This is a genomic window from Enteractinococcus helveticum (genome assembly GCF_020742345.1).
Lineage (GTDB): Bacteria > Actinomycetota > Actinomycetes > Actinomycetales > Micrococcaceae > Yaniella > Yaniella helvetica_A.
On the sequence record NZ_DYXC01000153.1, the window covers coordinates 1 to 57,671 of the forward strand.

Here is a 57,671-nt window from a genome sequence, read left to right on the forward strand (position 1 = left end):
GGGTCTAGGGTTACGGTGGTTATAGCGTGGGGGAAACGCCCGGTCCCATTCCGAACCCGGAAGCTAAGACCCACAGCGCCGATGGTACTGCACCCGGGAGGGTGTGGGAGAGTAGGACACCGCCGGACAACCATTCACCAGTCCCCCTGACACCCCGTTTCAGGGGGACTGGCCTTTAACCAACACCCGGCACCAAGTGCAATAGGTGGCTCTGGTCTGATTTCCTCATTGTTTTCGATCACATCATGATGCGGATATCCTCGGATCATTCCGTGCCTTAGAATATGTGCATGGTCGAAATCCAAAATGCACACTGGACTCAAATGCGGCACGAAACCGCCTACAACATCGCACGGTTACGTAACCGCGTCTACGTCATGGAACAGGGCGTTATCAGCGTCGAAGAACTAGACGGTAGGGATCTTGAACCCACTACGCAAATTTGGTGGATTCAGATCGAGGGTGTCCCGGTTTCCACCTTGCGTGTGCTGCGCGAGGACCCCCTAACGCTGTCTATAGGCCGTGTCGCTACTGATAAAGCCTTCCGGGGTCACGGCCTAGCTAGCGCACTCATCAGAGCCGTAATGGCGTACTATCCAGATCAACGTCTCACTATGCATGCTCAGAGCCATCTGCAAGACTGGTACAGAACCTTCGGTCTGGAAACTGTCGGAGAACCATTCTATGAAGCAGGCATGGAACATGTGACTATGATTCGTGAACCTGTGCTGCAATCAGACAGTGAATTGCGTGATGATATTCATCCAGATAACTGGCCAAGCGTTAATGAGGACGCACCCTCAGAAGTAGACCACGGTACCCCAGAGCCCGGTACTCCCCAGTATTTTGAGGATCTCCAGAGACGTTACCGGATGCGCCGCAGCAGAAAATCCTAAGAAAAATTTGGTGCGTTATTTCTGATTTGGTGACTGTGATTACGCACTGAGGTAGTGAAAGCGTTTAGTCTATCCCGAAAGTCAAGCCTCTATCCCCTGATGTAAGAGGGGTTACTCTGGCTGAGATTCGTCGACCTCTGTGAAACCTCAGCGGCGTACTAAACGCATTCAATAGTAACAGCGGATCCGAAAAATCTCGAATCCGCTGTCGCTATTGTGAGATGCTATAGCCACTGTTGAGCCAACTGCTCTGCGGTAGCAGGAACATTAAAATAGGGCGTGCCGGGCTCAGCATGGCGACCTGCTGCTAGCGATTCGGCTATCACTGGTTCAAAACCCAGACTCCTGATCAACGCGGCGACAGACTTTGCCGCTGAACCATCATCCGCAGCTACTATGGCAGCGCGTGCTTCTTCAGTTACCGGTGCATCCATCGCCCAGTGCGAGATATGGTTCAGTGCCTTGACCACCTGAGCGTCAGGAAATCGTTGTGCGATCGCTTCTGAGGAACTCAACCCGGAAGCTAATCCCTCCTCGAGCCATATGGGTAGCGGCTCATCTTCCCACCGGTTTGTTGCATCTACCACAATACGCTGGGCGAGCCAGGCTGGCTCGACGTCGTCCAAATCCTCCTGGGGGACAGCGAGGATCACGAGATCGACCCCCGTGGCAATATCTTCAGCTAGCACCCCGCGAGCTTGGGGTGCGTATTGCAACAGGTGATAACGCATCTGTGAAGGGGTACGTGTTGACGCGATTTGTACGTCAATACCTGCCCGTGCGGCTGCACGAGCGAATGCGGTTCCAGCGCGGCCCGCACCAAGAATACCGATGCGACTAGACGATGACATTGCGTTGGGCACCAAGTCCTTCAATACGTGTTTCAACAACGTCGCCGGCTTTGAGCCAGGGACGACGCCCGTTTTCGTCGCGCATGGCCAAGGCCACTCCACCGGGTGTGCCAGTCAGGATGATGTCGCCCGGTAGCAAGGTAATGATTTGTGAAAGATATTCGACCAGTTCATCGACTTTAAAGACAAGGTCATCAACCGAATCATCTTGACGGATCTCACCGTTGACCAGGGTAGTGAGGCGCGCATTTTCCTTAAACTCATCTGGCGTGACCAACCATGGGCCAACCGGTGTGGTCGCCTCAAAGATCTTGCCCTGAGTCCATTCATCTGTGCGCCCCTGCATGCCACGCAACGAGAAATCGTTACTGACCGCATAGCCTGCGATGTAGTTCCTAGCGTTGCTGGCAGGGATGTTTTTACCGGGCGCGCTGATGATGACAGCTAGCTCACCTTCGTAATCCAGTCGGTGATCTAATGCTGGTAGCTCGATGTCGCTATAGGGGCCAGTGAGAGTCTGACCATACTTAGCAAAAACGGTTGGATACTCAGGTAGCTTCAGACCTGTTTCGAGGATGTGATTGCGGTAATTCAAGCCGATACAAAACACCTTCGAAGGATACGAGATGAGGGTGTCGTAGGTGAATTCGGAAACATCAAGCACTTTACTCGGATCGTGCTGTGCATCTTCGATCGCGCGGTGAACGCGTTCTTGTCGGTCATTTAACGGCAGCGTGAGATACGTGCCGACATCGACTATGCCTTCCAGCATGACCGCCTGCGTGGCGTATTCCACGCCTGAGTCGTCTGTGTCGGTTTCGGTAATGGCAGCTGCGAAGGTGGCACCGGGTTCATCAAGACGTTGATCGGGCATTCGAAAGGTAGCTAATTTCATAGTTCCAAGTTCATCACACTCTGGAGCTCCACGGTACGCTTTGACTACGCCAACCAGCAGAAAAAACTACGCGCTAAGTCAAAACTCCTGCAAATAGTGCAACTGCTGTTGAGAATCATAGACAATGGAAGTATGTTTGAGCCCTTGGACCTCCAGACCCCGCAACTGGCCGTTGGCTTGGGATTCGTCTTTGCCATCGCCGGTGCTGCGATCTTGGCGCACGCCACCTGGCGTCGGCGCCGTTTGCAAGCATGGGCAGCAGGGGAGTCTCGACGCTTTGAAGGGACCGACTCACGCGGTGAGCGCCCAGATGCGCCACGTGATGTCCGCATAGAAACCATAGCTGGACTTGTTGCGCTGTTTCTCGGCACCGCAGGTATTATTTACGGCATGGTGGGTCAAGAGCATCAGAATGCCGTGTTGGAGTCCAACACGATCGCAAAATACCCCCAGGTCCAGGAAGTCGAACCACAGGAGTGGCATGGCAACCTCTTGGAAGCCGAAGTGACCACGGTGGATGGGCAACGCCTTCCGTTGCGCATCTTATTTGATTCCGAAACTGGAGAGCCGACGGTTCAAGGAGACCATCCCGAGCTAGGAAACCAAGAGTAACCAGTTCAGGCAACTCTCAGTTATGAAACGTATACTCTGAGCCGTTCAAAATTTAACTATTCTCTACGCTAGGTAAGGATAATGGCCAAAAACAAGTCCGCCAGGAGTTCTCGCGACACGGTACGCCAGGCCCACGCTAACCAGTTGGCAGCTGAAAAACGTCGGTCTCGTACCATTACGTGGACCATCGTCGGTGTGATTGCTGCGATCGTTGCGATCATCGTCGTGGTGACTCTGATGAACTCATCTCGTTCGATCCCAGACGCCGGTCCTGCTCCATCCGCGGCGACCGCCTCTGGCGGGCTTTTGTTTGAAGATGGTGTACCTGTGGAAGGCGATAGCCCCGCGGAAGTCGATGCCACTACCGTTGAAGAGCCTGATCCTGATACTGCCGGCCAGATGCCGAGCGAAGTACCCGGTGCTGATCAAGCAGATATCATTATTTACGCTGATGCTAACTGCGTCTACTGTGCTCAATTCGACATGGAGAATGCCGAGGCGCTCGATAAGCTGGTCGAGGATGGGCATTCACTTGAATACCGGACCGTGAACTACTTGGATAACCCTGGTACCGAAAACTTCTCTTCACGTGCTGCAAATGCGATGGCCTGTGTGGCTGAAGAATCTCCAGAGCACGCAATGGACTACATCCACGAGGTCTTCATGAGCTACAACACGCACCAGGGTGCAGGACTGTCCAATGATGAGCTCATCAGCCTTGCGTCTGAGGTTGGCGTCGATATCAATGGCTGCGTTTCGGACAACACCTTCCGTCCATTCGTGAACTTCACAACCGCCAAAGCTATTGAAGCAGGAATTGCCGGCACCCCATCGATATGGGTCAACGGTGTGCAGTATGAAAATACTGCCAACGGCGAACCGTTCCAAGAATGGGCTGAAGCTCAACTCGAGGACTAAGTTTTTCTTTCCCTAATCTTTGAGCTAGACTAGCCAAGGTCGCAATGATCACGGTTATTCTAGCTACGCCTCCTTAGCTCAGCTGGCCAGAGCACCTGTCTTGTAAACAGGGGGTCATCGGTTCGAATCCGATAGGGGGCTCCATCACCCCGGAACTTCACTTTGAAGTTCCGGGGTTTCGTCTGCAAACCCTCGGCCGAAGCTTCACTTGGCTTCCTCAACTGCTGAGATGAGTTTTTGCCGTCGCGCGCCGAAGAGTCGAAGAGTATCACCTTGTCGAACGGCGTTACATCTGTGAATTCGGCGTTTGGTGACTTCAAATTACAATGCCGGACCAGGAATGTCACCGAGATGTTGAGATCTGCAGTGGATAGGTAGCCAAGGTCTACCGGCGAATAGGACTTGTCGGGTAACCTGGATCGTACGCAGTGATGCTCATCTCCTTTGCTCACACTTACCGTCCTCAGGGACAGTCTGAAGAGGATCTAGCACCATGACAGATTTAACAACAATTCTTGATGAAATTAGTGGCTTTGTTTGGGGGCCATTTTTCTTAATCCCGCTGTTGTTGGGAGCAGGACTTTACCTAACAATCCGGTTGGGCGGAATACAATTTACAAAACTCATCCCAGCGTTGAACCTGGGCATTATCAAACGGAAAGACCCGGGCTCTGAAGGCGATATTTCGCAGTTCCAAGCGCTCACGACAGCCCTGGCCGCCACGATCGGGACTGGGAATATTGTTGGGGTTGCGACAGCGCTAGCTATCGGTGGTCCCGGAGCCCTGTTCTGGATGTGGATGACTGGTCTGGTAGGTATGGCTTCCAAATACTCAGAAGCCTTCCTCGGTGTGCGGTTCCGCGGTACGGATACCGCGGGGGAAAAGTCTGGTGGACCGCAGTACTACCTGGAACGCGGAATCAAGGGTCCACTAGGAAAAATCTTAGGTCTCTCATTCGCGATCTTCGCGGTGATCGCGTGCTTCGGTATCGGCAACATGACCCAAGCCAATGCGATCGCCTCAAATGTTGAATCCAGCTGGAGTGTACCGATCTGGGTTACTGGTTTAGTCCTTACCGTGCTGACCCTGATCGTATTGGTCGGTGGTATTAAATCCATCGGACGCGTCACCTCAGGTCTTGTTCCGTTTATGGTTGTGTTCTATGTGCTCGGAGGGCTGTACATTTTGCTTGTGAATATCACAGCATTGCCCGGTGCCTTCGCTGACATCTTCACCTCGGCATTCGCTGGCTCAGAACAAGCTGTTGGCGGCTTCGCCGGAGCGGCGATCATCATCGTTATCCAATACGGTGTAGCTCGCGGTATGTTCTCCAACGAATCGGGGCTTGGTTCAGCTGCTATTGCTGCGGCAGCCGCACAAACCACTCACCCGGTACGCCAAGGCTTGGTATCCATGACTCAAACGTTCATCGATACCATCATCGTCGTCACGATTACCGGCCTCGTGATCGTGACCACTGGAACGTGGTCACAACAGGATCCCGAGACGGGCGAACAGATTTCCGCCTCACTGATGACGGGTGAGGCATTTAGTCACGGCCTACCCGGCGAGTGGGGTCACTGGGTGGTCACACTTGGTCTGGTACTTTTTGCATTCTCCACGATCCTGGCATGGTCGTATTATGGGGAACGAAATATCGAACGTCTCTTTGGACGCGGCTTGGTAATGCCGTTTCGCATCCTGTTCTCGCTGATCGTCTTCGTCGGCGCTACTGCAGAACTCGAAGTCGTATGGTTATTCTCCGATATCTTTAACGGCCTGATGGCATTACCGAACCTCATCGGCCTGCTCGTGCTTTCTGGCCTGATTGCTCGAGAAACGAAGTTTTACCTCCAGCATGATCCCAAGCTAGAAGCCGATAAGAACCAGATCGAGGCGTTCATGGCCGACAGGCCAGGTTGGGCCGAATGGAAATCTGGCGACGTCATTGGTTCCTCACGGAACTATGGTGCCGAATCGAAAGATACTACTGACTCTGGACAGATGACCTAGGCAATCTGATTTTCTGTAACGCAAACGTATCCGGCGGCGAAGTTTTTCCAACTTCGCCGCCGGATTCGTCGTACAGTTCTAGTTGCAGTTACTGCGAAGTCTTAATCAGGTGCCGTGTGTCACATACTGAAGTTGGGTAGTCTGGACGAATACACTGGCAGAACTCTGAGGGAGGAACACTAAGGCGATGGCAGAACACACTCCAGAAACTGTAGCTCCCATACAGTCAGTGGACCGCGCCATACAAATATTGCAGTTCCTCACAGAGGTACCTGAATTGAGTACTTCAGAAATTGCTCGAAGGCTGGGGGTACACCGATCAACAGCCTCACGACTATTAGCAACGCTCGAATATCGTGACGTCGTCGAACAAGTATCAGAGCGCGGTGCATATCGGTTGGGCCTGGGTATCTTACGGATGGCCTATCCTGTCTCCACTCGATTTGATCTGGCACGTGACGGTCAAGCAATTTGTGATGCACTTGCCGACACGACACAAGAGACCACCAATATCGCTATTTTAGATCAGGACCATGCGGTAACGATCACGCAGAGCACCGGTCAACAGATGGTTGGTGTAGCAGGACAGTATGTCGGGCAACGTGTTCCTTTGCATGCGACTTCGACCGGTAAGCTTCTGCTCGCCTATGCCCCTGATGAGGTGTGGCAACAGCTGGTGTCCCAGCCACTTGAGCGTTATACCGAAGCAACCCAGCAGGATGTGACTCAACTAGCCGAAGAGCTGCGCAGCATTCGAAAACGAGGTTGGTCCAGTGCTGTTGGCGAATGGGAAGAAGGTATTAACGCGCTGGCCGTCCCGGTATGGGACGCCACCGGTCAACTGGTAGCCGTCGTGTCTGTCACGGCTCCGGCATTTCGCATGCCCGAGGAGCAGTTTGACGAGTTTTTGAACCATCTCGAAACGGCAGCAAAAGATTTTGAGGTGCGTTTAGGATTCTCACGAGTAGTGCCAACCGCGTGAGGATCGCTGTAAGAAAATAGACCTTAAAAGCCCACACAGCCTTCTTTACGAGTGACGATTGTCACAGTAGAATGTTGTATAGTGCTGCATAGTGCGAATGATGTAGCACATTATGCAACAGGGGTGATGGTTTACCATCACGCCCTCCTTTCCCAGGGGAGGACTACTATGACTGCAAATTTCCCTTCCATCAATCAATCTGACCGCAAGGTTCCAATTAATCTACGACAGTCGGGTCCCACCCCGGTTGAAATGTTGATTGACACCCGGGTGAGAAAATCCCCCTACTGGCACCTGTCTATGGAGGCAGGTTGTTGGCGTGCATCAATCTATAACCGCATGTATCACCCTCGCGGCTATGTCCGTCCCGATGATGGCGGAATGATGGTGGAATATGATGCGCTGGTTAACCACGTAACCCTCTGGAATGTTGCCGTTGAGCGTCAGATCCAGGTCAAGGGCTCCGATGCTGAAGCTTTCGTCAATTTTGTTATCACCCGAGACGCCACCAAGATTCCTGTGATGCGAGCACGGTATGTGATTCTGTGCAATGAACGCGGCGGGATTCTCAATGATCCGGTGCTGTTGCGTGTGGCAGAAGACGAATTCTGGTTCTCCATTTCCGATTCCGACCTTGAGCTGTGGTTGCAAGGCGTCAACGTTGGTCGACGATTCGACGTGGACATCCAAGAAATTGACGTATCCCCTGTGCAAATCCAAGGGCCCAAATCGGTGGATCTGATGGTCGATCTGTTCGGTGATCAAGTCGCAAAGTTACCGCCCTACGGATTGATGACAGGTGATGTTTCCGGCCATGAGGTGATCATCTCACAAACCGGTTTCTCAGGGGAGAAAGGCTATGAGATCTACCTCTACGATGCTTCTCAGCACGCTGAAGTGCTCTGGAACGCCGTCCTCGAGGCCGGTGAAAAACACCAGCTATCGGTGGTGGCTCCTGCGCACCACCGACGTATTGCAGCCGGTATTCTGTCGTGGGGGCAGGATATGGATCAAGAGGTCATTCCGTTCCAGGTGAACTTGTCATATCAAGTACCGCGCGAGAAGCAGGCCGACTATATCGGCAAGTCTGCCCTTGAAGCAGCTCGGGCTCAACTCGAAGCCGGTCGTTACCCATTTACGCATCAGTTGGTCGGCCTGATCATGGGTGGCGCACCGATTGATGATTATGCGCCAGATTTCTGGTTGATTTCCTCAAGGGCAGATAGCGCTCCGGTCGGCTACGTGACCTCACCGTGGTACTCACCCGAAATCGGGCAGAATATTGCGATGGCATATGTCCCGGTCGAACAATCAGCGCTCGGCACCGAACTGTGGGTTCACCTTCCCGAACAATACGCAGACGTACCTGGCAGCCCCGTGGCAGCACAGGTTGTTGAGATGCCGTTTAGGGAATCGGTCAATCCGAATCAGCGTGAGATTCTGCGCGGTAAGGGCATGGACGCTGCCATCTAATAAGTCCTAGACATACTGTGGGACTCCATTTGGTAATGGAGTCCCACGGCTTCGTTGAAGTGGTTGATTAGCCGTTATATCGCTGTGGCGTGAAATCTAGGACATTATGGCGGGAGCGAGCAGACGGAAGACTGGCACGGTTGTTCCCTTCGACAATCTGATCTATAAACTCGGAGATCCATGGCGGCAGAGGTTGCCAGCCCGTGAAGTATTTTTCTCGGTTGGAGACTTTTTCTGCGTGACTATAAGTACTTCGCAAGGCTTGGGCGATTTCTTTTTCGCAAGCTTTGGGAAAGAGCCTGGCTCGCATCTCACCGTTGGTAACGGTCCGTTCAATGATCGGCAAGATCCGCCAGTGTTTAAACGCCGCCGACGCCGCATACGCGCCACCACCGCCGTATTCACGTGCTGACGCATTGACAAGCCAGGCGTAGAGGAAATCAAACTGGCACAATGAATTCAATAACACATCGGTCTTGCGTGTCTTATTATTATGCAATCCGAAGTCGTGCAGCACATCGGGACGCACCAAGGGATAGGTCCAGGCCCAGGACAACCCTTCTGAGATCATGGCACCATTGTCATCGGCGTCCTGGTCAGTGGCATCGGCGATACGTGAGGTAAAGGGGTACTGATCGTGAGCGGAAGCTTCGATCTGCCCGTACCGAATCCAAGAGCTATAGCGCGGATGCGCAGGCGTGCGCTGAAATGGTCGCAGAACCAACTCGGGTATCAGCTGCCAACAGCCTAACCGCACCGCAGCTGCTCCAAATAAATAAGCGGCCACAATCGTGGCCGCTACAGCACTGGGGAATTTGGCAATGGAAGTGAACGCATCGTACAGGGTGTCGATGGTCTTGATGGCTAAATCATAGTCATCGGCAAGCATTGCTTCACACCCGACCCCAACGAGTCGTACCAACGGCTTGACCTGATCTTCGGCCGACACGATCTCTTCTCTGGTATTTTGCAGAAAAATTTTCAGCTCTGCCCGATTGCCCTGGCGAATATTAGCCCGAATCGCACCGGAGACCGTATCGTCTGCCAAAAACGGTTCCAGTGGCACATTGATCTTGCCCCCGGGTCCGATAGCTTCGACGAGTTTCGACATCAAGGAGTTGACGTCGCTGGTGGCTTCTTCTTTGATCTGATGGTCGTGTTTGGCAAGTACCGATGGCCAATCGCGATAACGCACCGGCGCGTTGCCGGCGCCGTCACGAATAAAAATTTCACCGGGCCGAAAGAGGGTTTTCGTTTTCATTCTGCCCTTGCCATTGGGCGAATTGTACTGGCCAACTCGCATCATAGGCACCGGTAATCCGGAGCGGGTAGAAAAGATAGCTATAACGACGACGTCGCTGCCGTTGACCCGATGAATCTGTGAGACGACTTCAATATCGGCCTCAATATATTTACCGATTTTGTCGCGCAGTGTCGCACCGTCGTACATCTGCGGGTTTTTGATTCGCCACGGCGTATCTGGCAGGGTACCTTCGTCAGTGATGCCGATCAACATGTATCCACCCGGCGGGCGATTGGCCATGGCGACGGCATCTTTGACGAAACTCAGTTCGTGTTTACGATCGCGCAGGTCGAGCTCAACTTTAAACTCTAGCTGCGTCTGCTCGCCAAGTCGTAGAAGTTCCTGAAGTTTTTCCTCGTCCGTTCTGCCGTCCCATACCACTGCCATAGGTGATCCCAATCGTGAGAAATAGCCGGAGCCGCCGAGCGATCCATAGGCAGGACCGCATAAACTCGGTGGAGCCTTCTGACACTACGGTAGCGCAGGTTTAGGCCAAAACGACAGAGTAAGGGACGATATCTTAGGCTTTTAGCATCGCGGAAATCTCACGGTTGGTTGTCATTCAACTCGAATTTTCTTATCGGAAAAAATTCTCTTGTGCTGCCTGAACGCGCACTGCTTGCCAACAAGTCCTGGGCACCAGCGACGTCGTCACGGTCGCTTTTGTCCGTCAGAATACGCTGCGACTGATCCTGGCAGTGATACGGTGATCAACGAATGTAAGGAATGACTATGGCACCCCATCATACCTCGGAAGACAACTTTGAACACTGGACAAGCCCAGCTGGTCAGCACATAAACCAGTCCCAATACTGGCAGGGGCAGGCTGGCCTATACTACGATCCGAATAACCCGGCGGCTTGGCACCAGGCCAGCCACATGCCAAGCGGGCGTTCACCTCGTAGACCCGTTTATCAACAGTGGTGGTTTATTACGGTTCTGGTGGTGTTGGTTCTGGGTGGGGTTGCCATTGCGTTAACTGTGACTTTCGGTCAGGCTTCCAATGACGACGTCGCGCAGCACCCCGGGGTGGATGAACCTGTAGCACCCCTGGCTCCAGAAGAATCCCTCAACCCAGACGATTTGCGGGTTGAACGCTCTGACGACGGCCAATTCGTGTTACCAGACGGTGGCACCGAAGAACAGGCAGTTGCGACGGTTCAAGAACGCATCGACGCCGGATACTCGTATTATGGGCCCACGGATTTCATTGATCTATTGCGCTATGAAGGCTATCAAAACGAAGCCATCGAATATGCGCTAAATACCGTGGACATCGACTGGAATGAACAAGCGCTGGGGGCCGCTCAGGGTATGAGTGACAGTGAATATAGCGGTTACTCGGCCCAAGAGATTCAAGAGTCGCTCAGCAGGTCGGGCTTTATTCATGATGAGGTTCAGTATGCACTGGACAACATCGATATTGATTACAATGCCCAGGCGCTGCAAGCCTTGGAATCATATACCGAAAATTTCGCTGACTACTCTGAAGTCGAGCTGCGTCAGTATCTGGAATATGCTGGGTTCCAGGACTCGGAAATTGATCACGCCTTGGACAATATTGACTAGTCACATCCCAGGAATCTCCTAGCCGTTTCACGGTTTGGAGCACTACCAAAAGTATGGGATTCTAATACTGTCAATGCGTGTTGGGATCCTTGGTTCCGTTGATCAAACGGGCCACGATCCAAGAGCCCCGGGAGGAACTGACCCCGGGACTTTTCCTTGGAGGGAGGGCGGCTGTGGCCAACGAGCAGCATGATGTATCTAGGGCTGAAGAGCAACTGGAACCTCAGACTGGTCAAGAGTCGGTGGATGAACCCAACAACCCGCAGGAGCCACCCGCCGAGGTGAGTAGCATGCCGGTGATCCGTCCGGCGGTGACCCTGCCAAACCCAGATGTGGAAGCACGCCAGATGGCTCCGCAGGTTACTGAACCTGAGACGGCGCCGACAGAGCCGGTTCCGACCTCGGTGCTTGCGGCCAGCGATGATACCGAGACGGTTGCGCCGTTACGGGAGCCACCCAAACCGGAGCAAGAAGCAGCCTACGTTCAGGAGAAAACTGCCCCGCATACCCGAAAGTTCCCGGCGCTGACAACGTGGCGCCAAGCGTTCCAGGGGCTTACGGATCGTACCAAAGCCAAAAGTGCTGACCCCGATGCGGATCGGGCAAGTTTTACTGAAGAATATGCGCCCTATACTGAAGCGCTGCCCACTCAGGCTCTCCGCTTAGTTGACCGGCTGCAGGATTCGCCCTATCAACTCACCGGGGACCGCTATAAGGCTGTTGCAGAGGCTAAGGAAGCCCATAACACGATGCTACTTGCCCTCAAGCTGGGGGAGACGATGTTTCGTTTTGGCGCCGGTGCGTTGGAAGTTGAAACTTCGATCATTGTGGTGACTCAGGCCTATGGGGTATTCGACGCTGAAGTTGATATCACCAACCAGTCCATTTCGCTGAACTTTGCACCGGTTGGTGAGCCACCTGCGACCTACCAGCGGGTGGTCCGCACCTGGGGGTCCGACTATGCAGGCCTGGCAGATCTACACCAGCTGGTGACCGAAATTGCTGCCGGAGCGGTTGAGCGCGATGATGCACATGCTCGACTTGCCGCCATTCGACAGCGTAAGAAAACCTTCCCCACCTGGGTGTCGTTTCTTGCCAATGGTGTGTGGGCCTCCTCCTTCGTTATTTTCATCGGGGGCTCGTGGTTCTCGGCACTATTGACCTTGGGCGTCACCGCGCTGATCATGGCAACGGTGTATCTGATGGGGCGATTGCGTGCCTCAGATGTTTTTGCAACCATGGCCGGTGGGCTCGTGGCCACACTCATCGCCTTTGGGCTGTATTGGTCCGAAGTGTTTCGTGATCCAGCACTAATGATCGCCGCTGCGCTGATAACCCTGGTGCCGTCGTTACGCATCGTGTCGGCAGTCCAAGACGGTATTAACGGCTTCCCGGTGACCTCAGCCGGACGTATGGTGTCCTCGGCATTAGTGTACGTGGGGCTGGTAGCCGGCATTACGGTAGGCATCGTGGCCTTCAGTATGCTGGGCGCCCCCGAAATCGATATCACCGCCATGCCCTCGCGCCAATATCCGTATTGGCTCATCACCGTGATCGTGGCCATTGCCGCGATGGCAATGTCCATGGCAGAACAAACTCGGATGCGACTCATTTTGCCCACCGGACTCGTTTCGGCAGTGGGCTACCTGGTATATGTCGGCGCCGTAGAACTTGGGTTAGGCCCTAGCATCGCACCGGCGGTTGCCGCCGTCGTCGTGGGATTCTGCGCTCGCATTGTGGCCCTGAGTCTGGGGGCGCCCCAGCTGGTGGTCGCGGTTCCGGCCAGCATTTTCTTACTCCCCGGGCTCATGATTTTCCGGGCGGTGTATGAAATCGGGACCAACGTGGAAATGATGTCCGGCGGGGTGATGGCGTTATTACAGGCCTCGGTCATTATTATGGCCATGGCGTCGGGGCTGGTGTTAGGTGATTCCCTGGCGCGACCGTTGACTTCCGGTCTAAAATCCAACGAACGACGTCGTTCGGGGCACCGCTAACGTCGACAAACCGGTTAGAATTGCTCGGATTGTGCGGACTGCCGGTGTGAATTGGCGGCCCAATCAATGGGTTCGATGCCGTGGGCGACCAAGAAGTGGTTGGTTTTGGAAAACGGTTTGGAACCGAAGAATCCCCGGCGGGCGGAGAGTGGCGAAGGGTGGGCCGCGGTGAGGACCAGTGTGTCGTCGGCGGTGAAACGCGGGGCCAGAGTTCTGGCCTGGCCGCCCCATAGGATCACCACGAGAGGAGTGCCACGGCAGGCTAGTCCATCAATAACCGCATCGGTGATGGTCTCCCAACCAAGGTTTCTATGCGAGCCAGCGGCATGTGCCGTGACTGTTAGGACGCGGTTGAGTAGAAACACGCCTTGTGCTTCCCAACCCGATAGATCACCTGTGTCGGCCGGAGCGATGCCAAGATCGTCTTGGAGCTCTTTATAAATGTTGACCAGAGACCGCGCCAGTGGGCGAACATGAGGATCAAGCGCGAAACTCAGCCCGACCGCATGGCCCGGGGTGGGGTAGGGATCCTGACCGACAATCAGTACTTTGATTTGGTCAACGGGCATACTAAATACCCGCAAGACGTTGTCGGCAGCGGGCTCGATATGTTCGCCGGCGTCGCGGCGCGAGGCAATGTGCTCCATGAGCGTGTGCAATGTGTTGGATACCGGTTCCAGGATGGAATACCACGATGCGTGGATTTCAGGCCAGGCAGAAAAGGTCATGCGGTTAGCCTAACGAATCTGACGGCATGCGGTAGTTTAGACTGGTGGCGATGAATGGATCTGAGAGGGGTAGCATGGCTGGGTTGAGCGATATCGACCAGCAGATGCTGGAGTTTGAAAAACGCTCCTGGCATTACGCTGGTGCCAAAGATCGGGATATTTCCGATACATTTGGGATGACGCCGACCAGGTACTATCAGAAACTGGCGCGGCTGATCCTTACTGAACAGGCATATGCCCATGACCCAATGTTGGTCGAGCGCCTGTTGCAATCCCGTTCCACAATGCACCGTGCAGAAGGTATGGCATCTTGAGTCAGGACCTAAAACCTACATCGCAATACCCGCGTGACCGCTTCGACGACGTCGAGTCATATACCACCCAACAGGGCGCGCACCGCAAAGAATTTTCCACACCCAGGGGTGCTGGCCAGCTCAACGCGATTATCCTGGCCGGCGGGGCAGCATTAGCTATCGGGGTCGGCGCGTACCTGTGGCTGGCGCCCAGCGACCCGTTGAACATGGCAGCACCGGAGCCCACCGAAACGGTTAGTGCGCCGGTCGACGAAGAAACGGTTGAACCGGAGGAGCCGACGGAGGAACCTGAAGAGCTCGTTGAGCCAGAACCGGTTGAAGAACCGGAGCCGGAAGAATCCGAAGCATCACCGACGCCTGAACCCACCGAAGAAGAAACGAACGAGCCCGAAGACGAGGTTGATTACTCACTACCGATCTCGGTGTATAACGCTTCGAGTATCCAAGGTTACGCGGCATCGATTGCTCAAGAATTGGGCGGGGCCGGTTTTAACGTTCCGGTGGCAGATAACTGGACGGGCAATGTGCCGTCACAAACAACCGTGTATTTCTCGTCTGACGAAGCCACCGCGGTAGCCGTAGCGGATGAGATTGGTGCCGTTGCCGTGTATGAACCCACGGTTGAAGGCGTGTTAGTTGTCTTAACAGCGAACTAATAATTGACGTATTACTTGCACTCAGGGGTTCCGAGTGCTAAAAATAGATTTAGCACTCTCCGGGTGTGACTGCCAAAGTCTGTCCGGAGAATTACCTCACCATCAGCTGAAACTCTGTGCACCGCCACCCGGTTAGGTGTCAGGGTTTGCCGTCGCGGGCACTGTGGTGCAGGTGCGGAACACCTAATCGTCCCGAAAGGACCGTGCAATACATGGCTAAGACCATTGCATTTGACGAAGAAGCTCGCCGCGGCCTCGAAACGGGTTTGAATACCCTGGCTGAGGCGGTCAAAGTTACCTTGGGCCCACGCGGGCGCAATGTCGTACTGGAAAAACAGTGGGGCGCGCCGACTATCACCAATGATGGTGTCTCGATCGCTAAAGAGATCGAGCTCGAGGACCCCTACGAAAAAATCGGTGCCGAACTCGTCAAAGAGGTTGCCAAGCGCACCGATGATGTAGCCGGTGACGGTACCACCACCGCAACTGTTTTGGCTCAGGCCCTGGTTTCTGAAGGCCTGCGCAACGTTGCTGCCGGTGCCGACCCAATCGCACTGCGCCGCGGTATCGACAAGGCTGTTACGGCTGTCACCGCAGCGCTGCAGGACCAGGCTCGCGAAGTCGAAACCAAAGACCAGATCGCCAACACCGCCTCCATCTCCGCTGGTGACAACGAAATTGGTCGTATCATCGCTGAAGCACTGGACAAGGTCGGTAAAGAAGGCGTTGTGACCGTTGAAGAGTCCAACACCTTTGGCCTGGATCTGGAACTGACCGAAGGTATGCGCTTCGATAAGGGCTACATCTCCGGTTACTTCGCAACCGACGGCGAACGCCAGGAAGCTGTCCTGGAAGACCCATACATCCTGATCGTCAACTCCAAGATCTCGAATGCTCGTGACATGGTTGGCATCCTGGAAAAAGTCATGCAGTCGGGCAAACCACTGCTGATCATCGCCGAAGATGTTGAAGGCGAAGCCCTGGCAACCCTGGTTGTCAACAAGATTCGTGGCACCTTCAAATCAGTTGCTGTCAAAGCTCCAGGCTTTGGTGACCGTCGCAAGGCTATGCTCAACGACATCGCTATCTTGACCGGTGGCCAGGTCATCTCTGAAGAAGTTGGCCTGACCCTGGAAAACGCCACCCTGGAGATGCTGGGCACCGCCCGCAAGGTTGTCGTTTCCAAGGATGAAACCACCATCGTTGAAGGTGCTGGCGACTCCGATCAGATCGCTGGTCGCGTCAACCAGATCCGTGGCGAAATCGACACCACCGATTCCGACTATGACCGTGAAAAACTGCAGGAACGTCTGGCCAAGCTGGCCGGCGGTGTTGCTGTAATTCGCGCCGGTGCCGCCACTGAAGTCGAGCTCAAAGAACGCAAGGCTCGCATCGAAGACGCCATTCGTAACGCAAAAGCCGCTGTTGAAGAAGGCATCGTTGCTGGCGGTGGCGTTGCACTGATCGAAGCTGCTCAGAAAGCATTTGCTGAACTGAAAGTGGAAGGCGATGAAGCCACCGGTGCACGCATCGTCCAGATCGGTGTTGAAGCCCCACTGAAGCAGATTGCACAGAACGCTGGTCTGGAGGCAGGCGTCGTTGTCGACAAGGTCAAGAATCTACCGGACGAAAACGGCCTCAATGCTGCCACCGGCGAATACGTCAACCTGCTGGAAGCCGGCATCAACGACCCAGTTAAAGTGACCCGTTCCGCTCTGGAAAACGCTGCTTCGATTGCAGGCCTGTTCCTGACCACCGAAGCTGTCATCGCTGACAAACCAGAACCAGTCGACCCAGCCGCCGCTGCTGCTGCTGGTGGTATGGACGGTATGGGTGGCATGGGCGGCATGATGTAAGCCTGCTTGCTCGAAGCAACACCCGAAGATAGACGCTATCTCACCAAGGTCCCGGTCAACTGACCGGGACCTTGGTGATTAAGCCTGGCACGCAGTTGACGGGTTTGTAGAATGTATCGATAGGCCAGAAAGGAAAATGCCGTGGGCAAAGTTCTTCGGGGCATTCGAAACCTTAGCGTCACAGCGGGTGCAATTGGTGCTGCCGGTGTTTGGTACCGTAAACGCGCAGAACGACATCTGTCCCTGCGTGCTCAAACAGTCCTGGTAACCGGTGCCGGATCCGGTCTTGGACGGTTACTGGCAATTGGAGCAGCGCAACGCAATGCGGCCCACGTTGTAGTGTGGGATATTAACGAACAGGCCGCCAGCAACGTCGTGGAAGCAATTCAAGCCGATGGAATCGACGCCACCTACGATATCGTTGACCTCGCCGATGACGAATCCGTTGATGCCGCTGGTCAAGCTGTTCGTCAACGCATCGGAGGAATAGATTTTCTGATCAATAATGCCGGCATCGTTACCGGCAAGAAGTTTCTTGAACAACGTCATGACGACGTCGAGCGCACCTTTCAAATTAATACCCTGGCACTGTATCGGGTGACACGACAGTTCCTGCCCAATATGATTGCCAATAATTTCGGTTCCGTAACCGTTATCGCCTCAGCTGCATCATTAATCGGCGTTGCCCGGCAGACGGATTATGCCGCTTCAAAGTGGGCAGCCCATGGGTTTACCGAATCGCTACGTGCCGAGATGCGACACTACGGCCGTGGAATTCATACCTTATCGGTTCACCCGTTTTACGTTGACACCGGAATGTTCGACGGCGTGAGCTCGCCAAATGTGTTGCTGCCGATTCTGCGTCCCGAAGCCGTCGTACACAAAATCTTTCGTGCCCTGGAATCCGGCAAACGCCAGCTGATTTTGCCGTCAAGTGCGGTGGCTGCCAATTGGCTAAAACTTCTGCCGGTATCGGTAGCTGATCAGGTGAGCGATGCACTGGGGATTAATTCGACTATGGATCACTTCACCGGTTGCACCACGGCGGTCGAAGATTAGTCCCGTGACTTGCCGCGGCGCGGATATAATTCAGACATCAGATTTCGACGAGCAGGCCGTTCCCAACGGCGACGTCCGGTGCCGGTATTAAAGATTGGGTTTCGTGCCAGCATGCGACGCAAGAATTTTTCTCGACCGATTGCAAAGTCTTTGTCGCTGACTTTGACGAAGTCCTTACGGATGCCCTCGCGATAGCGCTGATAGCCACCTGAGTTTCTGGATAGTACCTCAAGGTCGGCGTCGCAGAGCACTTTGCCGCCGTCATCGTCTTCGTGGGGATCATGTGTGAACGTGAGACGAATCAGCCGAGCGGTTTCCAAAATCTCGGGACCTGGCACCCCGAGTTCGGGCAGGACACGTTCTGCAAGTCGAGCCGAGTCTTCTTCATCTTGTCCTGGCGGCAAAATCGGGTCGGCACGGTAGACAGCATCATGAAACCAGCCTGCGAGTTTGACGGCCCGTGGAAATGGTCCCATCGGTTCGCCCTGGCGTTCTAGATAGTCGATCCCTTTGAGCACCGACATCAGGTGGGTCAGATCGTGATAGTGACGGTGGTCTTCACTCCACCGTTCTATGAGTGCATCGCAGATCGGGCCACGATCCAGCTCGGAGGTGTTTGGGAAAAGTCGATCGAAACGCTGGTGAAGGATCTTTTCGAGTTTTGAAGCGCGTTCTGCCGCAGTAATACGTAACCCGGACTTCACGAGACGACGGACCAACTCGGATCCGGAGACTGGCTGCGCGCCAGCCGAAACAAGTTCTTCGTATTGACTCACTGGGATATCGTAGTGGTCGCCGTCGAAGGCATGCGGCGGAATCCCGTTTGCACGAGCAAAAGCATGCAGTTCCTCAAGAGACTCGTCCGAGACGAGATGAGAGAACACGGTACCATGAGCCGGCCACCGTGCGGGATCGATCAATATGGCCATGCTCCTAGCCTACCCACCTTTCGTCTGGTGCTATGTCAGAGCACCAGACGAAGGCGGGGTTGAGTCTTTTAGCCTCGGAACATCGCAGCGTTTGCTTGTTCTGTGGCTTCGTATTGCTGTCCGGCATGTTGCATTGCTTCGCGGATGGAGCGCAACGATTCTTCGACACGTTGCTGAGTGGACCGCCATTCGGTCACAACTGCTTGGAAATTTGAAGAAGCCTGGCCAACCCAGGATTCTTGCAATTGCCGCAAGGCGGCGTCCATGGTGTTGACTTCCGACTGGATGCGATCGGCAGTGGCCTGGACGTTGCTGGCTTTGGCGAAGAGTTCTTGGACATCAATCTGAATACGAGCCATTTTGGATCTCCTGTATCGACGGATCATCACGGTTTGTGATGCGGTACCGCCAGCCTAGAAAGATCGTGCTCCGGTGATGCGTGCTATCAAGCGTGCTGTGGATAATTAGTGGTCTGGCTCGTTGGATGTGGAGAAGTCGTCATCGGCGTCCCACGCACCATCGTCGTCGTCAGCATCCAGTGGATGATAGGGGAGTCGGACGACCATGGTGGCACCGCCGCCTGGGGTCTCTTCATGACGCACAGAACCGTTGTGCTGACTCACGATGCCGGCCACGATGGCCAGTCCGAGTCCGCTGCCGCCGGTGTCGCGGTCTCGTGAGGTATCAGCACGGTAAAAGCGTTGGAAAATTTTCTCGGCATCCTCATCGGAGATGCCCGGTCCGTGGTCACAAATTTTAATGATGGACTCGGTGCCGTTGGCCGAAGGTGCGGTGCCCACCGCGATTTCGATGTCGGTTCCATCCGGTGTGTAGCGCAGTACGTTTGTCATCAGATTGGATATGACCTGGCGGAGCCGATTGGCATCGCCCAGAGTTGGCGCCGACTGGGGTGAGGAGCCAGGAGTCAGCCCGGTCAGTGTGATCTGACGATCCGAAGCGGTGGCTCGCGTGTCGAGCACCAGATCTGAGGCTAGCTGTAACAGATCGATTGGGTTGGTATCCATGGTGCGCTGTTCGTCGAGTCGGGCCAGCGTCAGGAGATCTTCGACCAGTTGGGTCATGCGTTTTGCTTCGGACTCGATCCGGCCCATCGCGGTAGAAACGTCTTCTTGAGAGGCTAGCGCCCCGTGGCGGTAGAGTTCCGAGAAGCCGCGAATCGTCACCAGCGGGGTGCGCAGTTCATGCGAGGCATCCTGCACGAAGCGGCGCATACGCTCTTCGGATTGTTCATTGGCGCGGAAAGCGATTTCAATGTGGGCCAGCATGGCGTTTAAAGACCGTGACAGGCGCCCCACTTCGGTGTCTGGAGCCCCGGTGGGGACACGTTTGGACAGATCTCCGGCGGCAATTCCAGCGGCGGTGCGTTCCACTCGGTTCAGGGGACGAAACGCAGTGGTCACCAAGCCGTAGGCGATCATGGTCACGACGAGCGTGGCTAAGAACCCGATGGTGATGACCAGTGTGGTCACGCGTTCCACGGAACGTTCCACGGGGTCAAGCGGTAAAGCGATGGCCACGGTTCCGCTGTCGGATTCCAGCCGATAGATCTGGACTCGCCACTGGTGTTGCGGCATGGCCAGTCCAGGAACATTGAAGGGGGTTGATCCGTGGGCGGCCGCCTGGCGGGCGGTCATCGGTTCGATGTCGGGGACGTCTGAACCTTCGGCATAAATCCGGGTGACGAATTCGCCGTCATTATTCCAGGACTCGCCGTAGAACCGGACAATGGTTTGTTCGAAACTCCTCGTCTCATAGGGGCCGGCGGATCCCATGGAGGTCAAGTACATTGACACGTTGTGCCGGTTGGTAAAAATGTCCTCATCGATCTGTCTGATCAATTCCTGCCGGTATAACGATGCCGTCAAGATCGCCGTGAGGGCCACAGTCAGGGCCATGAGCACTCCGGTGATCAGCGTCAGCTGAGTGCGCAACGACGTAGCCTGCCAGCGGCGGGCTATCCATCGCAACGGTTGGGCTCTGGCCATCTAGCGTTTGTCTTTGGTCCGCAGCAGATACCCGACCCCGCGTTTGGTCTGAATCATCTTGGGGCGATCGTCGACATCGATTTTGCGTCGCAGATAGGAAATATAGGACTCCACGATTGACGCGTCGCCATTGAAATCATATTCCCAAACATGGTCTAAAATTTGAGCTTTTGACAGCACCCGGTTGGGGTTCATCATCAAATAGCGCAGGAGTTTGAACTCGGTTGGGGACAGGTCAATGATTTCCCCACCGCGGCGAACTTCGTGAGCGTCGTCGTCGAGTTCCAGGTCATCTACAACCAGTATCGCATCGTCGTCTTCTGCAGGTGCGGTGCGGCGCAGCACGGCCCGGATCCGGGCTACGACTTCATCGAGACTAAAGGGTTTGGTCACATAGTCGTCGCCACCGACGGTGAGCCCGGTGACCTTGTCTTCGGTCTCATCGCGGGCGGTAAGAAAGACGACGGGGAAAAGTCGACCTGAAGCGCGTAGTTTGCGGGTGACGGTGAAGCCGTCCATGTCCGGCAGCATGACGTCGAGCACCGCCAGATCGGGATTGTGAGCTTCAGCGGCTTCGAGTGCTTCACGGCCGTTTGCAGCGGCAACGACTTCGAATCCGGCGAACCGTAAAGAGGTGGACAGCAGCTCGCGGATGTTCGGTTCATCATCAACGACGAGGAGTTTTGCTTCATAAGATTGCGACGTCATACGCCTATTCTAAAAAAACTAACCTGTGAGGTTGCTGGGTATTTACTGAATAGACGGTTATGCGTGCTGACGTTTTCTACGTACAAACACGTTGCCAACCAGAGCAATGAGCATCAAAATAAAGCCCGTTGGGAAGGCCAACAGGGCCAGCCAAAACAGCCATGTGGCAGGGGTAACCCCGGCAAAGTAGTACACCAGCACACCGATCAAGGCCAGGAAGGAGGCAATCACAATGGCTACTCCGACCCACAGCACCGCCGAAATCCAGGCAGGTGGCACATCTAGGTTCTGAGATTTTTGGGTGGTCATGTGCAGTATTCTACGCTTGCAGCACAGGTGGCGGATCATTGCGAAGATTCGGGGCAACACGCACTATACTGGCCTTCGATAGGCTTTGAGGGTTCCTGTAACCGCACCTGCAAGGGATGTGTGACGGGAACCCTTTGTGAATGATGCACGTGACGAAGGAATAGAAAATCCATGCCAACCGGCAGAGTGAAATTTTACGACCATAACAAGGGTTTTGGTTTTATTACCACCGACGACGGCGATGACATCCATCTGCCGGCATCCGCCTTGCCCTCGGGAGTGACCCAGCTGCGCCCGGGCACCCGAGTGGAATTTGGCATCGTCGATTCGCGACGCGGCCCACAGGCGCTATCCGTTGAAGTGCTAGACAAATTGCCCTCGGTGGTCCGAGCCACCAGACCGAAGGCCCACGATATGGCCGGTATCGTAGACGATCTGATCCGCATGTTGGACAACGCGTCCACGGGTCTGCGCAGTGGTCGGTACCCGGCAGCTAAACAGGCCGAACAAATGGCCACCATCATGAGAAGGGTGGCTGATGCATTCGATGCCTAATGTTGCTGAAGATACTGTTTCTATCGCGAACCCCGTTCAACCGACCTTTGGCCCACCACGGGTCATTACCCGCAAACCCCGGGTCGATGCCGTGCTGGCAGAGGCCGTTGACATTGCTCGAGCAGCATTGCAAGAGTTTGCCGATGACGCCGAGATCGGCGAGCATCTGGGTACCGTAGCCGACGACGAACGCGTGGTGACACACCGTTTTACCGCCTATGTGGCGGGCTATCGTGGCTGGTATTTCTTTGTGACACTGGCTCGTGCACCGCGATCCAAAGTGATCACGGTCAGTGAAACCGGTATGTTGCCCGGTGAAGATGCACTCCTGGCACCGAAGTGGGTGCCCTGGCGAGACCGCGCTTCAGAGGAAGAGCGCATCCGTCTTGATGCCATCGCCGCCGGTGAGGACCCAGCGAAAGCTCTTGAAGCAGCAGGTTATGGCCCCGAGGTTATTGAAGAAGAAGAGCCCGTCGTCTCAGCCGAGAAGCCGTCAACCAAAGATGGTAGCGGCAAGAAGCAGGCTCGCCGGGACGCCAAACGCCGCCGGGCGCGACAGCAGGCCCATCGGAAGAAACGCCAGAAAAAATCTGCTGGGTCTGCTACCAAGACCAAGTCGTCAGGTAGATAAAACATGAGCAAAAGCACTGCTTTGGCAGTGCTTTTGCTTTCAGTCCAACAAGCCGGAATATTTGACCTGCTACCAAAGTGACCAACGACGTCGTATGTAGTGAACGTCGACTGGCGCTAACTCTGCGTGGAAACACGACGGCCGGTGTTGGAGGGCAAGAATGCTCGTATCAACACCGGCCATCGCTGTGGTCTTGTGCGATCTAGATTCGATCCACGACGTAATCGATGCACGCGGTCAGTGCAGAAACATCTTCTGGGTCAATCGCGGCAAAGGTTGCGATGCGTAGCTGGTTCCGGCCGAGTTTGCGGTACGGTTCGGTATCTACGATGCCATTGGCGCGCAGGATGGACGCCACAGTTGCAGCATCAACGCTGTCATCGAAATCGATGGTCACAATGACCTGCGAACGATCCTCGGGGCGGGTAACAAATGGTGTGGCGTAGCTTGAGGCTTCGGCCCAGTTATACAACCGGTCGGAGGAATCCTTGGTGCGGGCGGTAACAAAATCTAAACCACCGTTGGTATTCATCCACTTGAGCTGTTCATCAAGCATGATCAACGTGGCCAATGCAGGGGTGTTATAGGTCTGATTCTTGGCCGAGTTATCTATTGCGGTTTTCAAATTCAGGAAGTCTGGGACCCAACGGTCGCTTGCAGCGATTTCTTCTGCCCGCTCCAGGGCAGCGGGGGAGAATAAGCCCAGCCACAGGCCGCCGTCTGAAGCAAAGTTCTTCTGCGGGGAGAAATAATACACATCCGACTGAGTGACATCGACCGGCAGACCCCCTGCCCCGGAGGTTGCATCGATGAGCACCAGGGCGTCGTCATTGGCACCCTCCACGCGATGCACCGGTGCTGCAACACCAGTGGACGTCTCATTGTGTGGCCAAGCGTAGACGTCGACGTTGTGTTCAGCGCGCGGTGTCGGACGGGTTCCCGGATCAGCTTGCAAAATGACGGAGTCTTCTAGGAACGGTGCATTATTGGTTGCCTTGGCAAACTTCGAACCAAATTCACCAAAGCTCAGATGTTGCGCTTTCTTGCGGACCAGCCCAAAAGCGGCAATATCCCAAAATGCCGTAGCTCCGCCCAAGCCCAGAACTACTTGATAATTTTCTGGTGCGCTAAAAAGTTGGGTGATACCTTCTTGGACGGATGCGACCAGGTTTCGGACCGGTGCCTGACGGTGCGAGGTGCCCAGAAGGGTCGCGCCTGCCGTTGCGACCGCTTGAGACAGTTGGGTGCTGACCTTCGACGGTCCAGCACCGAAGCGGCCATCCGCTGGTTTGAGATTCTCGGGGATTTCGATGCCCGGTGTGGACATGAGCTACTCCTTATATAAAGGGGGCAGGATACGTTATCTATTGTGGACTTGGCTGACCCTGAAACATCACAATAAACCAACATGTGACACCGGTTTGGCTCAAAATGTGGTGAATAAAACACTTAACACAGATGCCTGTGGATACATTCTGGCCGAGTTCTCACTGCGAACGTATGATGATTGGTGATTGCAGAATATTTAAGACGTATATCGCTATGAAGGAATGTGGCTGTGGCCGATCTGATTGATACGACGGAAATGTACTTGCGCACCATCTATGAATTGATGGAAGAAGGTATTGCGCCGTTGCGGGCCCGCATAGCTGAACGGCTTGATCACTCAGGTCCAACCGTTTCACAAACGGTAGCCCGCATGGAACGCGATGGTCTTTTGCATGTGGCACCCGATCGAAAACTTGAGTTCACCGATGAGGGTTTGAAAGCTGCCGCTACAGTGATGCGAAAGCATCGACTAGCTGAACGCTTACTGGCAGACGTTATCGGCTTGGACTGGCCCTACGTGCACGATGAAGCATGCCGCTGGGAGCATGTGATGAGTGACCAGGTGGAAGCCCGGTTGATGGATCTATTGCATTCGCCATCGAATTCTCCATTTGGCAACCAAATTCCGCTGCTTGAAGAACTCGGTGGCCCGGCCACCGGCTTGGATCCACAGCTGTATGAAGGTGAACCGCTGACCGTTGCACTGGAAAAAGCCGGGACTTTTGAAGTCAAGGTCCTTACCGAAGCGATCCAGACCGATCCCGAATTGCTGACACAATTTGCTGCGGCTGGTATTCAACCTGGTGCCACACTCATTGCAGAGCCGGCAGATGGTTACGTGGCAGTTCGTGTCCTGGAGCGTGGACCCGAACTGCCCGGAGAAGTTGAAGACATTTCGGAACTAGGCCTCGAAATTTCTGACGATACTGCTGTCCATGTTCGTGTGGTCCGCGTTCAGTGACTGAATTATGCTCCATTAGAGTCGCGCACGGCCATGTTTTGATCGAAAAATAACGAATCGACCAAGAAAAATATCAAAATGTTATTTTGTCTTCTACCGCGTGGTTATGCGGATGTAGGCGCATATTTCATGAGATGACTCAACGAATTGTTATCCGAATGTGACATTCCGTTGTACTTCTACTAAGCTAGCTCTCGGTGTTGATAACAAAATGTGATTCAGCACCCGCCACCAGCTTGCTTTTACACTCCGCAGCTGGAGGGGCAAAACATAGCAGTTGTAAAAATTGTTCGTGGCGGAGTGGGGCCACAAGCCACTAAGCACATGAGAGAGGTAAACTAAGTGTCGAAGCGCATTTCAACTGCACGTCACCGTGCAACTCCTGCGAAGGGCGCCACGCTAGAAGCCATGACCCAGGCTCTTGGCCGCTCGGGTCGCCAGGCTGCTGCGATTGCAGCTGCCTCCGGTATGGTGTTGACCGTGGCACCAGCAGCAACCGCGGCACCTGTGCAGACTGATCGTGAAACATCAACCCTGCCAGCCACAAACTTCAAACTGGAACGCACCTCGGGCAAAGCCGATGTCATCACCGCTGATTCAGTAAGCCTGGATCTCGGACGTGCAGCCCTGAAATCAACTCCGGCGCCAGAACCAGAACCAGAGCCTGTAGTTGAAGAAGACGTTTCTCCAGTAACAAACGAAACTGCTGCCGAGAACAGCACTGCCGAGAACGGCACTGCCGACAGCACCACTCAGACACAGTCGGCAACCACTCAGGAAGCTCCAAGCGCTCCAGAGTCGAGTGCCACAGGTTCACTTGCTGCAGTAGTCTCCGCAGCATACTCCGGTATCGGAACCCCATACGTATGGGGCGGTAAAGGCCCAGGCGGCTGGGACTGCTCCGGATTTACCGCATGGGCATACGCTCAAGCAGGCATCAGTATTCCATCTTCTACCTCGGCTATCCTAGGCTCCGGACAGTTCGTTCGTACCGCCAGCCCCAAACCAGGTGACCTGGTCTTCCAGAACGGTGGATCCCACGTTGGTATCTATGTTGGCAACGGCCAGATGATCGGTGCTCAGAACCCCTCGGTTGGCACCATCCTCCACGACGTCACCCGCAACCCACTGATGGGTTACTACACCTACGTCGGCTAGGTTTTTTCCTTAACAACTGCTCAATAAAGTCTCTCCTGATTACTAGGAGGGACTTTATTGTATTTAACAGAAAGTCCTAATACATGACACAACCGCTGCCTGACTGGGCCACCCAACTACTACAGTCACTTGAGATCGACCCCGTACACGTTGATGTCGAGGCTTTACGACGCATCGCTGATGGTATCGACTATGACCAGAGCACCGATGAGTTGCTGGTCGGATTCATCGCCGGTTATGCCGCTGGCATGGCACACGGCAGCGGCATGGCTGGATTCGCTAAAGCCCACGCAGCCTCGGTGAACTTCATGGCGAAGAACCTCCTCACGGAATAATATTCCTTCTTCTGTGTTGACACATTGGGGAAGCAATAGAAGGAAAATAGCTACGTGAGCATGAACCATGTGGGCTGGGCAGCTTTGGGGAAGCTGCGCCAAAGTAAAGAACACGAATCATTGAAACCCGGAACTATCCCTCGGGCGTGGTCATTCATTGCCCGTTATCGAACTCGGTTGACCCTGTATCTTATTGTCTCAGCCCTGGGAGCCGTCCTGACGGTGGTCTCACCGATCCTTGCAGGGGATGTCGTCAATGCGATCGTGGCAGAATCCAATGTAAGCGTTGTGATCAACCTGGCACTACTCATCGCTGCTGTTGCCCTGCTGGAAGCGATACTGAATGTCATCTCCCGATGGCAGTCAGCTTCCCTGGGGGAACGGACCATATTTGATTTACGGACCAGCGTATTCGATCATGTCCAAAGGATGCCGGTCGCATTCTTTACCCGTGCCAGAACCGGGGCATTAGTCTCTCGACTCAACAACGACGTCATCGGTGCCCAAACGGCGATCGCCAGAACCCTACCGACCGTGGTTATGAATATCGTGACCCTCGGCGTGACGCTGGTGGTCATGTTCACTACTTCCTGGCAGATCACCCTGGCGGCGCTGCTCTTGCTGCCAATCTTTTTGTTTCCTGCCCGTCTTATTGGCCACCGAATTGCCGGTCAGACTCGTGAACGTGCCACACGAAACGCTGCCATGGGCGACCAGATGACCGAGCGATTCTCAGCACCGGGTGCTACATTGGTGAAACTATTTGGTGAACAGCGCCACGAATCCCAGGTGTTTTCAGACCGTGCGGATGGTGTGCGAGAATCCGGGGTGCACATTAGCGTATGGACTTCGGTGTTTATGACCATGCTGACACTGGTTTCCTCCCTTGCGTTGGCTGCCGTCTATGGAATCGGCGGTTACCAGGCGATTACCGGCGGGCTAAACGCCGGCGACGTCGTCACCATGGCGCTGCTGCTGACCAGGCTGTATGCACCACTGACTGGCTTAGCCACTGCCCGGGTTGAACTGATGAGCGCACTGGTATCCTTCGAACGGATCTTTGAAGTCTTGGATCTGCAACCGATGATCAACGACCCCGCCAACCCGAAAGACATCCCCACCGGGGGAGTACGGATCCAATTTCACGACGTCGATTTTCGGTACCCAACTGCGTCAGAAGTCTCCTTGGCGTCTTTGGAAGAGGTAGCGGTCTTGGACGGCCGGGAATCCGAACAAGTCCTCCACGGCTTGAACTTCACCGTGGAGCCAGGTCAGACGGTTGCCCTGGTGGGATCATCGGGTGCTGGGAAATCGACCATCGCAAACCTGGTCACTCGCCTCTACGACGTCACCGGGGGTGCAATTACCCTCAACGGTGTCGACCTGCGGGATGCGGCTGCCCAAGACATCCACAATCGAGTCGGTATGGTGACCCAAGATTCTCATTTGTTCCACACGTCTATCCGGGAGAACCTGACGCTGGGGCATCGCCAGGTGGATGATGAACGGATCTGGCAGGTTCTCGACCACGCCCGGTTGGCTCAAGTCGTACGGCACATGCCCGATGGTCTAGATACCGTCGTGGGTGAGCGTGGCTATCGACTATCGGGTGGAGAGCGTCAACGTTTGGCAATTGCCCGGTTATTGCTTGCGGCACCTGAGGCCGTCATTCTGGATGAGGCGACCGCTTCCCTGGACTCCACCAACGAAGCCGCCGTCCAACAAGCTTTAGATCAAGCACTAGAAGAACGCACCGCTTTGGTGATCGCCCACAGGCTATCAACCGTGGTGAATGCTGATGAGATTCTGGTGATCGAAGACGGGCGCATCTACGAGCGTGGGACACACGACGAGCTGCTGGCCGCCCACGGACGCTATGCTGAACTCTATGCGACCCAATTTCGACAACAACCACACGCCGGTGGTGAATAGACATGACGGATGAGACTCCGCAAGAGCTATGGGACGACCGTTATCGCCAAGCGGACCATATGTGGTCGGGAAACGTCAACGTAGCCCTTGCCGATGTTGGCCGCTCGTTGACTCCGGGCACCGCCTTGGATTTAGGTTCAGGGGAGGGCGCTGACGTCATCTGGTTGGCCGAACATGGTTGGCAGGCCACCGGCGTTGATATTTCTGCCGTGGCGGTATCTCGTGCCGAACAAGCAGCCCGGGCTCGCGGGCTGGCAGGCGATAGGGCGCGTTTCCTGGTGGCAGATTTAGCTCAATGGGACAACGAACAGACCTATGATCTCGTCGTCAGCTCTTTTTTGCATTCGCAAGGCGACTTCGAACGGGCCGGGATTCTCCGGGCCTGTAGTCAGTATGTGGCAGACGGCGGGTATCTGCTGGTGATTTCACATGCAACGTTCCCGCCCTGGGCAGGGGCGCACCGTGATGCCGATGCTAAAGATCATCACCACGATGAGACTACGCCAGAGTCTGAACTTGAGCTCTTGCAGCTGGATCCGTTGGAGTGGGTCGTGGAAATCGCAGAGCTGCGCTCGCGAGAAGCTACCGGTCCCGATGGTCAGGTCGCCACGCTGCACGATACGGTGGTGTTGGCCCGAAAGATCACCACCCGGCCATAAGACGGTACGGGTGTCTTCTTGGAAGGTTGTGGAAACTCCACAAACCAGGTGATATGTGCATACATAAAAACTCCCCGAGACATGATCAATATCTCGAGGAGTTTGTGATCGTTGCGCAGCTACCGCGGCCGAGAAGCTACTCGGTTACAGGGTTCAGAGAACCGTCAGCCTTGGTAATGAATGAGCGCAGGAACCACTGGAATAGTTCTAGTCCTCGGGTTACTTCAACCAGAATGTCTTCCGAAATGGGGTCAACTTTGCCGGATTCAGCGATGGCGGTACGGAAGTCTTTGATGACCCCGGTGTAGACCTCGTTGAGTGCGGAGATGTGCGCCAGGCTGGAAGCGCGATCCAGAGGGTAGTCTTCCCAGTCGCGACCGGTGACGATGGCACCGGGCGTACCTTTTGGAGAAACGCCCAGGGTGGCAATACGTTCAGCGACCAGGTCGGCCCAGCCACGAACTTCGTCAACCTGTGGGTCAAGCATCTCGTGTACGGAGATGAACTCTGGTCCGACGACGTTCCAGTGAGCGTGTTTCAGCGTCAGGTGCAAATCGTTCAGGGCGTGGAGACGAAGCTGAAGAATTTCAGTCACGCGATGCGCGTCTTCCGTTTCAACGCCAGGTGCCGTATATTCTGCATAATTCTCAGTCATGGGTAACCTTTCTGTTGCAGACCTAAGCTTTGTTTGTCGTGCAAAGCTGAATAGGGACGGGTTGTACCCTGATTCTTACGTTACTACTCAATACGTTTTTCGTAGTCATCGCAAGGTATGTGAGGCTAACCTGAGTCGATACTCAGCAACTTTTAAGGTTGTCGATACCGGTGCGATATCAGGTGGCTGCGATTCGTATACTGGTTAAAATACAACGTGCCCTCGACTGGATTCGAACCAGCGACCTGCGCTTTAGGAGAGCGCTGCTCTATCCAACTGAGCTACGAGGGCATCGGCGTCAATGCGTCGATGGGTTAGTACCGTCTGCCAGATTACCAGGCGATGGTCGGGCAGAAAGCATCTTTACCGGTAGGTGCCACCGATCTCACGCTCATCATCCAAGGATGTTGCCAAACCGGCGCTATTGCGGCCCACAAACTTCAATACGAGTATGACGACAATCCAAATGACGAGCAAGATGAACAGCAGCCACTGTGCGATCGTGAGCGACGATGCCAGTGTCACATTGGCCTGTGTGACGTCGTTCAAAGCCTGTTCACGAGCAGTGGCGGCCCAGAGTTCGAATGCGGCATAACCAATCGCCACAATGATTGCACTCCAGCGGGCCCAGATCGTTTTCAACGTCCACAACGCTACCGCGATCAGGCTGAGCCCCATCATGATGGGGAAGATGCGGCCGGCGGTGATGTGTATCCAGTTGTATTGGCGCAGGGCCTCATCGTCCATGCGTTCACCCAGCTGTTCTACCGCGGTCAGATCGAAGCCTGACATGCGATGGTCCAGCATCAAGAGCCCACCGGTGAGCTGCTCCATGCCTTGCAGCGCCAAGATATGATAATAAAACCCGATGAACACGGTGACGGCGAGAATCGCCAACACCAGGATGCCGGGGCTACCTTCCTGGTGGCCGGCTTGCCGAATGTCAGCTTTGGCTTGCGCTACGGTCAAGCGTTTTCGATCAGCCCGAGTTGTTTGCTGTGCTGGTGCAGGCTCGTGGTTGGCGTAATCTTTGGCACGGCGTTTTCTTGCCACTCGTCCTCCGGGGCATCATTTATTGGCGCCCGCGCACGGGGAGAAAACCCATACGCGGAACGATCACTGACCATCATCTTAGTAGAGTCACTGTGCACCGGCTGAGAATCGCTCTCCACAGCCCGCGAACACGCCCGGGTAAAACGTCGGGATGCGGTTAGACTTATGCATCATGGCCCACCAGACTTCTTTGCCCAGTTTTTCGCCCGCATTTTCCCTTGCCCCCACGGTCGACACCCCGCTTGTAGCGGCCGATGCGACCCCGGATCAGCTGGTTGAGGGGCTCAATGATGCACAAGCGCAGGCTGTGGTCCATCGTGGGGGGCCGCTGCTCATCGTCGCCGGCGCAGGTTCGGGTAAGACTCGGGTGCTAACCCACCGCATTGGACACCTGATGGCAACCGGTGATGCTCGCCCACATGAATTTTTGGCCATTACCTTTACCAATAAAGCCGCCGCCGAGATGCGCGAACGCATTGGCGAGCTGGTCGGTCAAGCTGCGTCGCGCATGTGGATCTCAACCTTCCACTCCTCGTGTGTGCGCATTTTGCGTCGTGAGGCGACTCATATCGGGCTGAAATCAAATTTTTCTATTTACGATGCCACGGACTCCTTGCGCCTGATCACCCAGATCGCCAAAGACGCAGACTTGGATCCCCGCCGCTTTGCACCCAGAGCGATCCGCAACAAGATTTCTTCCTTGAAGAATGAGCTCGTCGACGCCGATGCCTTTGCCTCCACGGCGGCAGGGGATCCCTGGCACCAGGCGGTTGCCGAAGTTTATAAGGAATATGAAAGCCGGTTGCGCACCGCAAACGCCATGGACTTCGACGATCTAATCGCCAATGTGGTCCACATGTTTGACGCCTTCCCAGCGATTCTGGATAACTATCGCCGACGATTCCGCTTTGTACTCGTCGATGAGTATCAGGACACCAACCACGCCCAATACCGCCTCGTGCGCCAGCTGACCGGTGCACCCGGTGAACCACCCGGTGTGGAAACCGAGGGCGGACAACTGACCGTGGTTGGTGACTCAGATCAGTCCATTTATGCCTTTCGCGGCGCTGATATCCGCAATATTGTGGATTTCGAACACGACTATCCCGACGCGACCGTAATCCGATTGGAACAGAACTACCGGTCCACGCAGACTATTTTGGACGCCGCCAATGCGGTGATCGCCCAGAACCCATCGCGGGAGATCAAACGCCTGTGGACGGCGGAAGGTAGCGGTGAAAAGATTGTCGGCTATGCGGCCGAATCCGAATCAAGTGAGGCCCAGTGGATCACCGACACCATTGATGATCTGATGGATAATCACGACTACCGTCCAGCGGATATGGCCATTTTCTATCGCACCAACGCCCAGTCGCGCTCCATAGAGGAACGTCTAATCGCTTCCGGGATCCCATATCGGGTGGTCGGTGGTACTCGGTTCTACGACCGCAAAGAAATCAAGGACGCCCTGGCCTATTTGCGTGTACTGGATAACCCCGACGACGACGTCAACCTGCGCCGGATCCTCAATGAGCCCAAACGAGGGATCGGGGAGCGAGCTGAAGGCACGGTGGCGGCACACCAGACACGCCAGCAATCAACATTTATGGCAGCACTGCGCGATGCCGAAAATGCTCCAGGAGGGTTGGCAACCCGGTCGCTGAAAGCCATCAACAAATTCATCCAGTTGCTGGATGATCTGCAACAACTGGCCCAGACCGAATCCGTGGCGACCATTTTAGAAGCCGTGCTCGAGCAGACCGGGATGCTCGAAGCGCTTCGAAACTCTAAAGATTTCCAAGACGAATCCCGGGCCGATAACCTTGGCGAACTGGTCGGCGTGGTGCGAGAATTTGATAAAGCCAATCCCGAGGGCGGGCTGGGTGATTTCTTAGAGCAGGTGGCGTTGGTTGCCGACGCCGACCAACTACCAGATGCCACCGACGCGGAAGGCCAAGCGCTGGCAGATCACATGGGCGAGGTCACGCTGATGACGCTACACACCGCCAAGGGCCTGGAATTTCCGGTGGTGTTTTTGACCGGAATGGAACACGGTATTTTCCCGCACGCCCGATCCATGGCAGATGAAAAAGAACTCGCTGAAGAGCGTCGTCTGGCTTATGTTGGGCTGACACGGGCACGCGAGCGCCTGTTTGTGTCTCGAGCTGAAGCACGCAGTATGTGGGGCCAGCACCAATTCAACCCGGCCAGTCAATTCTTGTCAGAGATTCCGGCTGAGCTTATTGAATGGGAACGGGAAGGCAAAGGCACTGCGGCCACAGCGAAGTTTGGTGCCGGCTTTGGGCAAGATACCGGGGTGCGTGGCTTCCGCTATCGGGATGCGCAACGCTTTAGTGGGTCGCACTGGGGGGCTTCGCCGTCGTCGAAAAACTATGGACGAGCCGGTACGGAGGGCATTACCGAAGCCCAAGAACGTGCTCGGGTGACCAAACTGGAACCGCGCACAAAGGTGAACCCACAAAAGGAAGTCATCTCGGTTTCGGCAGGTGACATGGTAGAACACAAGACGTTTGGCACCGGTGTAGTGACAGCCGTGCAAGGGGCGGGAGATAAGGCCGTCGCAGTCGTGCAATTTGCTGCATCAGAAAAACGGTTACTGCTGCGCTATGCGCCGTTGAAGAAAGTATGAGGGCCACCAATAGAAGGTCATGGTTCCTCAACACGGCTTGGCGTGCACTAAGGTAAAAGCTTAGGAGTTGCCAGGCTTATTAGCCGAACTCGCAGATGCCCGAATGCATTCTGTTGTGGGCATCTGATCCAATTGTTGTCGAGGTAAAAGGACTGCAAACCCGTGGACCTGTATGAGTACCAGGCACGCGATCTATTCGAGGCACACGGGGTTCCCGTGCTGGCTGGGATCGTTGCCGAAACCCCGGAAGAAGCTAAAGCCGCCGCTGAAAAACTCGGTGGCGTCACCGTGGTCAAAGCCCAAGTCAAAGTTGGCGGCCGCGGTAAAGCCGGCGGTGTCAAAGTCGCCAAGAACGCTGATGAAGCCTATGAATATGCCAAAGAGATTCTGGGCATGGACATCAAAGGTCACACCGTGCACCAGGTGATGATCGCTGAAGGCGCCGACATCAAAGAAGAGTACTATTTCTCGATCCTTCTGGATCGTGCCAACCGTTCCTACCTGGCCATGGCCTCGGTAGAAGGCGGTATGGACATCGAACAGCTGGCCGAAGAACGCCCAGATGATCTGGCACGCGTTGAAGTTTCGCCATCCACAGGTCTGAACCGCGAAGTTGCAGACAAGATCGTTGCTGAAGCTAAATTTGCTGAAGACCTCCGCGATAAGGTTGCTGAAGTCCTGGTGAAGCTCGGCGACGTCTACGTCAAAGAAGATGCCACTTTGGTTGAAGTTAACCCACTGGTTTTGACCGGTGAAGGTACTCTGATTGCACTTGACGGAAAAGTCACCGTTGACGACAACGCCGACTTCCGCCAGCCAGGGCATGCTGAACTGGTTGATGAGCGCACCGAAAACCCACTGGAAGCCAAAGCTGAAGCCAAGGGTCTGAACTATGTGAAACTGGACGGCAACGTGGGCATCATCGGTAACGGTGCAGGCCTGGTCATGTCGACCCTGGACGTTGTTGCCTACGCCGGTGAAAACCACGGCGGCGCAAGCCCAGCCAACTTCCTGGACATCGGCGGTGGCGCTGATGCACAGATCATGGCTGACGGTCTCGACGTCATCCTAGGTGACTCGGATGTCAAATCCGTATTTGTCAACGTTTTCGGTGGCATTACCGCCTGCGATGAGGTCGCCAGCGGTATTGTCAAAGCACTGGAGATCTTGGGCGATTCAGCGACCAAACCACTGGTTGTCCGACTCGATGGAAATAAGGTGGACGAAGGGCGCGCCATTTTGGCCGAGGCTAATCACCCACTGGTCACTCTTGCATCCACCATGGACGAAGGCGCTGACAAGGCCGCCGAGTTGGCTAACAAGTAAGGACGGGATACGTAGAAGATGTCGATTTTCCTCAATAAAGATTCCAAAATCATCGTCCAGGGTATTACCGGTGGTGAAGGGACCAAACACACCGCGCTGATGCTCAAAGCCGGCTCCAACATCGTTGGTGGCGTCAATGCCCGCCGCGCTGGTCAAACCGTAGAACACGTCGACGCTGATGGTAACGACGTGAGCCTGAACGTTTACGGCACCGTTGCAGAAGCTATGGCAGAAACCGGCGCCAACGTATCGGTGATGTTCGTTCCACCAAAATTCGCTAAAGACGCCGCGATGGAAGCCATCGAAGCCGAAATCGAGCTATTGGTCATCATTACCGAAGGTATTCCCGTCCAGGACACCGCAGAATTCTTTGCTGCTTCCCAGGCCAATGTTGGTGCCGATGGCAAACCAAAGACACGCATCATTGGTCCAAACTGCCCAGGTATCATCACCCCTGATGTTTCCTTGGCAGGTATCACCCCGGCGACCATTACCGGGACCGGCCCAATCGGTCTGGTTTCGAAGTCAGGTACGTTGACCTACCAGATGATGTACGAATTGTCTGAGATTGGCATTTCGACTGCGATCGGTATTGGTGGCGACCCAGTTATCGGTACCACCCACATCGATGCTCTCGAAGCTTTCGAAAACGATCCAGAAACCAAGGCCATCATCATGATTGGTGAAATTGGTGGCGACGCCGAAGAGCAAGCAGCCGCCTACATTAAAGACAACGTGACCAAACCAGTTGTTGGCTACATCGCAGGCTTTACCGCACCAGAAGGTAAGACCATGGGTCACGCCGGTGCTATCGTTTCCGGTTCTTCCGGTACCGCAGCTGCAAAGCAAGAAGCACTAGAAGCAGTCGGCGTTCAGGTTGGTCAGACCCCAACTGAAGCCGCTGAGAAGATGCGCAAGATTATGGAAAACCTCTAAGTCACGAACTGGCGAGAAATTCCGACAATGGGGCCCGGGCAATTTGCTCGGGCTCCATTTGTCTTCAAGAACCGGCTAGAACACCGTATGTGTTCGTGGACTTGATCCATGCCAGACGGCTGCACAACTTGACCAGGCAGTCACGACCAACACGATGGGGAAGTCGGCGGCTTGGATCAACCCCGAGCAAGACTAGAACATTCACATCCACGGGCACCGTGTACAACGTTGAGTTTGGGCTCCTGTGAACCGCCAGTACAACTGGCGCAGTGTTACGTTACGGTGTATGTATACCAGACCAGCCCTGGGCCGAAGCTGATGGTGCGCTCTAGTGGCTATCCGGATCCTGCATTCAACTACGCGAGTGGCAGGCGTTTATTGTGGCAGGACCTGTTCAATAGCGTTGATGACTGCTGGATCATCTGGCTCCGTGCGTGACCGAAAACGGTAGACGTCCCCGGACGGCGCGACCAAGAATTTTTCAAAGTTCCATCTGACCCTGCCTGCTTTCCCATGGGCATCGGGAGTCTTTTTGAGCTCGGTATATAGCGGATGCTCACGCCGACCATTGACCCGGATGCGATCCAGAACCGGGAAGGTGATGCCGTAAGTGCTGGAACAAAACTCTTGGATGGCTTCGTTTGCACGGAGTTCTTGAAAAAATTGGTTGCTTGGGAATCCAAGAACCTGCAGCCCGCGATCGCCGTATAGTTTTTGTAGTTGCTCGAGCGCTTCGTACTGAGGAGCCAACCCGCACCGAGACGCAACGTTGACGATCAGGAATGCTTTGCCTTCGAACTCGGAAAGCGTCGTCTCGGCGCCCTGCATGGTTTTGAATGGGATCTCGTGAAGCTTCATAGTCATTGCAGCATATCTTGGCTGGTCAATATTCCAGTCGATACGGCCTGTGATGACATGGACTGTTGACCCGTGGGGATTGGACCAGCTGAGGCGCAGACGCCGTGGAACGGTTAGATATTGAAGAACATGCCCAGCAGATAGGTGACGCCGGCGGCACCCAGCCCAATGGCCAACTGGCGTAACGCACGTTTGAGGGGTGACGCTCCGGAAAGCAGGCCCACGATGCCCCCGGTGATGAGTAATGCCACCGACACTAGGCCCAGCGCCCACATGAGTGCTGTGACGCCGATGGCGCCAAATAGGAATGGCAGAACCGGAATGATCGCGCCGGAAGCAAAGAATAAGAACGAAGAGAATGCAACTTTCCAAGGATTCCCAACGGATTCGAAGGCTTCTTGTGTCAGTTCTTCTTCTGGTCCTTGGGAGCCATCGGGTCGTGCTGAGAAGGAAGGATTACAATCGCAGCTTAGATATCCCAGCCGCTCTAGGGCTCGGTGGCTGGCATCCTCGGGCGTCATGCCGCGTGCACGGTAGACGAGTTCAAGTTCGTTTTGTTCGATGTCCAAATATTTTGCGGTACGTAGGGTCACTTGGGTTGGATGCGATGCTTCCAAGAGTTCGCGTTGGGAACGCACCGACACGTATTCTCCAGCCCCCATGCTCAACGCACCAGCAAACAGCCCAGCAATACCAGTAAATAACACGACGGAAGGTGCCACACCGGTTGCCCCAATACCCATGACCAGTGCCAGGTTGGAGACCAGTCCGTCATTGGCACCAAATACTGCGGCCCGGAAATTTCCGGCCATCGTTTCGCGACCGCGTGCTGCCAAACCTCGCACAACTTCTTCGTGGATTGCTTCATCTGCGGCAATTTTTGCCGGCACTTCTGAGTCGTGTTTATACGGCGTATTGGATTCAGCGCGTTGCATGAGTGCAAGGACAAAGACCGAACCGAACATGCGCGCTAAAAAGCGCAACAGCGCTCGGTGCATGCTGGGACGGGTGCGGACGTTCGCGTCGTCTCCCAATAAATCACGCCAATGCTGGGCGTGACGGTCTTCGGCATCAGCCAAGCCGAGCAAAATATCTCGCTCTGCTCCGGTGCTACGATCCGCGAGATCACGGTAGATTTGGCCTTCGGCAATCTCATCTGCCAGGTATTTACGCCAGCGACGGATTTGCGACTTGGTCGGCTCTTCGGCCACAGTGACTTCCTGGTTTTTCTTCGAGCCTGACATCCCTATTCCTTGCGCTATGCATGACCTTTACAGTCCTCGTCCAGCCTACCGTGTTGGCTGTGACCCTGGGTTACACTGTGGATTATGGAAACTGGTCAACCGCCAACTATGCCACCTCGCAAACGAGTTCCGCGGGCACTTCAGCTTGGAGAAGACCCCGACCCGCGGTTTACCCTCGCCAACGAGCGCACCTTTCTTGCCTGGATTCGCACATCGTTGGCCTTGCTTGCCGGTGGTATCGCCGTCGAAGCATTCACCCATGAAATCTTCGACGATACTTCACGACGAGTTTTAGGCACGATCCTGTTAATCTTGGGTGGTCTGTTGGCCGCCTCTGCGGCGGGTCGTTGGCTACGAGTCGAAGCCGCGATGCGACAGAAGCGCGCACTGCCGATGCCCATCTGGATTCCCCTCATCGCGTTAGTCTGCGCTGTGGCAGCAATTACCGTGTTAGCTGCCATTTGGGTTACCAATGGCTTCTAAATTCTCAGACCGTCCAAGAAACCGGCTCCAAGCGGTCCAGCATGCAGACCCTGGCCTGCAGCCGGAACGAACCGTGATGTCGTGGGGTCGTACCGGTCTTGCGACGTCTGTGGTCGCCCTGCTGTTAATCCGCTGGTACCCCTCGGTGGGAGGCATCGTATTTGTGCCGGTCATTATTGCGCTTGTCGGTGCCGGCTTGATCCAGATGTCCCAACGGCGACGCTATACGGTCCAGACGGCAGGAATTGCCAACGAACAGGTCGCCAGTGATTTTTGGGCGGTCTTTTGGATGACTGTCATGTCGGTATTGATTGCCACCTCTGGCGTCATCGCAATGTGGGCTGCCTAGCGCGAGAGCCTGGTTGGATCAGGGTCTTCCGGTGGCGTAGAGAAAGGCTGGTCTGGGTCATAGGTGAAGGTCCGAGTATCTCCGCGCTCCGGTTGACGGGCAAAAATGAAATGCCGACCCGAGATCGCTTCGATGTTGAGCGACATAAAGAAATCTTTGAACGTTGGAATCCACGGTGCAATCCCCAGTCCGCGCACATAATCGATGTGCTCTTCGGCCACCGGAGTGACCTTGCCGCGCACCACGACGGACCAGCCCTCATCCGGTAAAATACCATCGGTTTCAAAAGCAACCATGGAATGGGCCTCTGCGGCCGTGAGCTTGGTTCCCGCTGCGGTTCGGAAGTAGAGCTTTTCGCCGTCGAAGATGTAATTAACCGGAAAGATTTCGACTTGGCCTTCCGAAAGAAAAGCTAACCGGCCGTGTCGAGTATTGCGCAGCAGTAATTCTGCCTGCTGGCGTGTCAGTTCCAGAACCGGTTGATCTTTTTGGTGTTCAAACATGTAGGCGCTCATAAACTCTATTGTGATGCTTACGACACCTTGACGCCACCGTTGGACGGCGAAATGTCACAATTGGCGAATCTGGTCAAAAATGTCGGTGATGGCCACATCGGATCGCCCGGGTGCCACGGCAACATAATGCGAAGCGAGATGGGCCGGTCCCGAGGTGCCGGTGAGGTAGGTTCCGCCTGCTTGTTGCAAAATATACGACGCCGCAGCAACGTCCCAGGGTTTGGTGTCAACGCCCAACACCATATCGGCGATACCGCGGGCGGCAAAACATATTTCTAAGGCTCCTGAGACAAGACGACGCACGGTTGCAAAGCGGAGCACCAATTCACCATAGAGTCCAGGCGCTTGGGGTGCCCGCTGTAAGATTTCAGCTGCCGGAAATGATGTGATGAGATTGTACTGGGAAACGTCCATTGGAGCAGGCTTGCAAGATAACGGCGCATCATTGAGATAGGCTCCGGTACGATCAGCCGAGTACTCGTCGCCTGAGACGGGATCCACCACAACGCCTACGACAACCTGTTGGTCAATCACCGCGGCAATCGAGATGGCAAACAACGGGTAGCCGTGGACGAAGTTACTGGTGCCGTCGATGGGATCAATAATCCACTCCAGCTGGCCTGGTGCCGTCGCTGGTTCACGACCGGTCTCTTCACCCCAGAAGACTGCGCCGTCACCGGCCAACTGCGTTTTGAGGTGCTCTTCAACGCGGTGATCCCACTCAGACACGAGATCATGACGATTTGTCTTGGTGGTCGCTGCCACCGTACCTGAAGTAAATGCTGCGGCGAGTTCAGCTGCGGCAGGACGGGCGGCGTGCAGCGCGGTCTGGCGGAGAGTTGTCATGGCTTCCACCATAAACTAGTCGGGTGGAAAGGTATTAGACTGTTTGGATGAACAAGGAGTGGGACGAGCAAAACTATGGCGCGCCGTCGTAAAACTTATCGATTTCCAACTATCCCGGGGCTATCGAGTGCTGCGGGAAACGACGTCTCCCCTCCAGAACAACTTGCCACCCTTAGCTATTACAGTTTTCAACGCCGTCGACGCGACCGCGCACGTCGGCGCGGGGATCGACCCAGAATTTTGTCATTTACCGGATACGGTTCACCCCGCTGGGTGCGGATTTTTTCCCGAGTGCTGTTGGCCAAGCCCGAATGGAGCGAGGCCGAGTACCTGGCCGAGATTGTGCGGGACGGCGTCCGGGGGTGGCAAAACTTTGTTTCCCCACCGATTGCCTATGCCAAGGTCGAAGTTGAGGTCGCCGGGCACCGGCATGTGGTTCGGGCGGATCGTAATGGGGTTGTTGATGTGCGGATCCCGTGCGAATTGGCGCCCGGCTGGGCCACGGTGACCCTGCATGTTGAGGGTGGGGAATCCAGTAGCCAAGACGTGTTGATCATTAGTGACGACGCTGAACGCGCGGTTATTTGCGATGTTGATGACACCGTTTGGGTTACGGCACTGCCGCGCCCACTAACGGCCGCGTGGAATTCCTTTTTGCTCGATGAACACGCCCGACGCCCGGTGGCCGGCATGCCCGTAATGCTCAACCGCCTGGCAGAACAGGACGGCGGCACTGCGATCTTTTATGTTTCCACCGGACCCTGGAATGTTGCGCATACGCTGACGCGTTTTATGACGCGGCATTTATTTCCGCTCGGACCAATGTTATTGACATCGTGGGGGCCTACCGAGGATCGGTGGTTTCGTTCCGGGATGGCGCATAAGGTCAGTGCCCTTGCCCGCTTGGCTGAGGATTTTCCACAGTTGACATGGTCGTTGATTGGCGACGACGGTCAACACGATCCGGAAATATACACACATTTTGCGCATCATCACCCGGGCCGGGTCAATGGGATTGCTATTCGGCAACTGTCGGCAACTGAAGCGCTGCTGGCCGGTGGGCGGGCCGAAGAAACTCAACGCGCCACCGATGGTGTGCCCTGGGCTTATGGACCCGACGGGGCGGCACTGTCCTTTCAACTGGAAAACTTTGGCATTCTTGCCCCACGCAGCAATCCGCCGTTGGCCTGGCCGCAGTCGGTAACCGCTCAAGAGCAGATCACGGTGGCAGAACTGCGCGCAGATTATCCACAATTTACTCAAGATAACCCGTAAGACACAGGAGCATAAGCATGACCGTCATTGAGATTCCCGTGCGCTGGGGCGATATGGACGCCTACGGGCACATCAATAACGTCCAAATCGTGCAGTTGATGGAGGAAGCTCGCGTCATGGTTTTCGGGATTCCCTCCGGCACCGGGCACCTGGATGACACCAGTCCCCGGCCGCGTATCAACCTGTTGGCGGGAGTGGAAGACGGTGTGATGACACTGATCTCTGAGCACACAGTAAAATACCGCCGTCAGCTACCATACCGCGGCACCCCAATCCGTGTGGAAGTCGGCGTGACCAAGGTCAAAGGCGCCTCGGTGGAGATTTCTTATCGGTTCTATGACGACGATGCTGTGGCGGTCCAAGCCACCTCAACCATGGTGTTTGTCAACCAAAACACCGGTATGCCCGTGCGACTCAACGAACACCAGCGCGCCGCGCTGGCAAACCACTAGCAAAGATCTTGCGGCACCGGGCTCATGCTGGGTCTAAGGCTTTGAGCCCAGTGCGCCGGTTAGACCACACCCTGAGCAATCATGGCATCGGCAACCTTGAGGAATCCGGCAATATTTGCCCCGATCACATAGTCACCCGGGTGCCCGAAATCCTCGGCGGTGGCAATGCACCGGTCGTGGATGTCTTCCATATTTTCTTCCAGCCGGGAGTGCGTGTAGTCAAAGCTCCAGGTATCACGAGACGCGTTCTGCTGCATCTCCAACGCCGAGGTTGCCACGCCACCGGCATTGGCCGCTTTGCCGGGACCAAACAGCACGCCGGCTTCGCGGAAGGTGTTGATCGCTTGGTGGGTGGAAGGCATGTTGGCGCCTTCAGCAACCGCTTTGACACCGTTCATCACCAGGGTTGCGGCATCGTCGCCACTGAGTTCATTTTGGGTCGCACACGGAATAGCGACGTCGACGGGCACTTCCCAGATGGAACCATCCGAGACAAAGTGCGCCCGTTCACGGCGTTCGGCATATTCGGAGATCCTGGCCCGCTCAGTAATCTTGATCTGGCGCAGCAGCTCGATGTCAATGCCTTGCTCGTCGACGACGTAGCCTGAGGAATCCGATGCGGTCAGCACGGTTGCCCCAAGGGACGTAGCGTAGTTGATGGCGTTGATGGCCACATTGCCCGAGCCTGAAACCGTCACCGTTGCACCATCCAGTGTGGTACCAATGGTTTTGAGCATCTGGTTGGCAAACATGACGACACCGTTACCGGTTGCTTCGGGGCGCACCAGCGAACCACCCCAGGAAACACCTTTCCCAGTAAACGCGCCGGCCTCAAAGCGGTTGGTGATGCGCCGGTATTGTCCGAACATGAACCCGATTTCGCGGGTGCCCACGCCGATATCGCCGGCTGGAACATCAGTGTGTTCGCCGATATGACGGTACAGTTCGGTGATAAATGACTGACAAAAGCGCATGATCTCGCCTTCGGAGCGACCCGAAGGATTAAAATCAGCGCCACCTTTGCCACCGCCGATGGGCATGCCGGTTAGGGCGTTTTTGAAAACTTGTTCAAACCCTAGAAATTTCATGATGCCCAGGTACACGGATGGGTGGAACCGGATGCCGCCCTTATAGGGGCCCAGCGCGGAGTTGAATTGCACGCGGAAACCGCGGTTAATTTTGACCACGCCCTTGTCATCGACCCAGGGGACACGGAAGGTGATTTGTCGTTCGGGTTCGACCATGCGCCGCAAAATCCCGTGTTCAACATATTCAGGGTGGCGCTTCATAACAGGGCCAAGACTGTTAAAGACTTCATCGACTGCTTGGAAAAATTCGGTTTCCCCAGGGTTACGGCGCAGTACTTCTTCTCTGATCTGGGCTAAACCGGCTTCCATATCGCAACCTTCCTCAAGCTTCTGTTAGCGGTTGATTCAGGCTTGCGGTGAAATGGACACGGCTGACACCTGAGACAACCGTTGTCTTCTTCCGCAATAATCTTAGGGGAAAACTGCTGTCAGTGTTGCAACGTTGCACAACATCTTGCAAATATCGATCACACTGGGTGCCAGGTCGTGCCAATAAGCCATGGCAGGCACATCTAGTGGCACGATAGGAGATCATGACCAACACACCACCGGAACCAAAATCTTTCCCTATGCCCCTGTGGTTACAAGGCATCGTGGAAGCGCTGGCAGCTGCCTTCATTGGGGCTGCCATCATTGTGGTGCCCTTAGCCATCATGTGGATCACCGGAGCCTTTGCTTCCATGCCGTTAGGTGATGCCGGTGCCGTCGGCGCCTACATCTGGTTCTCCAGTTTTGGGGTGCCCCTAGATTTGGTCAGTGTCGACACCCAAGAACCCGTGGGAACCTGGTGGTTCATCCCGCTGGGTTTATTGCTGGTCTGGTTATTGCTCGCACGCCGGGTCGGAATCCGGTTAGCAAAAGCCTCCACATTGCGGACCCTATGGCAGCCCACGCTGGGGGCCGTTGCGGCGTTTACGTTTTTTGTGTGGGGGACTAAAACACTGGTCAGCCTTGACACTGTCGTGATGAATATCACCTTGACGGTGACGATTCCCGCGGTGGTCTTTCTTCTTGGCTACGCGTGGGGAGTACTGGGATACTTCCGCCTCCCGCTGCGTGAATATATCGGTGGCAGGGTTGATCGGCTATCGGATGCCGCCCGAAATTTCTGGCACTATGTGTGGGCGCTCATTCGTGCCGCGATAATCGCGGTGGCCGGAGCCTGGGCCATCGCCTCGATTGTGCTCACGGTGCAAATCGGCATGCACTGGGCAGACGTCACCGATGTGTATCAGCGCTTGGACGCCGGCATCTTGGGTGGGTTCGTTATCACCATGCTGCAGATACTGGTGCTGCCCAATGTCGCAGCCTGGACCCTGAGTTACCTGACTGGCGCAGGCTTTCACATCGGCACCGTTGAAGTCTCCCCGGCGGGAACCCTGCCCGGCGATCAGCCGGCATTGCCAATCTTTTCGGCCATCCCCACACAACAGGCACTTCAGGAACACTGGTGGCTGCTGTTGTTACTCTTACTGGCGGGCATTGTGGCCGGTTGGTGGTTCTTTAGTACCGGTGAAAACCACTTGGAGGACTTCGTCGTCGGCAAAATTCCACATCAGCCCACCGCCATTACCGTTGGCGTGTTGCTAACCGGTGTGTGCATCGGGGTGAGTGCAGGTGTGCTGTGTTTGGGTATTATGGCGATCTCGGGTGGCTCCTGGGCAATTGGAACATTGACAACCATCGGTGCGCCGCCCCTGCTAGCCGCCGGACTATTTGCCGCGCACATTGGTATTGGCTCGGCCCTTGGCTACGCGCTGGCCCCACTGCGCCACGGCGCATTCCGCTGGGCAAAACCCGCCAAAGATTAATCCCACAGCCCCGTCATAGAGTCGGAGTCCAGCCGGGGCATCCACATCGAGGCCACCAGCGCGGCCACCAGCCACAAAATACCGTTGGCGATCTGGCGTCCACTAGTGGGGTTTTTCATTGGTTCACAATAAGGTTATCTTGCTGACACAACATGTACGACCAATCACCTGAAGTGCATCCATTATTTCCCTACACTAGAGCGTATGCGCTTGGTCGTTTTACTCTCCGGATCCGGATCCAATTTTCAAACCATCATCGATGCTGTTGCTGCCGGCCAGCTCGAGGTCGACATTGTCGCCGCAGGCTCCGACATCGCCGATGCCTACGGGCTGACTCGTGCCGAAGCGGCCGGGATCGAAACATTCGTCGTTGACTACGCCGCCTATGACTCCCGGTCGGCCTGGACGACGGCGCTGACAGAACAGGTTGCGACCTACCAGCCAGACATTGTGTTGTCATCGGGGCTGATGCGCATTGTGGGGGAAGAGTTCATCACCCGGTTTGCCGGGCGGTTCATCAACACACACCCGGCCCTGTTGCCGTCCTTTCCTGGAGCTCACGCGGTGGCTGATGCGCTGGATGCCGGTGTGGTCGTCACCGGAACAACATTGCATATTGTCGACGCCGGGGTGGATACCGGACCGATTTTGGACCAGCGGGCCGTGGCCATTTCGCCCGACGACGACGAAACGAGCCTGCACGAAAAAATTAAGGTCGCCGAACGTCAGATGCTGCTGGAAAATCTGGCGCGCCTGGCCGCAAACACCACACCTGAACAACTCGTCCGGCCGTATGCTAAACCGCGCTAGAATGACGCGAGGAGACTTCACCGGTTGCCGGTGATCAAGACAACCTGCCAAAGGAGCACCCTAGTGACCACCCAGCTGGATCAAATCCCGGTAAAACGCGCCCTCGTGTCGGTTTACGATAAGACCGGACTGGCCGAATTGGCCCAGGGCCTGGCCTCAGCCGGGGTGGAAATCGTCTCGACCGGCTCCACTGCTGCAATGATCCAGGCCGCCGGTGTGCCAGTTACCGAAGTTGCACAGGTCACCGGGTTCCCAGAAGTGCTGGGCGGGCGTGTCAAAACCTTGCACCCATTTATTCACTCCGGCATCCTGGCCGATAAGAACGTGGACGATCATATGGCCCAGTTGGCCGAACACGATATCGCCCCGTTTGATCTGGTCGTTGTTAACCTGTACCCATTTGTTCAAACCGTTGCGTCGGGGGCCACCCAGCCGGAAGCCATTGAACAAATCGATATCGGTGGCCCCACCATGGTGCGTGCTACCGCTAAAAATCACGGCTCGGTTGCCATAGTGACCAACCCTGAGGCCTACCACGAGATTTTGACCGCCGTAGCCAACGGTGGATTCACCTTGGCACAGCGCCAGCGCTTGGCAGTGGAAGCTTTTGCCCACACCGCCTCCTACGACACCGCAGTGGCCACCTGGATGTCCGAACAAATTGATGACGCCGAACACCCCGCTTATGCCGGGCAGGCGCTGGAGCTGAAAGAAACCCTGCGTTATGGCGAAAACCCGCACCAACCCGCAGCGCTCTACACCACCGCCACAACACCCAACCCCGGCGTCGCCCAGGCGAAACTGCTACACGGCAAAGCGATGAGCTTTAATAACTATGTTGACGCCGATGCCGCCATCCGCGCCGCTTTTACCTTCACGGATCCGGCCGTGGCCGTGATCAAACACGCCAACCCATGTGGCCTGGCGGTGGCCTCGGCTGATGCCCAAGATGCCATCGCCGATGCCCACGCCAAGGCACATGCCACCGACCCGGTTTCGGCCTTCGGCGGAGTGATCGCCGCCAACCGTCCGGTGTCTGCGGCCATGGCTGAGCAGGTCAAAGACATCTTCACCGAAGTCGTCGTCGCACCGGCCTTCACTCCCGAGGCACTGGAAATTTTGACCGCGAAGAAGAACATTCGACTGCTGCAACTGCCGGACGATTTTGCACTCGACACCAAAGAGTTCAAACAGATTTCCGGTGGCATGCTGGTCCAAGCCGCCGACATGTACCAGGCTCCCGGCGACAACCCAGCGCACTGGGAACTGGTGGCTGGCGAACCCGCCGATGAAGAAACGATGCGCGATTTGGTGTTTGCCTGGCAGGCTGTGCGCGCACCGAAATCCAATGCGATTCTGCTGGCCGCACACCAGGCCGCCGTGGGCATTGGGATGGGCCAGGTGAACCGCCTGGACTCTTGCCGATTGGCCATTGAGCGCGCCAACACCTTAGGTGCCGCGGCAACCGGTGCCCAAGACGTCTCAGCCCCGGGTGGTGCACAAAACGTTGACGGCGCTGATGCACCAGACCGCGCGACCGGTTCGGTTGCCGCCTCTGATGCGTTCTTCCCATTCGCCGACGGACTGCAAATCCTCATCGACGCCGGAGTGCGCGCCGTCGTCCAACCCGGGGGATCTATGCGTGATGACCAAGTCATCGAGGCCGCCAAAGCCGCGGGTATCACCATGTATCTCACGGGTGGAACACGCCACTTCTACCACGGATAAACACCACGCCGACCTTTTTACCCACAACCCCAGGGGGACCTATGTCAGATCCCAAGTCGCAGGAAGTCACGCTTGCCGAGCTGGAAGAAGAACTCTGGGATCTGTTGCGGGACAAAGAATACGCGGCCGCAGCAGATATTCTGCGCAGCATGCGGGTCGCCTCGGTTGAGCGCCTGTTGGACCGCACTCCACCCGGCCTGATGCCGGTGGCCTTTCGACTGCTGGACAAGGACGTTGCCGTCGAAGTGTTCGGCAATATGGAGCCCTCGTTACAGTCTGATCTGATCGATGGGCTGGCAGATGAGCACACCCGGGACCTGTTCTCGCAGCTGCAATCGTCCACCCAGGCCCGGCTGGTCGATGAGGTTCCAGCCGAAGTAGCCCAACGCTTATTGGCCAGTCTGGGACACGCCGAACGAGCGGCAGCCGCAAAGGTACTGGGCTACCCGGAAGACTCCGTAGGACGTCGCATGTCGGTGGTACCACAAGAATTGGCACCCGACATGTCGGCTGCCACGGCCTTGAATATTATTCGCGATGTGACTGTGCCCGCCGCCGAGGTGGACAACCTGACGGTACTACCCGTGGGTTCTTCCACCCACAAAGTGCTTGGCCTGGTGCACCTGCCCCGTCTGGTGCGCGCCGAGCCCGATGAGCTCATTGAAGACATCATGGAACCCACCGAAACGGTGTCGGTGCATGCCGACGTCGAAGATACCGCTCGTACTGTCGTCCACGACCGCGTCCAAGCACTCCCGGTGGTCGACGACGCCGAGCGCCTGATCGGAATGCTCACGGTTGCCGACGCACAGCTGATTCTGGAAGAAGAAGAATCCGAAGATACCTTCCGCTCCGGTGGTGCCGAACCCCTCGGACAGCCGTACTTATCAACCTCGATCATGCAACTGGTCAAATCCCGTATTGTCTGGCTGTTGGTCTTAGGAATCGGCGCGGTGTTGACCGTCCAGGTGCTGGATTACTTTGAAGACACCCTGGCCGCGATGGTCGTGCTGACACTGTTTGTCCCGTTGCTGACCGGCACCGGTGGTAACACCGGAAATCAGGCGGCCACCACGGTGACGCGCGCCATCGCGCTATCCCAGGTCACCACGCGCGACCTGGTTCGCGTCGTGGGGCGCGAGGCACTCGTGGGGCTCACCCTCGGGGTGGTACTTGGGTCAATCGGGTTCATTGGCGCCTCGCTGGTGTGGGACCTGGGCATCGGGGCGGTGATTGGCACCACGCTCGTGGTCATCTGTACTTTGGCGGCCTCGGTTGGGTCCGTTATGCCGCTGATTGCCTCCAAGATCGGTGTCGACCCGGCAGTGTTTTCTAACCCGTTTATCTCCACGGTCGTTGATGCCCTGGGGCTGATCGTGTATTTCCTCATCGCCAAAACTATTCTGGGCATCTAGAACCCGACAGAATCCGGCACCAAAGAGCAGCTCTCACGATATTCCGCCCGATAAAGGCATCCTGTTAACCCCTATGAAATGGTGCCCGGACAACCACTGTTGAAAACCCAACCCAATGCGTGTGCGTGACGAAATTCATACAACTGAATGGTGTGTGAACATTTGTCAACGCCCATGTCACCCGGTGTTTGCCTGACTACTTTACGGTGTGGAAGGTCCGCCTGACAGCGGCTTTCTCACTTACCTATCGTAGAAGGGTCATTATTAATGCCTGAAAAATCACTGGGTGGCCGGGTCACCGCGCTCAGCGCGGCATGCCTGGTCGCACTGGCACCGTTTGCTATGTCTTCGGCAGCGGCTATGCCAGTTTCCCTGCAAACCACCGTTCACGACGTTCAACAGCAGCCGTCAGGGCTGGTCGTGACGGAAATTCTTCCCGATACCACCGGGTACGATCATTACGAATACTTCGAAATTCACAACGCGTCTGATGAAGCCATCAACCTGGACGAAGCCGGTTACAGCTTTGCCTACAGCTATGAGGATTCGGCCGACCAGAGTCGCGATGTCCCACTGACCATCAATAAAGATGAATCCCCAGTGGTACTGGCCCCCGGCGAGACTGTCATCATGTGGCTGAGCTATGCCAATGACACGGTAGATTCCTATGCCTACAGCGTTGATGACTTCCGTGCATTTTATGACATGGCTGACGACAATGACGCGCGCATTGTACGGATTGAAGGCCAAGGTGGCATGGCCAACGGTGGCGATCGCGGTATCCGCGTGTTGCAAAACGGTGAAGTGGACAGTTGGTCGTTTTACCCCAAGGGTTCGGCAGGTGTTCAGCAGGGCGTCGAGTTTGGCAGAGCCATCACCGGCGACCAGCCCTCCCGTGTCGTGTTGACCCAACAAGCCGCCCCAACCCCGGGCCAGGTACGTGAGGAGCAGCTCAGCCCGGAACCGGTTGAACCACAAGAGCCGGAAGCACCTGAGCAACCGGAGGAACCTGAAGATCCAACCGACCCTTTTGGTGACCGTCAGTCACCCGCCACCGCCGCACAACTGATACTGACCGAATTGGTTGTGGACTCCAGCAACGTTGGCGGATCCGACGGCTACGAGTTCATCGAGATTGCCAACCCGACAGATACGCCAATCTCGATGGCCGACTACACGATCAATTACCTGTATCCAGATTCCGGCAGCAACGCGCTCTGGGCGTCAACGCCGTCCGACGTCGTCATTGAACCCGGCCAAACCCTGGTTTACTGGATCAAAAATGGTGCTAATAATGATCTAACCGCCGAGGATTTCAACGCCTTCTATGGCACTGATCTGGTACTCGGTGAAACGCTGGCCGAAATTTATGCCGGCGGGATGGCCAACGGCAGCGCTCGCGGTATTCAGATTGAAACCAATACCGGCTTTGCCATTAACACCGGGTATTACAATATGAACGGCGACCGTGATGTGCAGACCGATCAGGGCCTGTACTTCGGTGTTGACGAAAACGATCTGCAAAACCAACAGCTGTGGGGCAGCGCCGATCCGACGCCGGGTGCGCTGCATCCCGCACAGACGCCTGAAACGGCAGTGCAGCTGCCCGCCGACCAGTCCGCTCCGCAGGTTGAAGATAACACCACCGATACCATCAACCCGGATGAGGGCCTGGCCTTCACCGCGCGCATTACCGACGACGTTCAGGTCAAAAGCGTCACACTCAACCTACAGTCCAACGCCCACGAGACCGTCGAACAGATCGTGCTGCGAGCAGGGGACGACGACACCTACACCTACGAAGTGCCCGAAGCAGACCTGACGGGCAAACGCTGGTATGACTATTCGTTTACGGTGTCAGACGGCACCAATAACATCACCACCGAAACCCAGCGTGTCACCGCCGAGTCAGTAAACGATGCGCCGGTGCGGCTCAATCTGGAAGAAGATCAATGGGTGTCGGGCACCACCGCCATCATTGGTGCATCGGAGTCGGTTGACGACCAAGTGGACGTTTCCATCGATGGCCAAACCGTTGAAACGGAAGCCTCCCTGGAAGCCGAACCGGTTTTCGCCTTTGAAGTCACGCAAACGGATGCGTATTTCCGCAACGGTGTACTGGCCGGTGACGACATCCTGGAAATCTTCGATAAAGGCACCTACCAGAACGTTGAAACTATTTCGACATCGGTGCCGCTGGAGTACATTACCGACGACCGTGAAGTCACCCTCTCAATTTATGCGGGCACCAAAGCCGCCCCGGAAATTGACCCAGACGAAAATAATGACGACTTCCGCATTCGCAACCCGCGCCTGATCCTACCGGATGGCCGCACCCTGACACCAGCCGGACTGGAAGACCCACAAGCCTGGATGGACATGGGCGATAGCGCGGGCAAACTAGAATTCTACGACGCCCAATTCGACATTCCCGATGATGCCTTCACCGGTGCCGCCCACCACTGGGATACCACTACCAGTGACGATGGCGACCACACCATAACCGCTTCGCTGGCTGATGGTGATCACAGCGTCACGCGCAACGTGCAGGTAGATAACACCGGACCACAGATCGACATTACCGGTGTGGCACATGACCAACCAGCCCGCGGTGAGTTCACCCTGGACGCCACAGCTCAGGATGCCGGAGCCGGTGTTGCCAATGTGGCCGCCACCCTGGATGGCGAAGAAATTGAGCTGCCCTATGCAACCTCGTCGGTAGCACTGGAGGCCGGAGAACACACATTTGAGGTCACCGCAACCGATGAGCTAGGCAACGAATCCAACCAGACGGTCACGTTTAGCACCCCGGAAGAACACCCAACGCTTGGCGAATTGACGCCAAGTGATGACGCCACAGTTGAGCCCGGCGATGTGGAATTATCCGCCGAAGTTGATGACCCCAGCGGCGACAGTGTTGACGCCACCTTCTATGGGGGACTGCGCCCAAGCTTCGCCTCGGAGGAGGTTCGGGCGAGCTCCGGCAGCGTCACCGATGCTGCAACGCTACAACGCGCCGAAGCACAACCGCTCAGCGACGAAGACATCGAAGCCATCACCACCTTGGACGGTCTGGATGTGCAAGTCGAATCCGACAGCAAGTTCCCATACAAATTATTTGAAGTCGACGTGCCCGACGACGCAGTTAATGGTTCGCAAGTACGCCTGAACTGGCAGGGCAGTGCCGAAACCGATGCGCAGGTGGCACTCTATGCTCTGCCCACTGATGGCAGCGGTTGGGATGAAATCGACCGCCACGTGACCGGTCAGTCGGATAAGGCAACCCGCGGTATTGCCGCCGCCGTCCACCAAGCCCTGACAGCATCCACAGGAGCTGAAACCTTCAGCCTCAACGGCGTTATCGATGCTGACCAGTACGCCGAGGATGGCACCGTGACCGTATTGGTCCAACACTCCGACGGATTTGCCGGTCAAGATTTCACCACGCGTGACTCCACAGTGCAACCGGCTCATGCCGACGACGTTGCGCGTTCCGAATATGATTTCACTTTCGCATGGGAATCCGACACCCAGTACTACAACGAAGACTTCCCACACCACCAGACCGCCATTCACGACTACGTGCTGGCCGAACGTGAAAATAAAAACATCCAGTTTTTATTCCACACCGGCGACGTCATTGATGAAAAAGATAAGGCCTACCAGTGGGAAAACGCAGACCCAGAATATCAGCGCCTCGATGACGCCGGCCTGCCGTACTCCATTTTGGCCGGCAACCACGACGTGGTGCTCAATAACGAGGTCGATTACACCACCTTCAGCCAGTATTTCGGTGCTAACCGCTACGCAAACAACCCTTGGTACGCGGGTACCTACGAGGACAACCGCGGTAGCTACTACCTGTTCTCGGCCGGTGGGATCGACTTCATTGTTGTTGCGATGGGCTGGGATCCTGATGATGCCGAAATCGAGTGGATGAACCAGGTGCTAGCCGAGCACCCGGACCGCGTGGGCATTGTGAACCTGCACGAGTACATGCTGACCACCGGGGGATTGGGCCCGATTCCGCAGCGGATCCTGGATGAGGTTGTTGCCACCAACCCCAACGTCTCAATGGTCATGTCCGGGCACTACCATGACGCCTACACCCGAACCGATGATTTTGACGATGACGGCGATGGCCAAACCGACCGCACCGTCACCTCGATGCTCTTCGACTACCAGAGTCTGCCCGAAGGCGGCCAGGGCTTCTTGCGCCTATTGCACTTCGACAACGAAGGCCAACGGATGATGGTGCGCACCTACTCGCCGTCGCTGGAGCAGTACAACTCGGATGATCCAACGCTGCTGGTAGACGGCGACGACCCATATGCGGATCAGCAATTCGACATCTCCTATGAACAACTGGGCATCGAATCGACGCAACGCCACCTGGCCACCGATGCGTTTACCGCAGAGGTTCTGACCGATGCCCCAATTGGTACCGTCGAAGATATCGAGACCCCAGGTACCGCATCGGTCGTGTGGGAAGACCGTGAAGCCGGGGAGCACTCGTGGTATGTCAGGGTCACCGACGACTTTGGTGGTTCCGTGGCATCACCTGTGATGACCTTCACCGCTGCAAGCACCGACGATGAAAACCCCGATGAGGGGGCCGGTGATGGTGAAGATCAGAACGACGACGAGAACTCATCTGGTAACGGTGGAACCCCGGGCGATCATGGCACATCTGACGGTGGCAGCCAGCAGCCCGATGCTGATGACGATTCGACCAACGGCACCGACGGCGCCGAGGACCCCGCCACGGATGGTGCAGATGATACTGCACGTGACCCCGATGAGCAGGCCTCCGGCAAGCCCTCCAGCAGAGATCTTGCCGATACCGGTGCTTCGGCTGCGTTGGGCTGGCTGATCGGCGGTGGCGTGTTGGCGCTGGCTGCCGGTTCAGCACTGGTCTGGCGTCGCCGGGCAGGCGGTCAGCAGTAGCTTAGCTGAGGCATTCAGGGCGCCTGCGGCCTGGTGGTCCCCCTGGTGGGACCGCCAGGCCGTTGGGGTCTGTGGCGGGAAAATTTGGGAGATCGGTATGGAAAAATATCCCGCAGCAGGCTTAACCCCCGGCCAAAAAGGGCAAAAGATGCTGGCCGCGAAAACATCTGAGCTAGATTAGGGGGTGGAATTGTGGGGTGCCCTTACACCACAGGGCGCTTGAAACATGAGGAGATCACACATTTATGTCAAAGATCATTTACACCTACACTGACGAAGCGCCAGCTCTGGCAACAGCATCCTTCTTGCCAATTGTGCGCGCGTTTGCCGCCAAGGCCGGTGTAGAACTGGAAACACGAGATATCTCCCTGGCCGGCCGTATCTTGGCCGCCTTCAACGACGTGTTACCAGAAGATCAGCGCGTCAACGATGCCCTGGCTGAACTCGGTGAGCTCGTCAAAGAAGCCGAAGCCAACATCATCAAACTGCCAAACATCTCGGCCTCGGTACCGCAGCTGGTTGCCGCCGTCAAAGAACTCCAAGAAGCCGGCTTCGCTCTGCCGGACTACCCGTACGAAGTGACCAACGACGAGGAACGCGACGTCCAGGCCCGGTATGCGACCGCCATGGGCTCGGCTGTGAACCCGGTGCTGCGTGAAGGCAACTCGGATCGCCGTGCACCACGCGCCGTCAAGAATTTTGCCAAAAACAATCCGCACTCGATGGGTGACTGGGCCAAGGATTCCAAGACCAACGTCGCCACGATGGGTGCAAACGACTTCTTCTCCAACGAACAGTCCGTCACCCTGGCAGATAACGACACCCTGACTATTCGACACACCGACGCCCAGGGCAATGTCACCAACCTCAAGGAGGACCTGAAGGTCCTCAAGGGCGAGATTGTGGACTCGACCTTCATGTCCGCTAAAGCGTTGGACGCCTTCCTGGCCGAACAGGTCAAGCGTGCCAAGGAAGAAGGTGTGCTGTTCTCAGCGCATATGAAGGCCACCATGATGAAGGTTTCCGACCCGGTCATCTTCGGTCATATCGTCAAAGCCTACTTCCCAGGGGTATTTGAAAAATACGGTGCACAGTTGGCTGCTGCCGGCCTGTCTGCCAATAACGGTCTGGCCGGTATCGAAGCTGGCCTGGATCAGCTGGATGCCGACGTCGCCGAAGGTATTCGCAAGGAAATTGCTGACGCCTACGAAAATGGCCCAGATTTGGCCATGGTCAACTCCCACCGTGGTATCACCAACCTGCACGTCCCATCTGATGTGATCGTGGATGCTTCCATGCCGGCCATGATTCGTTCCGGCGGCAAAATGTGGAATAAGAACGACGAAACCCAGGACACCCTGGCCGTGATTCCTGACTCTTCTTATGCCGGTGTTTTCCAGGCCGTGATCGAGGACTGCCGCGCAAACGGTGCCTATGACCCGACCACCATGGGAACCGTACCAAACGTTGGTCTGATGGCCCAGAAGGCCGAAGAATACGGGTCGCACGATAAGACGTTCATCATCGATAAAGACGGCACCGTCGACGTCGTTGATCAAGCTGGCAACGTGCTGATGAGCCACCAGGTGGAAGCCGGTGATATCTGGCGCGCCACCCAGACCAAGGATGTTCCGGTTCGCGACTGGGTCAAACTGGCCGTTACCCGTGCCCGGGCAACGCAGACTCCGGCCATTTTCTGGTTGGACGCCGAGCGCGCTCACGATGCCCAAATTATTGAAAAGGTCAAAGCATACCTGCCAGAGCACGACACCGATGGCCTGGAAATCAAGATTATGGCCCCGGAACGTGCGACCCAGTACACGGTTGAGCGCATGCGCCGTGGCGAAGACACCATTTCGGTGTCCGGTAACGTATTGCGTGACTACCTGACCGACCTGTTCCCAATTCTGGAATTGGGCACTTCGGCCAAGATGTTGTCAATTGTTCCACTGCTCAACGGTGGTGGCCTATTTGAAACCGGTGCTGGCGGTTCGGCTCCAAAACACGTTGAACAGCTGTTGGAAGAAAACCACCTGCGCTGGGATTCCCTGGGTGAATTCTTGGCGTTGGCGGTGTCTTTTGAACACTTAGCGACTGCAACCGATAACTCACGCGCCCAGGTCTTGGCTGATGCGCTGGATGCCGGTACCGGGGAATACCTGGAAGAGGGTCGTTCGCCATCGCGTAAGGTCAATGAATTGGATAACCGCGGTTCCCACTTCTACCTGGCACTATACTGGGCTGAGGCATTGGCCGAACAGACCGAAGACGTCGAATTGGCGGAGGCGATCAAACCGGTCGCCCAGGCACTGCGCGAAAACGAAGAAACCATTGTCAAGGAACTTAACGATGTGCAAGGGTCCTCGGTTTCGATCGGCGGGTACTACTACCCCAATCATGAGCTGACCTCCAACGTTATGCGCCCATCGGCAACTTTGAACAAGATTATTGACGATCTAGGCGCCTAAGTTCTGTTCTTGAGGCTGCCCAAAGCGCAGTCATGATACGACAGGCTCTGCGGATTCTTGAAGAATCCGCAGAGCCTGTTGTTTTTGTGTTGAAGGTTATGACCGTGCGGACCAGAGCATTAGCGCATGCGTGGTTCTTCGTATTGTTCTGGGTCGTATTCTTCACGAGCGCCGGCCTCACGTGAGGATTGTTCCAGCACGGTATACGCTTCACGTGCTATCGCCGTCCACAAGCGGATTGCCAGGTGTGGCTCGGTTTTTTCGATGTGTGCAATGGTTTGAGCCGACAGGACGAGGACCTCGACATCGTCGATGGCGCGAATGGTGGTCAGTTGTTGGCCCGTGTAGCTCAGCGCGAATTCACCGAAGGTTGAGCCGGGGGATAAATAGACGTGACGGTAGCGGGTGTCACCGGGGCCTTCTGCTTCCAGTTCCACGCGACCGGAGCGGATGAAGTAAATACCGCCGAAGGGTTGGCCAACACGCCGGATGATGGTGTCGGCCGTGTAGCTGCGCAGCTCCATGTAACCTGCTAGTACGTTGACGTCGTGGTCATCAAGGAAGTCGAAGACCGGTGCTGTCCCGGGTTCACGCGGGGTATCATCGATTTGTAAAATCTGGCGGGCATACCGTTGGGCTAAGCGTAGTTCAGCCCATTCCAGGGCAGCGGAGCGGTTGTCGAAGAGGCGGAATTCACCGGTGATCTTTTCGGTCAGTGTTTCGGAGTCCCACGGGAAATCCAATTGGCCGGCCGAAGCGGCTTTTGCTTTATCTCGCGGGTCGGGGACTTCCAGATCATCGCGGACCTTGACAAATTCCAAGATGTGCTCGACGAGTGTTTCACCCCAGTCGATAAAGATAATGTCTTTCCCGGAGGCACGCCATGAGGAAGTGAGCGAAGCCAGTATGAGAATTGCGGCCCGGCCGAAATCATCAACGCCCTGGAAATCGATGACGACCATGGTGACGTCCTCGTCCATTTCGACAATGGTGCGTGCCATGGTTTCGGTTTCGGCAAAGCCTAGGTCACCGGAAACCTCAAGAATTTGGCAGCGGTCGCCAAATTGGGAGGTGATCCGGGATAGCTCAGTGGAACGAACCACACCCAGTGATGCATCAGCCAACGA

The 57,671-nt window shown here is 55.8% G+C and carries 51 protein-coding genes, 2 tRNA genes and 1 rRNA gene (1 of these 54 running past the window's edge); 34 read left to right on the forward strand and 20 right to left on the reverse strand.

What is annotated here, in order from left to right; translation table 11 throughout:
* The first annotated feature begins 11 nt into the window (after positions 1-11).
* Positions 12-128: ribosomal RNA gene (rrf, locus tag K8V32_RS13150) — 5S ribosomal RNA — on the forward strand.
* Between the two features lie 162 nt (positions 129-290).
* The gene (locus K8V32_RS13155) at positions 291-896 is read left to right on the forward strand and encodes a GNAT family N-acetyltransferase (RefSeq protein ID WP_303908362.1); all 606 of its coding nucleotides are present in this window, start codon (positions 291-293) and stop codon (positions 894-896) included.
* Positions 897-1,120: 224 nt separating this feature from the next.
* Here the strand turns inward: K8V32_RS13155 and K8V32_RS13160 are convergent, their stop codons facing one another.
* Positions 1,121-1,747 carry an NADPH-dependent F420 reductase gene (locus K8V32_RS13160; RefSeq protein WP_303908365.1) on the reverse strand — a complete coding sequence of 209 codons (627 nt, stop codon included), beginning with the start codon at positions 1,745-1,747 and terminating at the stop codon, positions 1,121-1,123.
* Complete coding sequence (locus K8V32_RS13165) at positions 1,734-2,642, reverse strand: fumarylacetoacetate hydrolase family protein (RefSeq protein ID WP_303908368.1); 909 nt, start codon at positions 2,640-2,642, stop codon at positions 1,734-1,736. The genes K8V32_RS13160 and K8V32_RS13165 overlap by 14 nt, the downstream gene beginning before the upstream one ends.
* Before the next feature lie 132 nt (positions 2,643-2,774).
* On the opposite strand from K8V32_RS13165, the gene K8V32_RS13170 reads away from it, so the two are divergent.
* The 6 genes from K8V32_RS13170 to K8V32_RS13195 all read left to right on the forward strand — a co-directional run bounded on the left by K8V32_RS13170 (position 2,775) and on the right by K8V32_RS13195 (position 8,641).
* Positions 2,775-3,254 carry a hypothetical protein gene (locus tag K8V32_RS13170; RefSeq protein ID WP_303908370.1) on the forward strand — a complete coding sequence of 160 codons (480 nt, stop codon included), beginning with the start codon at positions 2,775-2,777 and terminating at the stop codon, positions 3,252-3,254.
* A gap of 81 nt (positions 3,255-3,335) precedes the next feature.
* Complete coding sequence (locus K8V32_RS13175; protein WP_303908372.1) at positions 3,336-4,172, forward strand: DsbA family protein; 837 nt, start codon at positions 3,336-3,338, stop codon at positions 4,170-4,172.
* Between the two features lie 67 nt (positions 4,173-4,239).
* Positions 4,240-4,316 (forward strand) — tRNA-Thr (locus K8V32_RS13180).
* Positions 4,317-4,665: 349 nt separating this feature from the next.
* The gene (locus tag K8V32_RS13185) at positions 4,666-6,186 is read left to right on the forward strand and encodes an alanine/glycine:cation symporter family protein (protein ID WP_303908374.1); all 1,521 of its coding nucleotides are present in this window, start codon (positions 4,666-4,668) and stop codon (positions 6,184-6,186) included.
* 187 nt (positions 6,187-6,373) lie between these two features.
* Entirely contained in the window at positions 6,374-7,168 is a 795-nt protein-coding gene (locus K8V32_RS13190) for an IclR family transcriptional regulator (RefSeq protein ID WP_303908377.1), read from the forward strand.
* A 168-nt stretch (positions 7,169-7,336) separates the two neighbouring features.
* Positions 7,337-8,641, forward strand: a complete 1,305-nt coding sequence (locus K8V32_RS13195; RefSeq protein WP_303908380.1) for a glycine cleavage T C-terminal barrel domain-containing protein — start codon at positions 7,337-7,339, stop codon at positions 8,639-8,641.
* A 67-nt stretch (positions 8,642-8,708) separates the two neighbouring features.
* Here the strand turns inward: K8V32_RS13195 and K8V32_RS13200 are convergent, their stop codons facing one another.
* Entirely contained in the window at positions 8,709-10,331 is a 1,623-nt protein-coding gene (locus tag K8V32_RS13200) for an AlbA family DNA-binding domain-containing protein (RefSeq protein WP_303908383.1), read from the reverse strand.
* A 345-nt stretch (positions 10,332-10,676) separates the two neighbouring features.
* On the opposite strand from K8V32_RS13200, the gene K8V32_RS13205 reads away from it, so the two are divergent.
* Together K8V32_RS13205 and K8V32_RS13210 are read left to right on the forward strand one after the other, a co-directional pair.
* Positions 10,677-11,513, forward strand: coding sequence for a hypothetical protein (locus K8V32_RS13205; RefSeq protein ID WP_303908386.1), 837 nt, complete (start codon positions 10,677-10,679; stop codon positions 11,511-11,513).
* Positions 11,514-11,686: 173 nt separating this feature from the next.
* Positions 11,687-13,510 (forward strand): threonine/serine exporter family protein, encoded by a 1,824-nt coding sequence (locus tag K8V32_RS13210; protein ID WP_303908390.1) that lies wholly within the window; start codon positions 11,687-11,689, stop codon positions 13,508-13,510.
* Between the two features lie 14 nt (positions 13,511-13,524).
* Here the strand turns inward: K8V32_RS13210 and K8V32_RS13215 are convergent, their stop codons facing one another.
* Entirely contained in the window at positions 13,525-14,238 is a 714-nt protein-coding gene (locus K8V32_RS13215) for a uracil-DNA glycosylase (RefSeq protein WP_303908393.1), read from the reverse strand.
* A gap of 74 nt (positions 14,239-14,312) precedes the next feature.
* Here K8V32_RS13215 and K8V32_RS13220 point away from each other — a divergent pair, with 74 nt between their 5' ends.
* The 4 genes from K8V32_RS13220 (at position 14,313) to K8V32_RS13235 (ending at position 18,123) form a co-directional block, all read left to right on the forward strand.
* Complete coding sequence (locus K8V32_RS13220) at positions 14,313-14,552, forward strand: DUF3263 domain-containing protein (RefSeq protein ID WP_303908396.1); 240 nt, start codon at positions 14,313-14,315, stop codon at positions 14,550-14,552.
* The gene (locus K8V32_RS13225) at positions 14,549-15,208 is read left to right on the forward strand and encodes a LytR C-terminal domain-containing protein (protein ID WP_303908398.1); all 660 of its coding nucleotides are present in this window, start codon (positions 14,549-14,551) and stop codon (positions 15,206-15,208) included. Before K8V32_RS13220 ends, K8V32_RS13225 begins: the two co-directional genes overlap by 4 nt.
* Positions 15,209-15,420: 212 nt before the next feature.
* A complete protein-coding gene (gene groL / locus K8V32_RS13230) occupies positions 15,421-17,064 on the forward strand; it encodes a chaperonin GroEL (protein WP_303908401.1) in 1,644 nt (547 codons plus the stop codon).
* 141 nt (positions 17,065-17,205) lie between these two features.
* Positions 17,206-18,123, forward strand: coding sequence for an SDR family oxidoreductase (locus K8V32_RS13235; RefSeq protein WP_303908404.1), 918 nt, complete (start codon positions 17,206-17,208; stop codon positions 18,121-18,123).
* On the opposite strand, the gene K8V32_RS13240 is transcribed toward K8V32_RS13235, so the two are convergent.
* The 5 genes from K8V32_RS13240 to K8V32_RS13260 form a co-directional block, all read right to left on the reverse strand.
* Positions 18,120-19,052, reverse strand: coding sequence for a DUF4031 domain-containing protein (locus K8V32_RS13240; protein WP_303908407.1), 933 nt, complete (start codon positions 19,050-19,052; stop codon positions 18,120-18,122). The genes K8V32_RS13235 and K8V32_RS13240 overlap by 4 nt on opposite strands.
* Positions 19,053-19,120: 68 nt before the next feature.
* Positions 19,121-19,411, reverse strand: a complete 291-nt coding sequence (locus K8V32_RS13245) for a WXG100 family type VII secretion target (protein ID WP_303908410.1) — start codon at positions 19,409-19,411, stop codon at positions 19,121-19,123.
* A 105-nt stretch (positions 19,412-19,516) separates the two neighbouring features.
* Positions 19,517-21,058 carry a sensor histidine kinase gene (locus K8V32_RS13250; protein WP_303908413.1) on the reverse strand — a complete coding sequence of 514 codons (1,542 nt, stop codon included), beginning with the start codon at positions 21,056-21,058 and terminating at the stop codon, positions 19,517-19,519.
* The gene (locus K8V32_RS13255; protein ID WP_303908416.1) at positions 21,059-21,766 is read right to left on the reverse strand and encodes a response regulator transcription factor; all 708 of its coding nucleotides are present in this window, start codon (positions 21,764-21,766) and stop codon (positions 21,059-21,061) included.
* Positions 21,767-21,823: 57 nt separating this feature from the next.
* Complete coding sequence (locus K8V32_RS13260; protein WP_303908419.1) at positions 21,824-22,075, reverse strand: cytochrome c-type biogenesis protein; 252 nt, start codon at positions 22,073-22,075, stop codon at positions 21,824-21,826.
* 171 nt (positions 22,076-22,246) lie between these two features.
* Here K8V32_RS13260 and K8V32_RS13265 point away from each other — a divergent pair, with 171 nt between their 5' ends.
* Both K8V32_RS13265 and K8V32_RS13270 read left to right on the forward strand, forming a co-directional pair.
* The gene (locus K8V32_RS13265) at positions 22,247-22,630 is read left to right on the forward strand and encodes a cold-shock protein (protein WP_303908422.1); all 384 of its coding nucleotides are present in this window, start codon (positions 22,247-22,249) and stop codon (positions 22,628-22,630) included.
* Complete coding sequence (locus tag K8V32_RS13270; protein ID WP_303908426.1) at positions 22,623-23,261, forward strand: DUF3027 domain-containing protein; 639 nt, start codon at positions 22,623-22,625, stop codon at positions 23,259-23,261. Before K8V32_RS13265 ends, K8V32_RS13270 begins: the two co-directional genes overlap by 8 nt.
* 202 nt (positions 23,262-23,463) lie before the next feature.
* On the opposite strand, the gene serC is transcribed toward K8V32_RS13270, so the two are convergent.
* Entirely contained in the window at positions 23,464-24,588 is a 1,125-nt protein-coding gene (gene serC / locus K8V32_RS13275; RefSeq protein ID WP_303908429.1) for a phosphoserine transaminase, read from the reverse strand.
* 231 nt (positions 24,589-24,819) lie between these two features.
* Between serC and K8V32_RS13280 the strand changes: the two genes are divergently transcribed.
* From K8V32_RS13280 to K8V32_RS13300, 5 genes are all read left to right on the forward strand, one after another.
* Positions 24,820-25,551: a metal-dependent transcriptional regulator gene (locus K8V32_RS13280; RefSeq protein WP_303908432.1), complete on the forward strand. Its 732-nt coding sequence runs from the start codon at positions 24,820-24,822 to the stop codon at positions 25,549-25,551.
* Positions 25,552-25,893: 342 nt separating this feature from the next.
* The gene (locus K8V32_RS13285; RefSeq protein WP_303908435.1) at positions 25,894-26,709 is read left to right on the forward strand and encodes a C40 family peptidase; all 816 of its coding nucleotides are present in this window, start codon (positions 25,894-25,896) and stop codon (positions 26,707-26,709) included.
* Between the two features lie 83 nt (positions 26,710-26,792).
* The gene (locus tag K8V32_RS13290; RefSeq protein ID WP_303908437.1) at positions 26,793-27,044 is read left to right on the forward strand and encodes a hypothetical protein; all 252 of its coding nucleotides are present in this window, start codon (positions 26,793-26,795) and stop codon (positions 27,042-27,044) included.
* Between the two features lie 54 nt (positions 27,045-27,098).
* Positions 27,099-28,976, forward strand: a complete 1,878-nt coding sequence (locus K8V32_RS13295; RefSeq protein WP_524536746.1) for an ABC transporter ATP-binding protein — start codon at positions 27,099-27,101, stop codon at positions 28,974-28,976.
* 2 nt (positions 28,977-28,978) lie between these two features.
* Positions 28,979-29,635: an SAM-dependent methyltransferase gene (locus K8V32_RS13300; protein WP_303908440.1), complete on the forward strand. Its 657-nt coding sequence runs from the start codon at positions 28,979-28,981 to the stop codon at positions 29,633-29,635.
* Positions 29,636-29,771: 136 nt separating this feature from the next.
* Here the strand turns inward: K8V32_RS13300 and K8V32_RS13305 are convergent, their stop codons facing one another.
* The 3 genes from K8V32_RS13305 to K8V32_RS13315 form a co-directional block, all read right to left on the reverse strand.
* Positions 29,772-30,290, reverse strand: coding sequence for a Dps family protein (locus K8V32_RS13305; protein WP_303908442.1), 519 nt, complete (start codon positions 30,288-30,290; stop codon positions 29,772-29,774).
* Positions 30,291-30,507: 217 nt separating this feature from the next.
* A tRNA-Arg gene (locus K8V32_RS13310) sits at positions 30,508-30,581 on the reverse strand.
* A 72-nt stretch (positions 30,582-30,653) separates the two neighbouring features.
* On the reverse strand, positions 30,654-31,343 hold the full coding sequence (locus K8V32_RS13315) for a hypothetical protein (protein ID WP_303908445.1): 690 nt from the start codon (positions 31,341-31,343) through the stop codon (positions 30,654-30,656).
* A 172-nt stretch (positions 31,344-31,515) separates the two neighbouring features.
* Between K8V32_RS13315 and pcrA the strand changes: the two genes are divergently transcribed.
* The 3 genes from pcrA to sucD all read left to right on the forward strand — a co-directional run bounded on the left by pcrA (position 31,516) and on the right by sucD (position 36,255).
* On the forward strand, positions 31,516-33,993 hold the full coding sequence (pcrA, locus tag K8V32_RS13320) for a DNA helicase PcrA (protein ID WP_303908448.1): 2,478 nt from the start codon (positions 31,516-31,518) through the stop codon (positions 33,991-33,993).
* Between the two features lie 162 nt (positions 33,994-34,155).
* The gene (gene sucC, locus K8V32_RS13325; protein WP_303908450.1) at positions 34,156-35,319 is read left to right on the forward strand and encodes an ADP-forming succinate--CoA ligase subunit beta; all 1,164 of its coding nucleotides are present in this window, start codon (positions 34,156-34,158) and stop codon (positions 35,317-35,319) included.
* Between the two features lie 18 nt (positions 35,320-35,337).
* Positions 35,338-36,255: a succinate--CoA ligase subunit alpha gene (sucD, locus tag K8V32_RS13330; protein ID WP_303908452.1), complete on the forward strand. Its 918-nt coding sequence runs from the start codon at positions 35,338-35,340 to the stop codon at positions 36,253-36,255.
* Between the two features lie 375 nt (positions 36,256-36,630).
* Here the strand turns inward: sucD and K8V32_RS13335 are convergent, their stop codons facing one another.
* Both K8V32_RS13335 and K8V32_RS13340 read right to left on the reverse strand, forming a co-directional pair.
* Positions 36,631-37,113 (reverse strand): glutathione peroxidase, encoded by a 483-nt coding sequence (locus tag K8V32_RS13335; protein WP_524536747.1) that lies wholly within the window; start codon positions 37,111-37,113, stop codon positions 36,631-36,633.
* A gap of 113 nt (positions 37,114-37,226) precedes the next feature.
* Complete coding sequence (locus K8V32_RS13340) at positions 37,227-38,357, reverse strand: VIT1/CCC1 transporter family protein (RefSeq protein WP_303908458.1); 1,131 nt, start codon at positions 38,355-38,357, stop codon at positions 37,227-37,229.
* A gap of 84 nt (positions 38,358-38,441) precedes the next feature.
* On the opposite strand from K8V32_RS13340, the gene K8V32_RS13345 reads away from it, so the two are divergent.
* The gene (locus K8V32_RS13345; protein ID WP_303908461.1) at positions 38,442-38,840 is read left to right on the forward strand and encodes a YidH family protein; all 399 of its coding nucleotides are present in this window, start codon (positions 38,442-38,444) and stop codon (positions 38,838-38,840) included.
* The gene (locus K8V32_RS13350; protein WP_303908464.1) at positions 38,830-39,189 is read left to right on the forward strand and encodes a DUF202 domain-containing protein; all 360 of its coding nucleotides are present in this window, start codon (positions 38,830-38,832) and stop codon (positions 39,187-39,189) included. The genes K8V32_RS13345 and K8V32_RS13350 overlap by 11 nt, the downstream gene beginning before the upstream one ends.
* Here K8V32_RS13350 and K8V32_RS13355 read toward each other — a convergent pair.
* Together K8V32_RS13355 and K8V32_RS13360 are read right to left on the reverse strand one after the other, a co-directional pair.
* Positions 39,186-39,704: a pyridoxamine 5'-phosphate oxidase family protein gene (locus K8V32_RS13355; RefSeq protein ID WP_303908467.1), complete on the reverse strand. Its 519-nt coding sequence runs from the start codon at positions 39,702-39,704 to the stop codon at positions 39,186-39,188. The genes K8V32_RS13350 and K8V32_RS13355 overlap by 4 nt on opposite strands.
* A gap of 54 nt (positions 39,705-39,758) precedes the next feature.
* Complete coding sequence (locus K8V32_RS13360; protein ID WP_303908469.1) at positions 39,759-40,550, reverse strand: inositol monophosphatase family protein; 792 nt, start codon at positions 40,548-40,550, stop codon at positions 39,759-39,761.
* 75 nt (positions 40,551-40,625) lie between these two features.
* On the opposite strand from K8V32_RS13360, the gene K8V32_RS13365 reads away from it, so the two are divergent.
* Complete coding sequence (locus K8V32_RS13365) at positions 40,626-41,825, forward strand: App1 family protein phosphatidate phosphatase (protein WP_303908472.1); 1,200 nt, start codon at positions 40,626-40,628, stop codon at positions 41,823-41,825.
* 17 nt (positions 41,826-41,842) lie between these two features.
* The gene (locus tag K8V32_RS13370; protein ID WP_303908476.1) at positions 41,843-42,277 is read left to right on the forward strand and encodes an acyl-CoA thioesterase; all 435 of its coding nucleotides are present in this window, start codon (positions 41,843-41,845) and stop codon (positions 42,275-42,277) included.
* A 59-nt stretch (positions 42,278-42,336) separates the two neighbouring features.
* Here the strand turns inward: K8V32_RS13370 and gdhA are convergent, their stop codons facing one another.
* A complete protein-coding gene (gdhA, locus tag K8V32_RS13375; protein WP_303908480.1) occupies positions 42,337-43,674 on the reverse strand; it encodes an NADP-specific glutamate dehydrogenase in 1,338 nt (445 codons plus the stop codon).
* Positions 43,675-43,898: 224 nt separating this feature from the next.
* Between gdhA and K8V32_RS13380 the strand changes: the two genes are divergently transcribed.
* Positions 43,899-45,176 (forward strand): cell division protein PerM, encoded by a 1,278-nt coding sequence (locus K8V32_RS13380; RefSeq protein WP_303908482.1) that lies wholly within the window; start codon positions 43,899-43,901, stop codon positions 45,174-45,176.
* Here the strand turns inward: K8V32_RS13380 and K8V32_RS13385 are convergent.
* A complete protein-coding gene (locus K8V32_RS13385) occupies positions 45,173-45,295 on the reverse strand; it encodes a hypothetical protein (protein ID WP_303908485.1) in 123 nt (40 codons plus the stop codon). The two genes, K8V32_RS13380 and K8V32_RS13385, sit on opposite strands and share 4 nt — an antisense overlap.
* Positions 45,296-45,380: 85 nt before the next feature.
* On the opposite strand from K8V32_RS13385, the gene purN reads away from it, so the two are divergent.
* The 5 genes from purN to K8V32_RS13410 all read left to right on the forward strand — a co-directional run bounded on the left by purN (position 45,381) and on the right by K8V32_RS13410 (position 56,544).
* Positions 45,381-45,986, forward strand: coding sequence for a phosphoribosylglycinamide formyltransferase (purN, locus tag K8V32_RS13390; protein ID WP_303908488.1), 606 nt, complete (start codon positions 45,381-45,383; stop codon positions 45,984-45,986).
* A gap of 63 nt (positions 45,987-46,049) precedes the next feature.
* On the forward strand, positions 46,050-47,714 hold the full coding sequence (gene purH, locus K8V32_RS13395) for a bifunctional phosphoribosylaminoimidazolecarboxamide formyltransferase/IMP cyclohydrolase (RefSeq protein WP_303908491.1): 1,665 nt from the start codon (positions 46,050-46,052) through the stop codon (positions 47,712-47,714).
* A gap of 41 nt (positions 47,715-47,755) precedes the next feature.
* Positions 47,756-49,129 carry a magnesium transporter gene (gene mgtE / locus K8V32_RS13400; RefSeq protein ID WP_303908496.1) on the forward strand — a complete coding sequence of 458 codons (1,374 nt, stop codon included), beginning with the start codon at positions 47,756-47,758 and terminating at the stop codon, positions 49,127-49,129.
* A gap of 267 nt (positions 49,130-49,396) precedes the next feature.
* Positions 49,397-54,076 carry a lamin tail domain-containing protein gene (locus K8V32_RS13405; RefSeq protein WP_303908499.1) on the forward strand — a complete coding sequence of 1,560 codons (4,680 nt, stop codon included), beginning with the start codon at positions 49,397-49,399 and terminating at the stop codon, positions 54,074-54,076.
* 245 nt (positions 54,077-54,321) lie between these two features.
* Positions 54,322-56,544: an NADP-dependent isocitrate dehydrogenase gene (locus K8V32_RS13410; protein ID WP_303908502.1), complete on the forward strand. Its 2,223-nt coding sequence runs from the start codon at positions 54,322-54,324 to the stop codon at positions 56,542-56,544.
* 119 nt (positions 56,545-56,663) lie between these two features.
* Here the strand turns inward: K8V32_RS13410 and glsA are convergent, their stop codons facing one another.
* Positions 56,664-57,671 carry the 3' portion of a glutaminase A gene (gene glsA / locus K8V32_RS13415; RefSeq protein ID WP_303908505.1) on the reverse strand. Its footprint extends 969 nt past the window's final position, so 1,008 of the gene's 1,977 nt are visible here — the last part of the coding sequence; the start codon falls outside the window, past its right edge; the stop codon is at positions 56,664-56,666.

What these genes read in the sequence shown, in the direction of transcription:
- K8V32_RS13260 (WP_303908419.1), bottom strand. Translation starts at nt 22,075, where the DNA reads ATGACCACCCAAAAATCTCAGAACCTAGATGTGCCACCTGCCTGGATT.
- K8V32_RS13195 (WP_303908380.1), top strand. Translation starts at nt 7,337, where the DNA reads ATGACTGCAAATTTCCCTTCCATCAATCAATCTGACCGCAAGGTTCCA.
- K8V32_RS13165 (WP_303908368.1), bottom strand. Translation starts at nt 2,642, where the DNA reads ATGAAATTAGCTACCTTTCGAATGCCCGATCAACGTCTTGATGAACCC.
- K8V32_RS13270 (WP_303908426.1), top strand. Translation starts at nt 22,623, where the DNA reads ATGCCTAATGTTGCTGAAGATACTGTTTCTATCGCGAACCCCGTTCAA.
- K8V32_RS13355 (WP_303908467.1), bottom strand. Translation starts at nt 39,704, where the DNA reads ATGAGCGCCTACATGTTTGAACACCAAAAAGATCAACCGGTTCTGGAA.
- K8V32_RS13350 (WP_303908464.1), top strand. Translation starts at nt 38,830, where the DNA reads ATGGCTTCTAAATTCTCAGACCGTCCAAGAAACCGGCTCCAAGCGGTC.
- K8V32_RS13300 (WP_303908440.1), top strand. Translation starts at nt 28,979, where the DNA reads ATGACGGATGAGACTCCGCAAGAGCTATGGGACGACCGTTATCGCCAA.
- K8V32_RS13200 (WP_303908383.1), bottom strand. Translation starts at nt 10,331, where the DNA reads ATGGCAGTGGTATGGGACGGCAGAACGGACGAGGAAAAACTTCAGGAA.
- K8V32_RS13220 (WP_303908396.1), top strand. Translation starts at nt 14,313, where the DNA reads ATGGCTGGGTTGAGCGATATCGACCAGCAGATGCTGGAGTTTGAAAAA.
- K8V32_RS13190 (WP_303908377.1), top strand. Translation starts at nt 6,374, where the DNA reads ATGGCAGAACACACTCCAGAAACTGTAGCTCCCATACAGTCAGTGGAC.
- K8V32_RS13305 (WP_303908442.1), bottom strand. Translation starts at nt 30,290, where the DNA reads ATGACTGAGAATTATGCAGAATATACGGCACCTGGCGTTGAAACGGAA.
- K8V32_RS13215 (WP_303908393.1), bottom strand. Translation starts at nt 14,238, where the DNA reads ATGACCTTTTCTGCCTGGCCTGAAATCCACGCATCGTGGTATTCCATC.
- K8V32_RS13205 (WP_303908386.1), top strand. Translation starts at nt 10,677, where the DNA reads ATGGCACCCCATCATACCTCGGAAGACAACTTTGAACACTGGACAAGC.
- K8V32_RS13155 (WP_303908362.1), top strand. Translation starts at nt 291, where the DNA reads ATGGTCGAAATCCAAAATGCACACTGGACTCAAATGCGGCACGAAACC.
- K8V32_RS13405 (WP_303908499.1), top strand. Translation starts at nt 49,397, where the DNA reads ATGCCTGAAAAATCACTGGGTGGCCGGGTCACCGCGCTCAGCGCGGCA.
- K8V32_RS13250 (WP_303908413.1), bottom strand. Translation starts at nt 21,058, where the DNA reads ATGGCCAGAGCCCAACCGTTGCGATGGATAGCCCGCCGCTGGCAGGCT.
- K8V32_RS13265 (WP_303908422.1), top strand. Translation starts at nt 22,247, where the DNA reads ATGCCAACCGGCAGAGTGAAATTTTACGACCATAACAAGGGTTTTGGT.
- gdhA (WP_303908480.1), bottom strand. Translation starts at nt 43,674, where the DNA reads ATGGAAGCCGGTTTAGCCCAGATCAGAGAAGAAGTACTGCGCCGTAAC.
- serC (WP_303908429.1), bottom strand. Translation starts at nt 24,588, where the DNA reads ATGTCCACACCGGGCATCGAAATCCCCGAGAATCTCAAACCAGCGGAT.
- K8V32_RS13370 (WP_303908476.1), top strand. Translation starts at nt 41,843, where the DNA reads ATGACCGTCATTGAGATTCCCGTGCGCTGGGGCGATATGGACGCCTAC.
- K8V32_RS13335 (WP_524536747.1), bottom strand. Translation starts at nt 37,113, where the DNA reads ATGAAGCTTCACGAGATCCCATTCAAAACCATGCAGGGCGCCGAGACG.
- K8V32_RS13160 (WP_303908365.1), bottom strand. Translation starts at nt 1,747, where the DNA reads ATGTCATCGTCTAGTCGCATCGGTATTCTTGGTGCGGGCCGCGCTGGA.
- K8V32_RS13380 (WP_303908482.1), top strand. Translation starts at nt 43,899, where the DNA reads ATGACCAACACACCACCGGAACCAAAATCTTTCCCTATGCCCCTGTGG.
- K8V32_RS13175 (WP_303908372.1), top strand. Translation starts at nt 3,336, where the DNA reads ATGGCCAAAAACAAGTCCGCCAGGAGTTCTCGCGACACGGTACGCCAG.
- K8V32_RS13185 (WP_303908374.1), top strand. Translation starts at nt 4,666, where the DNA reads ATGACAGATTTAACAACAATTCTTGATGAAATTAGTGGCTTTGTTTGG.
- K8V32_RS13365 (WP_303908472.1), top strand. Translation starts at nt 40,626, where the DNA reads ATGGCGCGCCGTCGTAAAACTTATCGATTTCCAACTATCCCGGGGCTA.
- K8V32_RS13290 (WP_303908437.1), top strand. Translation starts at nt 26,793, where the DNA reads ATGACACAACCGCTGCCTGACTGGGCCACCCAACTACTACAGTCACTT.
- K8V32_RS13240 (WP_303908407.1), bottom strand. Translation starts at nt 19,052, where the DNA reads ATGGCCATATTGATCGATCCCGCACGGTGGCCGGCTCATGGTACCGTG.
- K8V32_RS13410 (WP_303908502.1), top strand. Translation starts at nt 54,322, where the DNA reads ATGTCAAAGATCATTTACACCTACACTGACGAAGCGCCAGCTCTGGCA.
- sucD (WP_303908452.1), top strand. Translation starts at nt 35,338, where the DNA reads ATGTCGATTTTCCTCAATAAAGATTCCAAAATCATCGTCCAGGGTATT.
- K8V32_RS13385 (WP_303908485.1), bottom strand. Translation starts at nt 45,295, where the DNA reads ATGAAAAACCCCACTAGTGGACGCCAGATCGCCAACGGTATTTTGTGG.
- mgtE (WP_303908496.1), top strand. Translation starts at nt 47,756, where the DNA reads ATGTCAGATCCCAAGTCGCAGGAAGTCACGCTTGCCGAGCTGGAAGAA.
- K8V32_RS13170 (WP_303908370.1), top strand. Translation starts at nt 2,775, where the DNA reads ATGTTTGAGCCCTTGGACCTCCAGACCCCGCAACTGGCCGTTGGCTTG.
- K8V32_RS13345 (WP_303908461.1), top strand. Translation starts at nt 38,442, where the DNA reads ATGGAAACTGGTCAACCGCCAACTATGCCACCTCGCAAACGAGTTCCG.
- K8V32_RS13245 (WP_303908410.1), bottom strand. Translation starts at nt 19,411, where the DNA reads ATGGCTCGTATTCAGATTGATGTCCAAGAACTCTTCGCCAAAGCCAGC.
- K8V32_RS13255 (WP_303908416.1), bottom strand. Translation starts at nt 21,766, where the DNA reads ATGACGTCGCAATCTTATGAAGCAAAACTCCTCGTCGTTGATGATGAA.
- K8V32_RS13340 (WP_303908458.1), bottom strand. Translation starts at nt 38,357, where the DNA reads ATGTCAGGCTCGAAGAAAAACCAGGAAGTCACTGTGGCCGAAGAGCCG.
- purN (WP_303908488.1), top strand. Translation starts at nt 45,381, where the DNA reads ATGCGCTTGGTCGTTTTACTCTCCGGATCCGGATCCAATTTTCAAACC.
- K8V32_RS13360 (WP_303908469.1), bottom strand. Translation starts at nt 40,550, where the DNA reads ATGACAACTCTCCGCCAGACCGCGCTGCACGCCGCCCGTCCTGCCGCA.
- groL (WP_303908401.1), top strand. Translation starts at nt 15,421, where the DNA reads ATGGCTAAGACCATTGCATTTGACGAAGAAGCTCGCCGCGGCCTCGAA.
- pcrA (WP_303908448.1), top strand. Translation starts at nt 31,516, where the DNA reads ATGGCCCACCAGACTTCTTTGCCCAGTTTTTCGCCCGCATTTTCCCTT.